Genomic DNA, 57671 nt, shown 5'->3' with positions numbered 1-57671 from the left:
GTCATCTGGTTGCTTTTCTAAATGAAGAAGATTATCATTAACTGCTTGTAAGTGCTCTCGACTTTCATCAAGAAACATATCAATATATTGGCTTGTTTCCATTACGTACATCCTCTCTATGACCAATCAATCTAGTAATAAATATATATCCATTTCTCCACTATGGAGGAATGCCACAGGTAAATGTAGCGCTTTTTCATAGCCTGTTAATGTCGTATTTCCTTGCATAATGGTAGGAGCGGTAATATCTGTCTTAACCCCATCCTGAATTATATTTGTAGCTATTCCTCCGGCTAGCATATTTCCTAACTCTCCACTGAAGGAAGCTAGCATTTCACCTTCCAATGGCATACCAAACATTTTCTCACCAATTGCTCCAAACATGGATTGATCGCCCGCTAAAATTAATTTACCTTTTATATCACCAGTGATACCAATTAGTACACCAAACTGCAGGTGTAATGATTTACCAAGTAATTTGGGCTTGCTCATGGAAAAATCGATCGGCACAATAGATGCTAAGGCTTTGTTCGTTCCATTTAATAAACTTGTAACTGTTTTATTTCTTTCCTCTATTGTTATCGGCATAGTTGTATACCCCTTTTAGTTTTTATTTTTTTCTCCTGTTTGAAGGTTGTAATTAGGTAAAATGAGAACTTCGACACGCCGATTAGCTGCTCTATTTGCTTCGGATGTATTCGGGACTGCTGGCTTATATTCTCCAAATCCTTTTGCACTAAATTTTGTTGGATCAAGCTGCTCATTTTCTAAAACAATACGCATAAAGTGGATAGCTCTCATTACACTTAACTCCCAATTTGACGAAAATTCTTCATTATGAATAGGTAAATCATCTGCATGTCCACTTACAATGATCTGATGAGGAGGGTCTGTAAGCAGAAAGCCCGATATCTCCTTCGCTATTTTTTTGCCTTCCCTATTCACATCTGCACTTCCGGAGTGAAATGAGAAATCATTAGATATCGTAATGAGTAATCCCTCATCAGAAAGCTGTGTCTGTAGTACATCGGTCAGATTCTTTTTCTTAATATAAGCATTTATATTCTCTTTTACTTTTTGAAGCTGCTCTTTTTCCATTGCACTATTTTTTTCTTGTTCATTTTTACTTTTCTCTTTTTCTTGCTCTGGCTGGGGTGCAGGTAAAGGCTGCTCTGTTGGATCCTTTTCTTCAAGAATACCTTGCCCCCCGGAGAATTCATTACTGAAGACCTGGGAGAGTTCTTTATACTTTTGGGTATCTACTTCACTCATTGCAAATAACACAATGAATAGAGCTAATAATAATGTCAGTAAATCAGAGTACGGTAAAAGCCAGGATTCATCCACATGATGTTCATCTTTCTTTTTACGCCTGCTCATTTGCCTGCTCCTCTTTCAATTGAACCAATTCTTTTGTGGATAAATAAGAGCCAAGCTTATCTCGTACTACAATAGCTGAATCTCCAGTTGAAATTGAAAGAATGCCTTCGATCATAATCTCTTTAATTTCAACTTCTTTTTTCGACTTTTCTCGCAGCTTATTTGCAAACGGATGCCAAAGCACATACCCGGAAAAAATTCCAAATAATGTAGCTATAAACGCTGCTGATATCGCATGCCCAAGCACATCCATATCCTGCATATTTCCTAATGCTGCAATTAATCCTATTACTGCTCCCAGCACACCTAATGTAGGTGCATAGGTTCCTGCTTGAGAAAAGACTGAAATCCCTTCCTGATGTCTACTCTCCATCGCTTCAATCTTTTCAATTAAGACTTCCTTAATAAAATCTGGTGTTTGACCATCAATCGCAAACTGTAAACCAGTATTCAAAAATGGATCCTCAAATTCTTTCATTTGTGTCTCCATTGAAAGCAAACCTTCTTTGCGTGTTTGTTCAGCTAATTTGGTAAATAGTTGAATCAATTCTTTTTTCTCAGGATTCTGATCTTTACTAAAAATAATTTTGAAAAGTGTTGGTATATTTTTAACAGTGCTCATTGGAAATGCAATACAAATAGAAGCTGCTGTTCCAACGAATATAATAAGGATTGCTGCCGGATTGCCTAAAGCCGTTATAGGGACACCCTTCATCACCATTCCAACCCCTACCGCGATTACACCTAAAAATAAACCAATTATTGTTGTCTTATCCATATGTGACCCCCTAATTTTAACTGATTCATTTATATAACAACCATCACTCATTATCTAAAGGTTTTTTTATGAAGGGTATAAAGAACCAGTGTTTACTCCTCATATTTATCGGCATAATCTGACAAAGAATGAACAATTTAAGCAAAAAAAAAATATTAAGACTATTAGATGTTCATCTTTAAAATCCACAAATAGATATTTAAAGTTTTTCAAATAATCTTGTTTTTACCAAATACTACATGTTATGAGAGTTTATTCCGATACTATGTTAGTACGTTAAAAAATACGGCGGGAGTGATTTAATTTGAATTCAGTTATTGAAAACGAAACAAATTACCACCCAATGTTATCATCATTCATTGAGGTAGCACCTTTTCTTCAAACACTTGTAAACGATGATATCACGGTGGGAATCTATGACACAGAGAAATTAATCATAAACTTTCCGGCAAAAACTTTCTCTCTAAACGTAAATCCTGGAGATCCATTAATGGAAGGAGATATTGTTACTCAGGCAATTCGATTAAATAAAAAACAAGCTGCCACTGTACCTCCTGAATTATTTGGTGTACATCTTATTGCTAGGGCAATTCCTTTACACAATGAGAAGGGTAATGTAATAGGAGGGGTTGGGATTGGATCAAGTATTGATAAAGCAAATCAATTATCAGATGTAGCATCTAATTTATCCGGAATATTTAATGATGTAACTAATACCATTCAGGATATGGCTCTTTCTATTACCGACCTTGCCGGTAATATGAATGAAATCTCTCAAAAAGCTACAGAAGTTAATAAACGTGTAGACACAATAGAAAAAGTATCCAATGTAGTAAAGGGAATAGCTGATCAAAGTAATCTATTAGGCTTAAATGCCGCAATTGAATCTGCTCGAGCTGGCGAACATGGAAGAGGTTTTTCTGTAGTTGCAGATGAAATTAGAAAGATGGCAACTAGTTCAAAAGAACAAGTGACAGAGATACACAATATAACCGAGTCAATTAAGGAAGTTATTACAAATTTAAGTAAACATATTCAGGATGCAAATCTTGAGTCCGATACGCAATCTGCGGCAATCGAAGAATTAACTGCCACCATGCAGGAGATAAACGGTAATATTCATACATTAGCAGATATGGCGAAAGAAAATATCGAAGTGAAAAATTGAACAGGGGTGTAAAGATATGAATCAATTTAATCTATTAAAAGGAAATTACATTGCTGGTAAATGGCGTGATGGGTCAAGCAACCAGCAGATGGTAAATAAAAATCCATATAACGATGCTATTATAGCAAACTATCAAGCTGCTAGCCTTCAGGATTTGGATGAAGCATACCAATCAGCAAATCATGTACAAAAAGAATGGAAAAACACAAATCCTGTAATACAAAGGGAAGTATTTGAAAAAGCAGTTTCTTATATAGAAGAAAAACATGAATCAATCGTAGAAATTATAATAAATGAAATTGGCGGAACAAGATTGAAAGCCGAATTTGAAATTGGTCTGGTAAAAAATATTATGAAGGAGGCATCTACACTACCTTTTCGAATGGATGGAAAAATTCTTCCGTCTCCAATTGATCATAAAGAAAACCGAGTTTATCGTGTCCCTGTTGGAGTAGTCGGAGTAATAAGTCCGTTTAACTTTCCGTTTTTCCTTTCTATGAAATCAGTTGCGCCAGCTCTAGCAACAGGAAACGGAGTGGTTCTTAAACCACACGAACATACTTCTATTACCGGCGGAACGATGATTGCGAAGATTTTTGAGGAAGCCGGATTACCTGAAGGTCTGCTTAACGTTATCACAACTGAGATATCGGAAATCGGTGATCACTTTGTAGCACACCCGATACCTCGTGCCATATCTTTTACAGGTTCAACGAAGGTTGGAAAACACATCGGAGCAGTTGCAGGTAAACATTTAAAGGAAGCACACTTGGAATTGGGAGGCAATAGTGCACTTGTTGTGCTTGAAGACGCAGATATTGACCTAGCCGTAAGCGCTGCAGTTTTCAGTCGCTTTACTCACCAGGGACAAATTTGTATGTCTGCAAATCGTTTAATTGTTCATGAAGCAATTTATCAAGAATTTGTAGATAAATACACAGCCAAAGTGGCAACATTAACATGCGGCGATCCAAGCGATCCAAGCACCATCATAGGGCCTTTAATAAATGAACAGCAAGTAAAAGGAACCGTGGCGCTCATAGAAAAAGGAATAGAGGAAGGAGCTGTCCCTGTAATTAGAGGAGAAGTTAAGGGGAATGTTGTGGAACCAGTTGTATTTACGAATGTCACACCTGATATGTCGTTAGCGAAGGAAGAATTATTCGCGCCAGTTGTAAGTATTATGAAAGTAAAAAATGACCAAGAGGTACTTTCGTATGCAAATAATAGTCTTTACGGTCTTAGTGGAGCCATTCATACTAGAAATGTAGAACGAGGAGCAGAGTTGGCCAAGCAAATGGACACAGGGATGATTCATATAAACGATGGGACAATAAATGATGAACCAAATGTTGCATTCGGTGGGGTGAAAAATTCCGGCTTAGGTCGTCTGAATGGAGACTGGAGTCTAGATGCCTTCACTACTACAAAATGGATTAGTATTCAGCATAAAGCAAGACAATATCCTTACTCCTAGTCTTAGTAATATATATAAGAAAGCCCCTGCATTTAATCAAATTGCAGGGGCTTTCTTTTTAATCCCATATTTACATGCCTCCACCAAATTGCTGCATAAGATACATGGATTGCTGATTTGCTCTTTGAATTGCTTTTTCCATAGCTGTAAACTGTCGCCAATAGCGATCCTCTACTTGAACAAGTCGCTTTTCAAAAGAAGATATACGATCTTTGAGATCATCCAACTGTCTTCCCATTGTATACTGGTTTTCAGTTTGAAATGTGTTCCCTGCTTTTGTTTTAATCGTATCCATTACTTTATTGGCTGTATCTGTTAATCTATCCAAAATTCCTTGCTGACCATAGCCAGTTCCATCATTTTTAAACAGCTTTTCTACCGCTTCCGGATTTTCTTCAATCGCTTTTTTTAATTTAGCCTCATTGATTTCCAGTTTTCCACCTTCTAAATAATTGGCAGTTGTGCTGATACCAATACTAGCTAATTGTTGCATCGCAGAAGGGATCTCGCCATTATTTACAGGTGTATAGAAGTCACGTCGCATATCATTTAGTGCACTTGATAATGTCGAATCTCTGCGAAGTAATCCACTTTTCGATTTTTCTTCCCATAACTCCTGTTGTTTGTCGCTCATTTCTTCCCGTTGTTTATCTGTTAATGGCCGGTAATCTTTGTACCTGTCTTCTTGCAAGCGATCTTGAATACCACCAATTAATTCATTGTATTTTTCCACGAAACCTTTGATATTTTCAAATACGGTGTTGGAATCATTTGAGATGTTTACTTTCACATCCTCTCCAGAAAAGGTTTGTTTTAGATTAAAGGTAACCCCTGAAATAGTAAAAGAATTGGAACTCCTGGTTGTTTCCAAACCATTAATGGTAAAGTGAGCATCTGTGCCACCCGTTTCTGTACCGGTGGAAAACTGCAACTGATTTTGAATGAACGTGCCTTTTGTAATGATTTCTTGATCATTAGTCGAATAATCAGTGCTACCATGTTCGTTGCCATTAAAGTTACCCGTCTCCGTCCGATTCAGTGTCATTTGACCTTTAACAGAGTCATAGAACATACTTACACCGACATTCGCACTGTTCACCTGACTAATCATAGAATCAAAGGATTGACTTGCTTTTATATTAAAGGCTTCTTCTTTTTCACCGTCTTTTGTATGGGCACCTACACGGAAGCTTGTGTAATCGTATTTATATGTTACTTCTACATCGGTATCTTTAGGAATTGCTTCATTCCTAGTTATTACGCCTGTTTCTGTATTTATAGTTCCCTGGGGATTGGCAAAGCTAGAATCAGTCGACAAATAAATGTTCCCACCTTTTGCTTTATATGTTTCACCGCCTATTTTCATTTCAAACTCGTCTTCAGATATCCCCTGATTCGATAGCTTAATCGTCTTACCTTCTGCTCCCGTTTTCATCGTATCGATTTGTAAATCTGTTGTATAATTTACCTTTATATCGCTTCCCGTTTTTAATGGCTCATTAAAAGTCAGCTCACCAGTTCCTTTATCAATCAAAACCTCGCCTTCTAAAGGCTTAGTATTCCCGGCAGCGTCTACAACTTTAAAATATGTATTTCCTACCTTTACTGACATTTCTTCTATATTTTTAATATTTGTGCCGGTTTGCAGATTAAGTTTAAAAACACTTCCCTCTTTATCTACGTTGACGGTCTCTTTTTTAACGCTTCCCTGCTCCCATTTAAAATCAGTAGTATTCGAAAATCTGGATTGCAATTCTGCCAAGCTTTTGCGTGTATCAATTGATTTTGCATCCTGAAACACGGGCCCTCCATTCACTTTCGTTGCAGCAGTCGCCAGTTTTTTCACATCTGAAATAGTATACGATGATAATCCAGCTGCACTTGTAGCTGTAGCAGATACATAATTTTCATTCGTTGTTGATGTCATTCTTGACCGGAAAGTTGTCGATAATTTCATTTTAGTAAGCTCTGATCGAAAGTTAAGAAATTTTGTATTGACTTCTCGGAAGGCATCCCGTTGCCATGTCATCCATGTCCGATCTTGTTGCATTTTTTGCATTGGTAGACGCTCTGCTTTCATTAGGTCAGCTACAAGGGAATCAATGTCCATCCCTGAAGCAAGTCCGCCTATTCTCATTTTATTCACCTCTATAGTTTTACGTGCTAGTTTCTTATAGTATAGCAGTTTAATTGATTTTACAGTTTTCTAATTTATATATCGGCAGTTATTAAATAAAGTTTAATTAAAAGTGTGATATCTATACAGCAGTATAGTTAACAAAATTAACAGATATAAAAACTGCTCTTATATGCCATTAAGCAATCAAGAAGCAGTTTGTTCAACTATCATTATTTTATTTTTCATGAATTAAGGCTTCATCTACGTTTGGACTTTCTGATTCATCCATGAATAGTACTGCGATTGTACCAATTATCAATAAAGCTGCTGCAAAATAGAAACCTATATTCATGCTTCCAGTTACATCTGTAAGGTAACCTGTGATATACGGAGCCAAGATAGAGCCACACATACCAATGAAATTGTATACACCAAAGGATGTTCCATACGCATGTTTTGGAGCGTTATCTGCAACAACTGCTATAGTTAGATATGTGAGTTTATTTGAAGAAAGAGATGATTTAAAATGGAAGTGACCTATGTTTATAAGACAGTAGAAAATTGCGAAATAAAAGGGGAACTTCATCCAACGAGTGAACAGTATGCTCCATTACTTGTCTATATTCATGGAGGAGGTTTAATCTGGGGTACAAAAAGCGATATGAACAAAAAGCAAATTCAAATGTATAATGAGGCAGGATTTCACGTCTTTTCTGTTGATTACCGACTTGCCCCGGAAACAAAGCTTCCATGTATAAAGGAAGATATAGAGGATCTGTTGATTTGGCTATATAAGAAAGCACCGTTTGACTTTAACAGGGAAAAAATTGCTGTCATTGGAAGCTCTGCTGGGGGTTACCTTGCTCTTTTATCTGGTACGTTTGAAGTTAGACCAAAAGCAATCGTTTCTTTTTATGGTTACGGAGATATAACTGGTGATTGGTATCGAAATCCAAGCCTTCATTATACCAAGATGACTTCTGTACCTGAAATGCTTGCAAAGCAACTCATCCGGAATGAAGTTATTTCATCCTCCCCTATACAGAAACGGTATGCTATTTATCTTTATTGCAGGCAACAAGGGAAATGGCTTGACTATGTAGCAGGGATGGAAACTTCAAAGCTTGACATCTATTGTCCTATTAAAAATATAGACAATGATTTTCCTGAAACATTGTTGCTCCATGGAGATGCAGATGAGGATGTGCCTTATGAAGAATCCATTAAAATGGCACGTATGTTAGATGAGGCTAATGTGCCAAATAAATTGATAACCATCCCTGGTGGAAAGCATTCATTTGATATGGAAATGGAAAACCAAGTGGCAGTTCAAGCAATTGAAAGTGTAATAACCTACTTACGGAACACACTTATTGAAAATTAGATCGTGTATGTGGAAGCGATAGCAACAAAACTGCCAATCCTTTTTAGATTGGCAGTTTTGTTATGTATGTATTTGTTTACTAATATACTAATTAAGTTAACTATATGTTTGGAACTTATTTAGACTTGTTGCTAAAGTCTTTATGGTGTTTTTTTTATTAATGAATCGTAGGCTGCATTTGACTTTGCAGCATATCCACCTCTACTTTCAAATAATTGAGTTGTTCATTTAATTCTTGTCTTTCTGAAGCAGAGAGTTCTTCTTCTACAGCGTATACTGCAATGGACTTCATTTCCTCCAACTTCTCATTTATTTTTTCAAGTAAATAGTCCTTCTGCTCACACCACTTCATTTGTAATTCCAAACGCTTCTTTTCATTTTCCTTATCTAGAGACATAGTATCCCTCCTTCTACAACCTTCTTTCTATTAGCCTTCTTATCCTATAAATTGGTTGATTGATTGGTTGTTCTTATAGGATAGCATGATTTTTTCTTAAGAGAAATAAAGAGGTTTTGCTCTTACTGGGTATTTTAGAGATGCTATACAGATTTTCTTTATATAATATTAAATGCATTTAATGTTAAAAGCACAGTAATACCAAAAATTATCCAACCTACAATATTCATCCATGTGCGGTTCATATTTTCACCCAATAGCCTTTTGTTATTCATTACCAGAAGAAAGAATAACACAATAATTGGTAGTATAAGCCCGTTAGCATATTGTGAAAAAAGGATTAAATCTAATGGACTGTAACCCATACCTGAGAAAATAACACCTACTAGAATGATGAAAGCCCATATACCTCGGAACCGATTTGATTTCATATCCTGTTTCCAACCAAGTATACCTGTGGTAGCATAAGCTGCAGCAAGTGGTGCTGTCATGGAGGAAGTGATGCCTGCTGCAAATATTCCTACCGAGAAGACATATTTTGCCCAGCTTCCTAGTATAGGTTCCAATTGCAACGCCATATCAGCAGGATTTTTAATCCCAGTACCAAGTGGAAATGCCACTGCAGCTGAAACAATAATTGAAATAGACACAACCATTACTCCTAGTAGTGAAGCAATAATATCAAAACGGCTTTCGTGTAATCCTTCTTTACCTTTCCAGCGTTCCTGCACAGTGGCAGACTGTAAAAATAGAGTGTATGGAACAATGGTGGTACCAATTAAAGAAATGACTAGAATTGCAGTTCCATCTGGCACTTTTGGAACAAAACCAGCTGCCATTGCTGCTATGTCTGGTTTTACTACAATTGCAGTGAGTACAAAACTAATACTCATTACCACAATTAGCACAATGAATATTTTTTCAATTACCTTGTAGTTGCCAATTAAAAGTAATGCACCAGCTACAATCCTGTTATAATTCCCCAAACATTAACCGGGATATTAGTCATTGCTCCCAGGCCAACAGCTCCTCCTGTAATATTCCCCGCTTCATATGCTGCATTACCGATTGTGATTGCAGAAACTATTAGAATAACTGTAATTGCTCTTAATAGTGGATGACTAAATTGACGACGAAATGCAGTACCCATGTCCATTCGAGACACTACTCCCAGCCTTGTAGTCATTTCTTGTAAAAACATTGTAGCTATAATGGAGAAAACAATAGCCCAGATTAATGTATAACCAAAAGTAGCTCCGGTCTGAGAGGCAGTCGTCACCGTTCCTGGACCAATAATTGCCGCTCCGACCATTGCTCCTGGTCCAATGTTTTTTAATTTGCTTAGAAAGCGCTTCTTTTTCACAACTTCCACCCCACAAATAATCATCTTTTCTAAAAAGTCAATATACGGTGAATAATACCATGAATCAGTCTTATCTGCACACCATATATGCCTTCTCATTTTAAAAGTTTTTTTGATGATAGCAGAAAATGCATCACTTCATAGATTATTCATTGTGTTTAGCCGACATAAAGCGCGTTACTCTTATGAATATTAAATATAATTCGAAACCTTTACCTCACTTTTACGTATTAGAAATAGAAAACCATACAAAGGAGAATTGTCATATGGGATTATTAATTGATGTATTGATTTTCCTATTTGAAAGCTACGAGTTCAAAAAGGTGACAGAGGAAGATATAGAAAAAAACATACAACAACTAAAGAAAAAGCAATGGTTTCAGGAATTTCTTCAGAAAGGGGAAATACACGACATTGTTATTCATAATACGGAAGTGAGGAAGAAGATTGGTAAGATAAAAACGAACAAGTTGGACAATCCTTTTTATGAGGAGAAATGCCGTAGAAAACTGGAAAGAATATGTGAGAAGAAAGCAAAGAGCCTCCTTGTTAGTTAGATTCGCGGGAAACCAAGGAGGACAATAGAAAATAATAGTGAGTATTTTTCTTCTATAAACTAATAAAATTCTCTTCCGCTCAGATTTGCAACAGCTTTACAAAATTTTTTCCATGTGGCAGGGTAATGATTACTACCCAACTTAATGTCACAATGGGTATCCAGTTCAATCTCAATACGCCAGGAGGTGCCATCCAACACACAGAAATCGTCGTATCTATCAGCCCAATTTAAGAAGCTGCATTCATACAGTTCGGAAAGAAAAGCTTTTATTTCATAGTCTGATGGTATTTTTCTGTGTTCTTTATCTACATTGTCATTAAATAAGAAAGAAGTGTATGATAATTTCTTTTGTTCTATATTTACTCTTATTTGAAAACCAGGACCAGAATACCCTCCTATATATGCATAGATAGACTTTATTTTTTGATATGGCTTTCTCCCTTCATATTTGGTCCATATATTTCCGCAGCCCATGCAATAATATTCTTTATTACCCTCTATAACGGGCTCAAATTGTGTTTTTGGAGGGAGCGCTTGATTACTTCGGTTGTCAGGGTCAATGATATATGTCTGCCTTGTTTTGCATTTAGGACAAATCGGAGCTTGCGCAAAAGTATTCATACCGTTTACCTCCTCATATGTTGGATCGGTATTTATTTTATTCTATCAAACTTTGTCTAAGACAAAAAGGTGGGCTGCTGTAGCTTACTTCAAAAAAAATAAGCCTGCATATCGCACGCTTTTACTTCTTTAAAATGCTCTCCGTGCTATTAACTTTTCTGTCCCGGTTGTCATTCTTCTTTCTATCACCATTGCTAACTTTTTATCCAATTGCTTAATATTTTGCTGAAGCCCTTGAAGGTGACTCTCCAGATTAGATGCTTCTGTTTCTAGATTTGAATAAAGTTCATCAATTTGTTGGCCGTTTTCCTTTATATCTTTTAATTCATCCAGCCATTGCGTGATAGAATGTAACAGATCTTCCATCATTTCCTTGGTCAACCTGTTCCCTCCTTATCAAGTTATCTTGAATTTAATACAACTTGATCATAACATTTATAATTTAGTGCAACAAGTGTATATAGGATTATTTTCCAGTTATACATAGGTATTTATAACTGTGTTGGTATAACAGCTCTTTCTAAAAAGTTGGCTTTTAGGATTATTACTTCAAAACTCGAGTAGACATGGATTGGATTTGAAGAAGATGATGTATTAAAGTAGAAAAAACTAAAGTTAACTGGTAAGTAAAAAGCACCCTTCAAAAAGAAGTGTGCTTCCTAAGTTATCTATTCTTCTCTTCCATTAGTTCACTTAAACGTTTTGCAGATCCTTTAATTGTTACTGCTGACTGCTCAATCCCTCCGATAGCCTCCTCAAACATCTCAAGGTCATCCTGAATACGCTGATTACTCTCTTGTGTTTTTTCCATACGACTATCAATTTTACCAAAAGCTGCTTCCGTGTTAACCATCTGTGTTTTAATATCTGTGAGGAAGCCATCTACTTCCTGTAATGATGCTGAACTATTAAAAACCTGCTCATTTGTTTTGTTCACCAATTCTGTCACATTAGTTACTGAGCTTCCGGTTTGTTCCGCCAGCTTTCTTACTTCTTCAGCAACTACAGCAAAACCACGTCCGTGTTCTCCAGCTCTGGCTGCCTCAATAGAAGCATTAAGTGCAAGTAAATTCGTTTGTTCTGCAATTGTTTTAACAATCTCAATAATTTCCTTAATTTGTGTAGAAGTGGTTTCCAATCCTGCCATATCCTGATTTACTTTTTTTGTACCTGACTCCATGTTTTCAATGGAATCATTCATTTCTGCTAACTTTGCTTGTCCCTCATCAGCTGCTTTTTTCGCTTCTATTGCTAATTCAGTGCCTGATTTTGAATTGTTCGTAATTACATCTACCTGTCCAGTCATTTCTGTAATTGAAGCAATCGTTTCTTCTCCAAGTAAAGCTAATTCCTCTGCTGTACCCTCCAAAGAGTCAAGTATTCTCATTTTTGATTTTGCTTCTTCATCTTTTACACGGATCACTTCATCATCATAAGCCTCTAACACCACCTGCTGTTCTAAGTTCAATAATTTAGTCACAACTTTGATAGCAAGGACTCTGTCATCCTGATTTGGTAAATTTTTTATGATAATATTGAGCAATCCATCAAATATTTTCTGGAAGGATGCGATGTACCATTTTTGAGTCAGACCAATTTTTACATGGATTAAGGCAATACGCTTCCTTCGTTGAATAAATTCTTGACTTATCTCCCCTGAAAACATTTCAACAATATGACGATTTAGAGTTTTTTTCAAACGTTCAATGGAGCTGCTCGCTTCGATGATTTCCATTAAGTTAGGATTATGCTCCAAATTTTGATAGAAATTATCAATGATTGCAATATTTTCTTTCTCCACATAAGGCTTTAATGCCTGTGCAACTGCAAAATCGTCTTCTGTCAAATCAAGCATATTTAACTGTTTTTCCAAATCTGATCCTTTAGCAACTTGAAAAATAGGCTTCATTTTTTTGCTTTGTTCTAAAAGAGTTTGCTCTTGCACTTTTTCCAGCTTTTTTCTTTTTAATGTTATTGCCATGCTGTTAATACGCCCCTTAATTTACAGATATAATATTTATATCGGCTGGGTTACTGAAAATATTTAGTACAAAGGTCATGTTTTCAAACTAAATATCCAGTGAAAACATCCACTCTCTATTTAAGCTATAATGGGGCTTTACACTCGTATGATAGACATTCAGCTTCTGTTTCCATGCTTCAATGTCCGTCATGAGCTTGATGATAGACATTCCCTGCCTGTTTCCGTGCTTCAATGTCTGTCATGCGCTTGATGATAGACATTCCCTACCTGTTTCCGTGCTTCAATGTCCGTCATTCCTGCACTTCACCTGATATGGCTCCTTTTCTTAGAGATTTCCCGAACAATTAAAAAGACCACCCTAAAATAGAGTGGCCTTTCATTTTTTAATCTATCATCCCTTCATTTGTTCATGCAGAATATTCCCTGCAAGCGCGTATAATACCGCATATGTTACAAAATGGGATGAATTGTCATTTGTGTCCTGCTGTGGATAAACTTCTACATAATCCATTCCACGAATACCTAACTTTGCAAACTCGTGGACAAGCTCTAATAGTTCAAATGATGTTAGTCCGTTACCATCTACAGGTCCACCTGGATTAAAAGCGAAATCAAGTACATCACTGCAAATACTTAAATAAACTGCTTCCGTTCCTTTACTGGCAATGTCATAAGCTTTCTTTGCAAGTTCTGCTAAATCTTTCGCTTTTCGTATTTCTCTTACGGAAATTGTGGTGGCACCGACTTCTTCAGCATATTTCCCTGTTTCCGGTGCATTTCTTGGACCGTGAATGCCCATATGAACAATACTTTCATTCCTAACGCTTTCACTCTCATAAATACGATGGAATGGTGTGCTTCTAGCATATAAATCACCTTGATAATCTTTATAGTTATCGTAGTGGGCATCCAAATGAATAATACCTACCTGCCCATCCACTTCTTCACTTAATGCTTTTACAATTGGATAGGTAATACCATGATCGCCACCAAATGCTACAGGAAATTTATTTGTTTTCCAAACTTCGCTAGCAAAATTTTCAATGCGATTCATTGTTTCGATTGTATCTGCCGGTAAGACATCAACATCACCGAGATCACCAATTTTATAATGACTCAACACATCAATTCCATCTAATTCAGGTAAATATCCAGAGTAACGTGCTGAATTTAATCTGATTACTTTAGGACCAAGTTCACATCCAGTATAATCTCCCCATGTAACCGCACCTTCCCAAGGAACACCATAAATAAGTACATCCTGATCGTTAGTGGAATTATCTTTTAGGTTTACCTTTTTTCCTTCCAAAAAACATGGTGTATTACCGTAAAGTTTATTTTGACTCATCTGCGAACACTCCTAGATTATTATTTTACACCAGCAACTTTATCATATTCTTCAACAACTTCTTTAGATGGCCCACCGCCAAGCAGACTAAAGATTATTATTGCAATACAAGAAAACGCAAAGCCTGGGACCATTTCATATAATGCTGACCCGGTCATTGGCCATATAAATACAGTTAATCCACCAACTAACATTCCCGCTACAATCCCATTGCGAGACGTTTTACGCCAAAATAAAGAAAAGAGAATTGGCGGTCCAAAGGTGGCACCGAATCCAGCCCATGCATATCCTACCAAGTTGAGTACAGAACTTGTTTCGTTCCATGCAATTAGTACGGCAACAATGGCAATAACGAGAACTGAAATCCTTCCTACCCAAACAAGTTCCTTATCACTGGCTTGCTTTCGGAAATATCTCCGGTAGAAGTCTTCAGATAGCGCACTGGACGATACAAGAAGTTGAGAATCTACTGTACTCATTATTGCAGCTAGAACAGCTGCTAATAATATTCCGGCGATCCAAGGATTATAGACCACCTGTACGAGTTGAATAAACACTTGCTCTGAATCTGCAAGTGGTTGATCAAAGGTTACAATCCCTAACATTCCAACAATTAAAGAGCCGTATAAAGGGATAACAAGACCTAAACTGACGCTAATCAATCTTGCTTTTCTAATTTCTTTGTGGGAACGAATTGCCATAAAACGAGCTAATATATGTGGCTGACCGAAATAGCCGAGCCCCCATGCAAGAGCAGAAATAATTCCTACAGCTCCAATCGCGCCTGCTGAATCCCAAAACACCCCATTAGGCTGATCGTATGCAGTATCTGCAAAAGCATTTATTAGACTTGGATCAATCGAGCCTAGCTGATTAAACAGTTCTCCAAATCCACCTATAGATATAAGCCCATAAATTGCCGTAAACGCTAGTGCTGCAGACATTAATGCACCCTGAATAAAATCAGTAATACTTACTGCCAAAAAACCCCCTAAAAAAGTATAGGCTACAATTATAATTGCGCCCAAGGTCAATGAAAAATGATAACTGACATCAAAGGTTCCTTGGAAAAGCTTTGCCCCTGCGACAAGCCCCGATGCAGTGTAAAACAAGAAAAATGCTAGAATGAAAAGTGCGGATATAACCCGCAATAAATGCGATTTATCTCTATACCGATTTTCAAAAAACTGTGGAAGTGTAATCGAATCATTTGAGTATTCTGTATAAATTCGTAATCGCTTGGCAACATACTGCCAGTTGATCATTGCACCGATTGCCAAACCCACCGCAATCCACAAGCTCCAAGTTCCAAGGCCTGCAGCATAAGCAGCACCAGGTAGCCCGATTAATAGCCACCCACTAAAATCACTGGCTGCGGCTGAAAAAGCGGTTACCCAACTATTTAATTTCCTTCCTCCAAGTACATAGTCTGATAGAGTGTGAGTCATTCGATATGTAATGAGACCAATTGCGATCATCACAATAAGATAAGCAATAAACGTTACTAAAGTTGGATTCATTCTTTTTCACTTCCCTTCTCCGTGAAAAAGGTTATTGTTGCCCAAACAATTAGCAATGGCATGGGAACAGCAAACCAGAATAATGTCCAGCCACTAATAGCAAATTCCATCTAAACCCCTCCTATTGAATTAAAGAAAGTTCTTTTTACCTATTACCTTGATTCTTTTAGTTTAAACTAAATATTTTATAAAATCAAAAATTATTAAATTTACTGTTTAATTAGTTTTATGGTAAGCAGATTACAAGTATGCAATATTTTTAACTTGAGATGCTGGCCTTTTCAATAATAACTCTTTTTACCCGGTTTTTAAGTACTATATATTTAAATTTTTCGTTAAATTCAGAACCTTGAGCCCATATACTTATAAGCAATGTTTGGGTTAATCTTGTTTTAATGAAAGCATTTACATATTAAATCAAAACTATCAAGTTGCTTTCAATTACTAAAGGAGGAATCATATGAGAAAAACAGCTTATTTGTCTTTTTCCCTCTTGTTGTCCACCAGTATAATCTTTAGCTCGCAACCAAACATTAATGCCGAAGCTGATACCCCCCCTGCACCAACGATTGAGACAAGAGATAAAAAACAAGCCGTAGCTCAAAAGGCTCATCCTGTCTTTTCCTGGGGTACTCCAGGCCCTACTTCACCGGTGCTTCACCCCGGTTCTGCCCGTGGAGCCGGCATGATTAAGGGACCGTTATCGGATATTGACCAAGTTATGTTGAAGATGATCAATAAGAATGCAATGCCCGGTGCCGTTACACTAGTCGCCCGAAGAGGTCATATTGTTCAACATGAAGCATATGGAGATGCATTTCGTTATACCGATGATGAAGGGACATTAGCTGAGAACTCTATATCTATGAGAAAGGACACCATTTTCGATCTTGCTTCCATTAGCAAAATATTTACAACTACTGCGGCTATGAAACTGTATGAAGAAGATTATTTTGAGTTAGATGATCCAGTAGCTAAATATATCCCCGAATTTGCTGAAAATGGAAAACAAAATGTAACGATTGAGCAACTCATGACACATACTTCCGGCTTTAAGCCATGGATTCCTCTCTATACAATAGGTGAAAATCGTGAAGATCGACTACAATATGTTTTTCAATACCCGCTAAGTAATGAACCTGGTTCGACTTATACCTACAGTGATCTAAATATGATCACATTAGGCGCACTAATAGAACGACTTTCCGGACAAAGATTAGATGAATTTGTAGCTGATAAGATCACTAAACCATTAAAAATGAATGACACGATGTACAACCCACCGAAGCATTTAAAACAAAGAATTGCCGCAACAGAATTTCAGCCATGGACGAATAGAGGACTCGTTTGGGGCGAGGTGCACGATGAAAGCGCCTGGTCGCTTGATGGAATAGCTGGACATGCTGGTGTGTTTTCTACTGCAAAAGATTTAGCAAAACTCGCCCATATGTTCATAAACGATGGTCGCTACGGCGGTAAACAAATACTTCAGCCTAAAACAGTATCCCTGTTAGTAAATAATCAAATTCCACAATTTCCAGGAGATGAACACGGTCTTGGTTGGGAGCTTTCGCAAAGCTGGTACATGGATGGTTTATCAGAAGCCAGCTCCATAGGACATACTGGTTATACAGGAACCTCACTTGTTATTAATGGTAATAATGACACCATTGCCATTCTGTTGACAAACCGAGTACATCCGACAAGGGAAACAGTCTCCACTAATCCAGCAAGACGCCAGTTTGCCCGGCAAGTTGCAGATGCCATACCTGTTAGTATTCCAAGTAATGAAAAAGCATGGTTTTCAGGATATGGTGATCAATTAAATCGAACGCTTACGGCCGAATTAACAAACAATCAAGCTGCGGTCCTCACATTTGATACATGGTATCGAACGGAAAAAAATTACGACAAAGGTTTGGTTGAGATATCAAGTGATGGAAAGAATTGGTCTCCTGTTCATTCTCCTTTCACTGGAAGCAGTGTAGGGTGGAAGACCACAGAGATTCAAATTCCTGCACATGCAACCCATCTTCGCTTCAACTATGAAACAGATGCTTATAATAATGGCAGAGGTTGGTATGTTACTAATCTGGGATTAGAAACTAAAGAAGGACGAAAACTACCTCTTTCCTTGAAAAGTGACGATTGGACAAAAAGAGCTTACTAAAAAACATTAAAGGAGGTTAATAATAATGTTTTCTAAAAAGACGAGCTTTCTTCTTATATTATTTACTATCATAGTTTTTAGTTCTCTTAGTACTACACTAATTTCTGCAGAGGCAGAAAACCACATAAATGATGTCATAATTTTACAAAATGTACCTGAAGCAGATATAAACGTAGAAAATAAACACATTGATTTACAAGCATTACACCTTTATAAGGATGGACATTTCACAGAGATAAATAAAGATATAACTTGGAGTTCACGTAATAAAAATGTTGCTACTGTAGATCAGAATGGAAAGGTTACTTTTACTGGTCAAAATGGCCGCTCTTGGATTACTGTATCAGATGGTAAATTTACAGATCAAATTGCTGTCCATCATAAAAAAGGAAAACAACTTGTTCTAAAGAGTAAGGGAGAACGCTATAATCTCATTGAACAAGCAGTCGAGCGTATGACTATTAAAGAAAAAATCGGGCAGATGTTAATGCCTGACTTCCGTAAATGGGATGGTGAGGACGTAACGGAGATGCTTCCTGAAATTGAACAGTTAGTAAAGGATTATCATTTAGGTGGGATTATTCTTTTTAGAGAAAACGTAGTGACAACAGAACAAACAACAAAACTTGTAGCAGACTATCAAAACGCCGCTGAAAATTATGGCCTCATGATAACAATAGATCAGGAAGGAGGCATTGTGACACGCTTGCAATCCGGAACTGACATGCCAGGAAACATGGCATTGGGTGCAACTCGTTCCCCGGAATTAGCAGCACAGGTTGGAGAAGTAATTGGCGAAGAGCTGAACGCACTTGGTATCAATATGAATCTGGCACCTGTATTAGATGTTAATAATAATCCTGATAACCCTGTAATTGGTGTACGTTCATTTGGTGAAGATCCTAAACTTGTTGCTGATCTAGGAGTGGCCTATTCCAAAGGATTACAAAACACTGGAGTAGCAGCAACTGCAAAGCATTTTCCAGGCCATGGAGATACAGCGGTTGATTCCCATTTAGGAGTGCCTGAAGTGCCTTACGATTTAGAACGTTTAAAAAAAGTGGAACTATATCCATTTCAACAAGTAATGAATAATGAAATAGATGCTGTTATGACAGCACACGTAACTTTTCCAAAAATAGATAACACAAAGGTTATTTCAAAAAAAGATGGCTCGGAAATTTCATTACCTGCTACCCTTTCCTATAAAGTACTGACAGAGCTAATGCGAGAAGAAATGAATTATGATGGATTGATTATTACTGATGCTTTGAATATGAAGGCAATCTCCGATCATTTCGGCTCTGTTGACGCAGTGATTCGAGCAGTGAATGCTGGTACTGATATAATCCTAATGCCTGTAGGACTGGAAGAAGTAGCAGAGGGATTATACGAGGCTGTAGAAACTGGTGAAATAACAGAAGCACGTGTAAGTGCTTCTGTAGAGCGAATACTCAAGTTAAAGATTAATCGTGGGATTATCAAGAAAGAGAATCCATTACCAATCTCTGCAAAGATAAAGAATGCGGAGCAGATTGTTGGCTCAGATCAACATAAAGAGGTTGAGAAAAAAGCAGCTGACCACTCAATAACACTTGTAAAGAATGATGCTATTCTACCCCTTTCTCTCTCATCAGAGGATAAAGTTGTTGTAGTTGGCAACACATTTATTACAGATCTTTTCGACGCAGTGAAAAGTCACCATGCGAACACAGAATTGATACAGGCTACCGGACCAATTTCCAATAGTCAGCTTGCTCAATTACAAGAAGCTGCAACTGTAATTGTAGGAACATATACGTATAACGTCAACGGCCGATCACCAGAAAGTTCACAAATGCAGTTGGTAAATCAGTTGATAGAACATGTAGAAGCACCTGTTACAGGAGTAGCAATTCGAAACCCATATGATATTATGGCATATCCAGAAATTGATGCCTTCATTGCTCAATATGGTTTCAGAGATGCAAGCTTCCGGGCTACCGCAGCAACATTGTTTGGTAAAAATAACCCTACTGGCCTTCTGCCTGTCACGATTCCTAACCAATATGGTGACATTTTGTATAACTTTGGAACAGGCCTTTCTTATTAAGAAAAATTCATTTTTATAATTAAAGGAGTGTGTTGGAAAATGAAAAAATCGTTTATTATGTTTTTTACGGCACTTCTGATCTTAAGTTCTCTCACTGCTGCATTTGCTGATAGGGGAAATGGAAAAAAGAAAGGAAATTCAAACGAGCTAAAATTAGGAGTGGAAATTTTACTTGAAGAACAAAAAAGCCTTATTGAAGGAAAGCGGGTTGGTTTAATTACCAACCTACAGGAGTTGATCAGGATTTAAACAGTATTGTTGATCTATTGCATAATGACCCTGACGTCGATCTTACAGCACTTTACGGTCCGGAACATGGGGTGCGTGGTGACGCACAGGCAGGTGAATATGTGGAGTACTATTTGGATGAAGAGACCGGCTTACCTGTATACAGTTTATATGGAAAAACACGTAAACCAACACCTGAAATGCTCGAGGGCATTGATGTATTGCTTTTCGATATTCAGGATGTAGGAACACGTTTCTATACGTATATTTATACAATGGCTTACGCAATGGAAGCAGCACAGGAAAACGATATTCCATTTATTGTACTTGACCGTCCAAATCCGCTTGGTGGTCATAAAGTAGAAGGCCCGGTGCTTGACCCCGATTATGCATCTTTTGTTGGAAAATATCCAATACCATTACGCCACGGTATGACCGTCGGTGAATTGGCAGAGTTATTTAATGAAGAGTTTCAGATTGATGCTGACTTGAAAGTAGTAAAAATGAATGGTTGGAAAAGAAATATGTATTACGATGATACCGGCCTGGAATTCGTTTTACCATCTCCAAATATGCCAACACTGACGACAGCAATTGTGTACCCGGGTGCAGCTTTAATTGAGGGGACCAATGTATCAGAAGGCCGTGGGACAACGAAACCTTTTGAGCTTATCGGTGCACCTTTTATAAATGGAACCGACCTTGCTGCAGAATTATCTAAGAAGAATTTGCCGGGAATGAAATTCCGTGCAGCATCTTTTACACCATCCTTTTCAAAGCATAGCGGCAAATTAAGTCATGGCATTCAAATTCATGTAACAAATAAGAAAGCATATAGGCCTGTAGAAACTGGACTGCACATTGTAAAAACAATTCATGACATGTATCCGGAGGATTTTGCATTTCGAGCAGAAAACAGTTCAGGTATTTCGTTTTTTGATAATCTAATTGGCAATGGTTGGGTTCGCGAAGCAATTGAGAGCGGATCATCTGTAAAGGAAATTCAAAAGCAATGGAAACATGAGTTGAAAGACTTTGAGAAACTACGTAAAGGCTACCTATTATACTAATATCATTGAATAGTCTCAGCATATATGAGAACCGAAAAAACAGCATCCGCTTATAGGGATGCTGTTTTTATCAATCTTATCCTTTAATTGCACCTTCTGTCATTCCCTTTGCAATCCTTTGCTGGAAAATGGCATATAATATAATAACAGGAGTAATTGCTATGACCAGACTTGCAAATAATGTGCCCCATGCGTTCGTATATTGCGCCTCACTGCTTATAAAATCAATTGCTAGAGCTAATGTGTAATTTTCCTGTGTTTGCAAAAAGATCAGTGCCATAAAGTATTCATTCCAAAACTGTATCGCATTCATAATAGTCACCGTGATAATTCCTGACATACTTAGCGGAGTAATAATCTTCCATAACACTCCATACGGAGACAGACCATCCATTGCTGCCGACTCTTCTAAGGATTTAGGTATTGTACTCATAAAACTTGTTAAAACAAAAATCGTAAATGGCAACTGACTAACCGCATAAACAATAGACAGACCAATAATATTATCAAGCAAGTTTAGTTTCATTAATAAAAAGAATAATGGGATCCAGCCTAATACCATAGGAATCATCATAGCAGATACATACAATGTAAATAAAAACCGACTTCCTCTAAAATTCAATCGTTCAATTGCGTATGCAGTTGGAATAGCTAGCACCAATGTAATTACTGCCCCCAACACGGTAACGAATAAACTATTAAAGACGCTTGTATCTATATTATAGTTGTTCCATGCGTCGATAAAGTTTTGCCAGCTAAAGCTTTCCGGAAACCCCCAGGGATTTCTGTAAATTTCAGCGTTTGACTTAAACGCCCCAAGAAACATCCAAAAAATTGGGTACAACACAGCAATTGTCCATAAAATCAGAGGAATTCGTATCCCTGTTCTTCCAAGGATTTGACCAACACTTCTTTTCACCTTCGTTTCCTCCTTTGCTATTTCTTCTACCTTAGTACTCCACTTTGTCTCTTCGCATAAAGAATTGCAGAATTAGCACTGTTAGTAAGGAGAATATAAGAATCATTACTCCAATTGTTGCTCCATATCCGAAGTTGAATTGAACAAAAGCTTGTTGATATAAATACGATCCCATAACATGTGTAGAGTTATTTGGCCCCCCACCAGTCATAACCTGTACAATAATAAAGGAACCGTTTAATGTAGTTATTACGATATAAAGCACGGAAATTTTAATCTGTGGCCATATTAATGGGAGGGTAACTTTCCAAAATTGCTGCCATTCATTAGCACCATCAATTTCTGCAGCTTCATAATAACTTTTCGAAACATTAGCTATTCCTCCCATCAGCATTAGCATAAATAAGCCGATACCAGCCCAGATGGATGGCAACACCAAACTTGGTAATGCCCATGTTTCACTTCCAAGCCAAGGTCTTGCCCAACTCTCAAGTCCAATAAATTCTAACCCCGAATTAATTAAACCGAGACTTGGGTTATAGATAAAGGTCCATAATATACCTATTACAACAACTGACATAATATTTGGGAAGAAAAAAACAATTCGATAAAAAGGAGCTTCCTTAATTTTCAATTGTGTTAAAGCCACAGCGATAAATAATGCCATAACCATAATACCAATTACTTTTGTTGCCACGAGAAAATAATCATGAATGATTGTTCCGGGAATAATTGCATCATTAAAAAGCTTTATGTAATTGTCGATCCCTATAAAATCTTTATTCTGTGAAGAGCCTGACCAATCAAAAAATGAATAATATAAGCCACTAAACAGTGGATAAAGAGTAAAAATTGCAAACATGATAAATGTAGGAATCAAACAAAAAGCCAAAAAAGTATATTTTTGTTTTTTTGACTGTACCATTCCATCACTCTTTCCTTTTAAAAATGAACGGTATGGGACATGGAGCAAAGGAAATGCCCTATATCCCATACCAGCCTCATTTTCTTATTTACGGTAATCCGCTGCAGCTTTTTCAGCTTCCTGAACAAATTCTTCCGCAGACATATTACCTAACATTAAGGACATTAATGCATTGCCAATTGGTGTCTCTAAATCTGCACTCATCGGGTGTGGCTTCTCATAGATTTGTACTTGCTCTGGATCATTAATCATAGCATTAGCTTCCGTTAAGTAGCTAGGTACATTTTCGTTTTTAGTCAAATCTACCCCAGTAATATTCATAATTGCTCCTGTATGCTCAGAGAAGGACATTGCATAATCTCTTGTAAAAGCGAATTCAACAAAAGCCTTAGCCGCTTCAGGGTTCTCTGCGTTCTCAGCAATTGCTAATGGACGCAAATCAGGTACAATGGCGAAAGGTTCTCCCTTATCTTGCATAGGTGAAGGGATAAAACCAAATTCTAAGCCATCAGGTATGTCATTTGCCATCTCATTAGGCAACCAGAATCCTACTGGAATAAAAGCATTTTCATGTAGAAGGAAGTTCATTTGTGATTGGGTATGGTTCAACGCTCCCAACCCTTCATCAAACATACCTTCCTTTTGCATTTTTTCTACCTTTTTCATTGTTTCCAAAACTACATCACTGGTCCAGGCTCCCTCTTTACCAGTAATCAAATCTGCTAACAATTCATCTCCACCTGCTGCGCCAAATGCTGGATAGAGCATGCCGCGGAGGAAATAATAAGGATGCTGACCAGATGTTACAAAAGGTTCAATATCTGCTTCTTTTTTAATTTCCTGCATAGAGCTCATAAAGCTATCAAAGTCACTTGGAACTTTAAACCCTTCTTCTTCAAACCATGCTTTGTCATACCAAGTTCCCCATGTATCAAAAACTAATGGAAGGGAGTAGATTTCTCCATCAAATTTACCTGGCTCCACGATAAAGCTATCAACAAGCTTATCGCCATTATCCAGTTCAATATCCTGTACCCAGTCAGTTAAATTCATCAACTGACCGTCTTCTACCATTTGAGTTTCACTAGATCCAGCACCATCAATGTAAACAACATCTGGCGGATCATTAGACACCCATCTGGAACGCATCTCATCATTAATATTAGGACCTGCATGCTCAATCACGTTTACATCAGGATATTTTTCTTTAAAATCCCCAATAACTTCTTTCCACCACGAATCTCCATACCCTCCAACAAAATACTGAATTTCCAGATCTCCGGAGATCTCTCCATTACCGCCTTCTGCTGTATTTACGGATTTGTCGGAACCGCTATCCTCATTGCCACCGTCATCTGATGAACAAGCAACTACTAACGCAAGCATTAACATGACTGCAAACAAAAACAGCGTGCGAACATTGATTATTTTTTTCAATGTATTTACCCCCTTTATATTTTTAATATATGAAACTCATTAATAGATTATTAATCTATTAATGTTGCTTCCTACGATGATAGTGATTTAATTGCGTTTCTTACATATCCATTGTTTTCAACAATTGCCTTTCTTGCTACAGAAAGCGACACATCACCTTTAATCATGACAATCGCGGGCTTCACTTCATAATTAGTTTGTTGTAGTACTTCCCCTGCCTCTTCATATGTAACATTGGTAATCTCCATAATATTTCGCTTTGCTCGTTCTCTTAATTTATAGTTACTCGCATGTACATCAACCATTAAATTTTCATATACCTTACCAAGCTTAACCATTGTAGCAGTACTAATCATATTAAGGATCATTTTGTGCGCTGAGGCAGCTTTTAATCTTGTAGAACCAGTCAGTACTTCTGGTCCCACAATTACTTCTATATTACAATCTGCATATTTACTTATTACTGATTCTTTATTACTTGATAAAGAAATAGTATATGCTCCTAATTCTTTAGCATATTTAACAGCTCCTATGGGATATGGAGTTCTTCCGCTTGCTGTTATTCCAATAACCACATCTTTCTTAGTGAACGATTTAGCTTTGAGATCAAGAATGGCTTGATCCTCCTCGTCCTCTGACCCTTCGATTGCTTTAAAAAAGGCTTGCTCTCCTCCAGCCATAACAGCTTGAATCAAATCAGGTGAGGTCATAAAAGTCGGTGGACATTCAGATGCGTCCATCACACCAAGCCTGCCACTTGTGCCTGCTCCGACATAGAACAACCTCCCTCCAAGGGAGAGGGAATGAAATACTTTATTAACAGCAAGATCCACTTGTGGCAAAATTGCCTCAATTGCTAAAGCCACTTTTTTATCTTCTTCATTCATCAGTTTTAATATTTCTAAAGAAGACATTTGATCCAATTGCAAGCTTTTGGTATTTCTCTTTTCAGTTGTTAAGCCCGCTAATTCCATGAATATGCCATCCCCCTTATCTTTATATTCACGTTAAATAAACCGCTTACATTTTTATTTAATTTAAATTTTCTTAATTTTTATTAATTATAGTTATGTTGAACTATTTTGTCAACTATTTTTAAAGTTAATAGTAATTTTATTTCAAAAGCTATTTTTAAGTAGTTTCTCCTTTTAAAAAAGAAACTGCTTTTCTTGTCTCATCCAGATAGGTAATCGTTTGCTTATACTCTTGTGATGCCAGGCACATTAACAAAATATCAATAACATGCAACTGGGCAATTCGAGAAGAAGTTGCTCCACTTCGAAAGGTTGCTTCTTTTGCTGCTGAAGTATGTAATGGTATATCAGTAAATGGAGTGATTAACGCATTTCCGTATTTGGTTATACTGATCGTTTTAATCTTATTTTGCTTAGCAAGTTCAAGTAATTTAGCGATTTCCTTCGTATTCCCTGAGAAGGAGATTCCGACAACCACATCTTTCGGCCCCTTATTAGCAATTGCCGTAGCAGCCATATGCACATCTGAAACTGCATGAGCATTTTTATTAATACGTATAAATTTTTGTTCTGCATCTTTTGCAGCTAAATATGAGGCTCCTACACCGATAAATACCACGGATTGTGCATTACTTAATAGAGCAACAGCTTCCTGTATGTTTTTTTCGTTTAGAATATCAACTGTTTCTCTCAAAGTTTGAATAGTATTACTTGTAACCTTATCTATGATGGTTTTTACATCTTCCTCTGGGTCTATGTCTCGATAGCCGCGTACATCTTCTTCCTGTAAATCACCAGCAACACGAATCTTAAGTTCTTGAAAGCCACTGAAACCGAGTGATTTACATAGACGGACCACTGCTGCACTGCTTGTATTACTCTTTTCACCAAGCATTAAAGCTGTAAGAAGAATAGATTCCTCAGGATTATTCAATATATACTCCGCTATCTTTTTTTCTGATGGAGCCAAATGATTAACCATTTCTTTAATTATGGTTAATCCACCCTTAATATGAGACATCTTAGTCACCTCATTTATGTAATTATTATAGCTAATAAATTCTGACTGTAGACAATTCCTGTTCGTAACTGCAGATCCAACTAGTGAGTCGACAAATAGAAGGAGATGCCATCTTACTTATTAGTTCTTATAAATAACATTAGCTGAGAAGCATTAAAATAACAAGTATTTTCTGAAATTTTATTACAATAAAATACATAGACTGTAAAATCTTATTTATATTTTACAGTCTATGTATTTTAAACTACTCTATGCTATCTATTAACTTTTGTGTAAACAACTCACACCTTTTTATGTCTTCTAATTTTGGTGTGAGATCTACTTTAAGTCTTTCCTCAAGCAAATCAGCCCCGCATTTTTGCAAGCGATCAGCAAGTAAATCAATTGCTCCTCCAAATGTATCGTAGAAGGAATCACCAGATCCAAATACACCAACAGATTTACCTGTAAGATCTACATCTTCCAGTTCTTCATAGAAATCTTCTACTTCATATGGTAGCTCTCCATCATCCCATGTATATGTGCCAATGAGAAGACCATCATATTTAAGAAGATCATGTACGTCAATTGGATCATAATCAAATGTTTTAATTATCACCTGGTAATCTATTTTTCGCAAGTACTTTTCTATCGCATCTGCCATTAATTCCGTATTCCCAGTCGAACTGGCATATAATATCAATATGTTCCCCATTATCCACCTCACCTTTTATCAATGTCATGTTAAATCAAGTTTAATTGATAATGAGAATTAATTTCAATAATATTTCAAATGCAATTATGCCAATTTTACAACTTTCTTGGCAAAATTGATTTTCATTGGCTACAAATCCTTAACTTTAAAAAGGTGGTATACTATTGTGTAAACCATTGACCAACTCATTAATAATGGTAAGCTCCTGTGTGATTTCTACTGAAAGGTTTAACTCATCTACCAGTGGCTCAATCTGATGGAAAGTTTGTTTATTCATATAAAGAAGATCAGGTATCCCTTCAATCGTTTGGAATAAATTCACAAGTTGTTGCTGAGCAGTTTTATTCTCTATTGTGGTATCGAGAAGATCTTGATAAATAACCATTCCTTGTGTATGATCTGCAGCGATGGATAAGACAGGGAATCTTGGTCTTTCGTTTGGATCTTCTTGAACAGGCAAATCTACGTACTGTAGATTAAATTCTATTTCAGCCTTTATTCTTTCTGTATTTTTTTTCAGTCTTTTAATGCTAAGTTCAGAAATCTCTAACTCGACTTGAGAATCGGTCTGCTTATGAATTAAACGCTCGATATCCCATATCTCATTCTGGAATATAATATTTCCGGCCTGCTCGCAGGGGACTTTGACAATCGAACTTCCCTCAAAAAATCCAGGGAGCTCAAGACCACTTTTGATCTCCTTTAAAAATTCTAAGGTTTGGGACATCGCTACTATTAATAGTCTTGCTTCCTCAGCATCTATTTCCCAAGGATTGTAGCCAGGAACATAGCTTATGAATAAAGGCCATGCTTTTTTGCCACGGAAATTAGTATTAAATGATTTAATGAATTTATACTCATTCCTTGCTAAGTCTTCCCTATCTTCAAAGCTAAGCAGAAGACTGCGTTGTTTCAGCATAATAGAGAATGAATCCCTTCCCCCCGTTGCCGTTTCAATTAAAGATTGAAGTCCAGCTTGTCCAATGTAAACCGCAAGACCAAATGTTTCTTCTCCTGCCCCAAGTACGGAACAAAATAAATTTTCTTTAGTGACAGGATCCACAATGGTGAAAACCTCATCATCCCGAAAATTCTTCCAAGGCTTTTGTCTGTGGAACTCTTTCGCCGTTTTTAATACTTCTTCCCATATGTCTGGATAAATCGCTTCATCTGCAAAAACGACTTCTAAATCGTTGTTCACCTTTTCTACTAACTTTTTACTGTCAGCAAACTCCAGATTAATATCGCCTGCCAACAATTCTCCTCTGCTATCTTCTGGTGGGGCAATATTTTTTGCATTAATACACCTGGGATAGGAGTCCCCTTCTTTAGGTTGAATAATTTTTGTCAAGGTAATTTCATGTTGCCAATCATCCCCATAATCATAAACATAATTAATTTGATCCCCAACAACTTGAAACCATCCCGCAATATTTTCTTCTTCAATATAATACGTTGATGATTGCTTTATACTGGGGCTCCAAAAACTTTCATTGGGATCATCCTTTGATGTCATTCTAATTCGCTTCACTTCTTTTCCATTTGTTCTAGCGACAAAGAACCCAAATAAATGAGATGCTGACCATTCAAATGCAACCTGTATTATTTCGTGCAACTCTTCAAATGTAGTTTGTCCATCAAGCTGAATATCCCTATATACTGGAAGTCCTACATCTTTAAGTACTATTTTTAATTCATAGATCATAATCCCCCACCTCACTTTTCTTCTATCTTAACATGTGTTATGAAAAATTGACTTCTTATTTCTATCAATTTGTTACCTAAAATTACGCTTCATGAATATATTGTATAGATTACAATTATAGCAGGGAGGAAATCATATGTACCATGGCATATCTCCTATGTTGTTCAGTTTTCCTTATAGCAAAAACCTCATGCAACATCCATATAATTTAAATCATCCTGAAGGCATACCTCAAAATGTTGAAAGAGCACAGCAGGATCAAAAGAAAGAAAACGATAGACACACGCATGCATATTTTGGAACTACCACTTGTGAGAATGGGCATGCACATTTACATCCTGGAGTAAGTGGGCCTGCCATCGAATCAGAGGATGGGCATTTTCACAGAGTATATGGAAATACTACTTTTAATGACGCACATTTTCACTATTATGAAGCACATACAGGACCACCGATTCAGTTACCCGACGGATCTCATATCCATTATACAGAATTTCAGACAAAAGAAAGTAATGGACATGTCCATACTATTAAAGGATTTACTGCAGCTTTAAAATGCTAATTATTTTTATTGTAGCAATTTGGTTCCACTTCTTGTTGACTGCTGTTTATCACTTATTATTAATTGGCTGCCCTCTTACAATTTTGGAAGTTTTTTCACGAAATATGGTAAGGTAATTTTAGACACATTCAAAAACGGCAGGTGATAAATTATGACAACTAACAGAAGACCAAATCGATTAATCTCTGAAAAATCCCCTTATTTGCTTCAGCATGCCACAAACCCAGTAGATTGGTATCCTTGGGGTGAGGCTGCCTTTAATAAAGCCAAAAGAGAAGGAAAGCCTATTTTTTTAAGCATCGGATATAGTACTTGTCATTGGTGTCATGTAATGGCACACGAGTCTTTTGAAGACGATGAGGTTGCTACGTTATTAAATAAACATTATGTGGCTATTAAAGTTGACAGAGAAGAACGCCCAGATGTTGATGCTGTATATATGAAGGTCTGTCAGATGATGGAAGGTCACGGAGGCTGGCCGCTAACTATCTTTATGACACCAGATCAAGTCCCTTTTTACGCAGGGACTTACTTCCCAAAACAATCTAAATACGGCAGGCCAGGTCTGGTTGAAGCTCTTCAGCAATTAAATTTGAAATACACAAATGATCCGAAACATATTACCGAAGTTACGAATAGCGTAAAACAAGCATTAGCTAAAACCGTCTCTTCTAAAAGCAAGCAAAGATTGAATAATGACTTTATTCATCAAGCTTTTCACCAGCTGGGGAGAATCTTTGATTTTAATTATGGTGGATTTGGCAGTGCACCTAAATTCCCTATGCCACAAAACAGTTTATTTTTACTGAGGCATTATTATTTTACGGATAAAACAGCTGCTTTAAAAATGGTTGAATTGACATTACAATCCACGGCTTCGGGCGGGATCTATGACCAAATTGGTTTTGGTTTTTCTCGCTACTCAACTGATGAAAAATGGCTTGTACCTCATTTCGAGAAAATGCTTTACGACAATGCACTTTTACTCAACGTTTTCACAGAGGCCTACCAACTTACAGACCATCCTTTATATAAGAAAATCGGTGAAGAAATTATTACATTCATCAGGCGAGAGATGACCAGCAGGGAAGACGCCTTCTATTCAGCCATTGATGCAGACTCTGAAGGTGAAGAAGGAAAGTATTATGTGTGGGAAGAAGAAGAAATATTTGATATCCTCGGCAATACTGTCGGAGAAATTTTTGCTGAAGTGTATGATATTACACCCTACGGCAATTTTGAAGGGAAAAATATCCCAAATTCAATCAATGTTAGCCTACGAAAAATACTGGGCGATAAGAACCTACTCCAGCAATTGGAAACAGCAAAGGAGCAGTTACTGAAAGAGCGCGAAAAACGTGTTTATCCACATGTTGATGATAAAATACTAACTGCCTGGAACAGCATGATGATCGCAGCATTAGCCAAGTCCGGGAAAGTTTTTCAAAACGAAAACTATACGATGATGGCAGAGAAGGCAATGAACTTCATTGAAAAAAATCTTATTAAACAAAATCGTCTTAAAGCACGGTATCGTGATGGAGAGGCAAAATATAATGCCTACTTGGATGATTATGCGTACATGATCATTGCCTATTTGGAATTATATGAGACAACCTTTTCTCTTTATTACTTGAGTCAAGCAAGGAAGTTTAGTGAGCAAATGATTGACTTATTTTGGGACGAACAGGATGGTGGCTTTTTCTTCAGTGGGAAGGACAGTGAAGAATTAATTTCCAGAGATAAAGAAATTTATGATGGAGCGATCCCTTCTGGAAACAGTGTTGCAGCTGTGGCTCTCGTGCGGATGGGTTCATTAACTGGCGAAATGTATTTCCTCGATAAGGTCGAAACGATGTATTATACCTTTTATGATGATATTAATAGACAGGCTTCAGCAGCTCCTTACTTTATGCAAAGTTTACAACTTACAGAGAATGCAACAAAGGAAGTGGTCGTGATTGGTAATAAAAATGATCCAGCCCGTATCAAGCTATTAAAAATACTCCAAACAACATTCTTGCCGAATGTAAGCGTACTGGTAACTGAGAGATCAGAAGACCTTATATCTATTGCCCCATTTGCAGCAGAATACAGACAACTGGAAGATAAAACCACTGTGTATGTATGTGAAAATTTCAGCTGTCAACAACCGACAACGGATATAGATAAAGCAATAGAAAAAATAATTGAAAAGTAAAGTTATTATAGTGGTTGCTACTAACTAGCTGCCACTTATTTTTGTGGTCATTTTCATGTATACTGAAATTATTCATAAATAAAGGAGCCTATCAACATGGTTAAAGTAAAAATGAACGTCCAAACCGCTTATCATGGTGAATTACTGCGTGCTGGTAAAGTATACGAAATTGACGAGGAAACAGCTAAGCGCTGGATTGTGAGCAAGCTTGCCGTACGCGTAGAAAATTAAAAAATCCCATACTATAGGATAAAGATTTGTTATAAAGCAGCTGCGGGCTATAAGTAATCAAATGCTCTTTTACCAAGGTATTTCACGCAGTGGGAGAAAACTGCGTCGTAGTGAAAACCTATTTCCCAATTAATATAAAATAGCTAAATAACACCGCTACGGAAAAATACTGCGCTAAGGTGTATATCTCAAAGCTATTAAAGACAAGAGCTACTTATTCAATACCTCAAATTAATCAATAGCACATACCAATTGATTGAAGCGGAAGGGGGCGACTCCTGCCGGAATAGCATGAGCTGAAGACCCTGCACGAAGCGTAGCGGAGGAAGCGGCTGAAGCCATGCCGGCGGAAAGCGTCCCCCTGTAGTGGAAATCAATGGGTCCATTCATCTCCTTAAAATGAGATAAACTACTGCCAAGTTACGTCGCAGTTTATCTATATTGCGAATTGCAATTCATTGAATAACCCTATTAGAAACACTAAGAAAAGGCCGTGGCACATCTGATTGCCACGGCCTTTCCTCTGTATCTATTTATTCGCAAAGAATTCTTCCGCTTTTTCAAGAAAAACTTCTTGATCTGGTGAAAGATCATATTCTTCTTCTATCGCCTCTACCGGGCAAACAGCTTTACATGCTCCGCAGTCAATACAAATATCCGGATCTATGTAAAACTGATCTTTCCCCTCTTCTATGCAATCAACTGGACACACGCTCACACACTCACCGGATTTCTCAGCACGGCATGGATCCAAAATAACGAAAGCCATATTACTTATACCTCCCTTGATCCTTAAACAAAGATAGTTTTACCTATCTATTATTTAATGATACATGATATTGACATTGCAAGTAAACAGCTTAAACGATTTTTCATGTTTAGGAGGAAAAATAAAGATGTTTGTGTAATTTGCACCCTGGGTTAAACGATGCTCTACATAAAGGACAGGCGGACTCAGCTTCAAAATAATTATCTATAGTCAACTCAGCTCCGCAATTACCGCATAATATTACCTTCTCATCAAATTTTTCTTTTGGCCACAAAGCAGTTTGTCCACAACCATACTCTCTATGACATTGATAACATGGATAATAACTATTACAACAAAAGAATTTTATAGCAACGCGATCAGCCTCAGAATAATAATGCTTGCAACGAGTTTCAGTATCAATAGCTCCTTTTACTTGAAAACCATGTGTTTCCATTTCTCTCCCTCCCTCCTTAGATTCTATTATAACGGTTACGTTTTATATTTTACATGTAGGGTAAATAGTAACTAAACACATAGACAAAAGGAGTTTTGACATATGAAAAAATATAGTGTAGCACCGAATGTAGACGTAACTGGTTGGTTTGTAAAATTGGAAGACGTGGCACCGGAAGAAGTATACGATGCAAAAGATGATGCGATTGCAGCTGCAGAACAAATGGCGAAGGAAAACAGTCCAAGTTTATTAGAAATTCTAGATAAACACCACAATGTAGTTGAAGAGAAAAGATATTAATAGCTGTTTAAATTATACAACCAAATAGGAGAGGTGATTTTTTATGAAACAAACAATTAAAGACAATAAAGTAGGTATAGCTGTTGGAGTCGGTGCAGTTGCTGGAATATCTTATTTATTAATTAATTCTAATTCAAGAAATAAAATGAAAGACACAACGAAAAACGCAAAAAATACTGCTGGCGAATATGTAAATGAAATTAAACAAGATCCAAAAGGAAAAAAGAACGAATATGTAAGTAAAGTTAAGTCAGTTGTCGAAAACGCCCAAAATGCACTGAATAAAGTGCAATATGTATTAGACAATCAAGGCAAGGATATTAAATCTACGACTGAAGATATTGTTGATCACACGAAAGACATTGCCGCAACAGCTGCTGATGCGAAGGATGAATTAAAAGATGCTGGTGATGATATGAAAAAGGCAAAAGAAGAACTTAAGCATTCCTCTACTGACACGAATGGAGAAGCATCTAAGAAAACAAAAGAAACAGACCATCATGTTATTAATGACGCTATCGAATAAGAGAAAAGAGCTGCAAACACTCAAAGGAGGATGTTTGCAGCTCTTTATTTTGTAAATCTATTTTTTCAATTTAGCCAATTGCTCAGCGAGCGCGTTATTTTTAAATCCATCATCTTGTTTCTTTAAATATTTATTAACATCTTTCTTTGATACTTTATGTTTTTTCTCGCGCTGTTTTCGCTCATTAAATGTAGACAATTTCTCTCGATGGCCACACTTGCATATAAACATTTGGCCCTCACCTTCACCACGGAGCTCTAAACGTTTATGACAATTAGGACAGCGAGCATTGGTGACCTTTGCTATGTTTTTCTTATGGCCACAAGCACGATCTTGACAGACAAGCATTCTTCCATTTCTATTTTTGATTTCCAACATTAACTTGCCACAATCCGGGCATTTCGTTCCTGTAATATTATCATGCTTAAATTTCTCATCACTGCCCTTTATTTCTTCTACTACCTCTTTAGCATATATTTTCATTTCGCTTATAAACTTTTTCTTCTCTAGCTTCCCTTCCGCAATCATACCTAACTTCTGCTCCCACTCAGCTGTCAATGCTGGTGAACGTAAATCTTCCGGAACCAGGTCAAGCAACTGACGACCTTTTGAAGTAAGAAAGATATACTTACCTTTTTGTTCCATATACATACCATTAAACAGCTTCTCAATAATATCAGCACGAGTGGCTACCGTACCTAAGCCACCAGTTTGGTTCATTGTTTTTACAAGCTTTTTATCTTCCATGTAACGCACTGGGTTTTCCATTGCTTGCAAAAGTCCACCTTCAGTGAAACGCTCCGGTGGCTTTGTTTCTCCTTCTGTAAGGTTTAAGGCCAATCCAGTAAACGTGGTTCCCTTTTCTATAGTAGGAAGGGTTTGATTGTCATTTGACTCATCATCTTCATATTTATTGTCATAAATCTCTTTCCAGCCCTGCTTTTTAACAACTTTTCCCTTAGCAACAAAACTTTCCTTACCAATTTCTGCATGTATAGTAGTCTGCTCATATTCGTACGGATCAGATAAGACAGCCAGGAATCTCTTAACAACCAAATCATAGATTTTTCTTTCCTTATCATCTAAATCAGTCAAGATGACCTGTTGTTCTGTAGGAATAATAGCATGGTGATCTGAGACTTTGGCATTGTCTACCACTGCCTTTGTCAGCTTAAAATCCTTGCGGAGCAATTTTGCTGCTGATTTGGCATATTGATCCACTCCACATGCCCTCAACCGATCTTTTAAAGTTGGAACAATATCACTGGAAATAACACGTGAATCTGTTCGTGGATAAGTAAGTACTTTATGTTGCTCATATAATTTTTGCATGATGGAAAGCGTTTGTTTTCCAGAGAAATTAAAAATTTTATTCGCATCTCTTTGTAACTCTGTTAAATCATAAAGTTGAGGTGCAAATTTTTTCTTATAAGTCTTTTCTACATGTGTCACTTTGGCTGGTTGTTTTTTCAAATCGTGTAAAAGCTTCTCTGCTTGCTCTTTGGAAAAAATTCTTCGATTATTTTTCGCATCCTGCCAAGTTAGTTTAAAGCCTTTATTTGTATTAGCTTCCACTCCATAAAATTTCCTCGGCTTAAATTGATTTATCTCTCTTTCTCTCGTAGCTATTATAGCTAGTGTTGGTGTCTGAACGCGTCCACTGGAGAGTTGTGCATTGAATTTGGTTGTAAGGGCTCGTGTTGCGTTTAAACCAACATACCAATCGGCTTCAGAGCGCGCTACTGCCGCGTCAAAAAGATTTTCATATTTTTTTCCAGACTTCAGATGTTTGAAGCCATCTTTTATTGCTTTATCAGTAACGGAGGAAATCCATAAACGTTTCACAGGCTTTGTTACTCTTGCTTTTTCTAAGATCCAGCGAGCAACGAGCTCTCCTTCCCTTCCCGCATCCGTTGCTATAACAATTTCTTTGACATCCTTTCGATTCAATTGAGTTTTCACTGTGCTAAATTGCTTTCCAGTTTTCTTAATGACAACTGTTTTTAGATTGGAGGGAAGCATTGGTAAATCCTCCAGCTTCCATGTTTTATATTTATCATCATAGACTTCAGGATCAGCCAGAGTAACTAAATGCCCAAGTGCCCAAGTTACAATATAATTAGAACCCTCCATAAAGCCATTACCTTTTTTACCACAATTTAGAACACGTGCGATATCCCGACCTACAGAAGGTTTTTCTGCCAATACGACTGTTTTACTCATTAATAAAATCCTCTCTATTAAAATGGCGTAAATAATTCCAACATAAGACGTTTATACATACTTTACCATATTACTCTATATTCTTGCATTGGCCTGCATCCAACTTAAGATTATTCCAAGCACAAAGCACTTCAATTTTCCATAAACTATATTCAGAGTTGAAGTAAAGGATTTGATGCTATGCTGTTTTATACAGGACTATTACTACTTGTCATAGCTGTAAGCTTGGATGGCTTTGGAGTCGGCATCACTTATGGCATGAGAAATATTCGTGTCCCCTTCCCTGCTTTGTTCATCATTATGATATGTTCTGGTGTAATTGTCGTAATTTCAATGACCATAGGAAATGTTATAAGTTCCTGGTTCACACCTACTGCTGGGAAATTTTTAGGAGGTAGTATTTTAGTTGCGTTAGGGCTATTCTCCTTGTGGAACAGCATAGGTAAAAATAACGATGAGAAAGGTAAGAATAAAAATATCCTGACGACTGTTTTATCCACTCCCGATTCGGCAGACCTTGACCAATCAGGAACTATATCTACCGGTGAAGCTTTTTTACTTGGAGCAGCACTTGCACTGGATGCACTTGGAGCTGGTATAGGTGCTTCTATGCTTGGCTACTCACCAGTTATAACCGCCTTTCTGATCGCTTGCATGAGTGGTATATTTCTTTTTTCAGGAATCCGCGTAGGAATTATTTTAGCAAAAAATGAAAAATTGCGCCGCATGGCAGTAATCCCCCCGGTACTTCTTATTACAATTGGTATTTTGAATATCATTGTTTAGACATGAGTAGCTCCCCTATTATAAAGTGTAAGGGGAGCTTTCCCGTGGAAGTTATTATTAAAATCTTGATTGAGGTTTGAAACTGGACGACTCAGGTTCTATATTTTGTAGTATGCTAAATAAGAAAAAAACCACGGTACAGATAAACTGTCCGTGGCTTTTTTTATAGCATGGAAATAATCCAGCCTATTACAACAATTGCTCCTATTATCATTAAAATAGTTCGTAACATATTTTTTCATCCTTTCAGGTCACTATGGGTTAGCTTTTTCGTATATCTATTACTTACCCAACATTCCTCCCTGAAAAACATTACAGTTTTATGTCACGATGTTTAATAAGATTGTTAAGCTCAGAATACTGAATATCGTTGCAATAAACGTAATACTGGAAACAAGTTCAGGCTCTGTATCAAACTCTATTGCATACATTGTCGTAGTAGCTGCGGTTGGCATAGCTGAAATAATTATTAGAACAGTGGCTACGACTGGATCCATGTCTACTACTGTTACAAAAGCAAATGCAATTAGAGGTGCGATAACCATTTTTAAACTGACTGCTGAAATAATCACCTGCCAATTCAAACTGATACCTGTAATGGATGCTAATTGCATGCCAAGCATAATCATCATTACAGGAATAGCAGCATCCCCTACCATCGTTAAGGTAGAATGAACAGATTCAGGTACCAAGATATGTAACTGCTGAAAGATAAAAGCAAGAATAGCGGCATATGTAGTCGGCATCTTCAAAACGTTTTTCACTGCTCGTTTAACACCACTCGTACTCCTCGAAGCATAATACACTCCAAAAAAATTATTTTGCAATGCCTGTACAACCATGATAAATATCGCGAAAGGCAGAGCCGCATCCCCAACGCTAAAAAGAACAACAGGCAAACCGTAATTCCCCGAATTCATAAAACCTGTAGCAAGTATCGAGGCACTCTCCACTGATGGCTTCCATTTTAAGATTTTGGCTAGCACTTTATTTAAAAAGACCATTGTAAAAAACAGGACAAACATGTAGACAGCGATGATTGTGTAACTATTGTCGAATTCTGCTTCATATAGAGAGGTAAAGACTAGAGCTGGGGATAATATGTATAAAGATACTGCAGATACAGATTTTACATCAAGTAAACGAATCCGCTGGAGAATATACCCTGCGGTAAACACAGCCATTATCGGTATAATTACATTAAAAAACAAACCCATGAAATACAACTCCAATTAGTATAACTTCTTAGTAATTGTAGCATATTTATTTTTCCTCTTGTCTAAAAAAGCTTGTCCGGTGCTGTAAACGACCCTTACTTCGTACATTATCCCCTAAATATTGTTACCAAAAGAAATAGGCATGTTTATTGGAACAAACCACAGGGAATTGACCTTATATATCAGACATTTCACAGGAGGTTTATAAAAATGAAAAAAGATGGAACTGACTATAAGACAGAAGGTACAGCCGATAAAATAAAAGGTGAAGCAAAAGACCAATACGGACAATCAGCCAACGATAAAGGAAAGCAAGCTGAAGGGTTAAAAGACAAGGCAAAAGGAGAAATGAAGGATAAAGCTGGAGAAATGAAAAATAAGTTTGATGAGGAAAAAGCAAAAAGAACAAAGAATGAATAATGGATTTCCCTCACATTTAACACGTGCCCAATACACATGCACGTGTTTTATTTTTACCTCAAGCTATATTTTGATATCTTACACTCATTCATAATGTAGATAAACTGAAAAAAACTTAAAGGATTTGACAAATTAATGTTTCTGTGAGAATATAGTTAAGTTAACAAAGTGAAGTAGCAAATAAGTGATCTGGCATTCTGCAAAATGTTTTTGATGATGCTTATTCACACTGGCGCGACTAAGGGGTCGCAAGGACGTAAGAGCAGGTAGGGCTTACGTTGCTTAAGTTAGAGAACACCCAGTGGAACACGTACCGCGGTTAAGCGAAATTTTATCCGGAGTATTAACTCCTTAGATAAACATGCTGAATATATAAAAGTTGAGATAGAATTTCCCACCCGAAACTTTCGGGCTAAAAATAAAATTAAAACTTATGTGTTACTTTAGAAATCAAAGGGGTACTCTTAATAAGGAGTGCCCCTTTTCCAATAGAAAGAAGGTTATTAAAATGAATTCATTACAAGTAGGTACCATTCAAACAATGATAGTGGACAGAAAAATTGAAACCGGCTATGTATTAAAAAAAGAAACGGAGGAAGTTTTACTCCATCACAATGAAAGTGATATGGAACTGGAAGCAGACCAAAAAGTTAACGTCTTTTTATATGTCGATAAAAAAGGGAATAAGATTGCAACAACAAAATTACCTAACATTCAAATGGACATATATGACTGGGCTGAAGTTGTAGAAGTAGTTCCAAACCTTGGTGTTTTTGTTGATATTGGCACAACAAAAGAAATACTGGTATCCAAGGATGATCTTCCACTGTTTGAAAATGTATGGCCACAAACTGGAGACCGACTCTATGTTACACTTGGAAAAGACCAAAAGGATCGGTTACTTGCCATACCAGCATCAGAAGGAATAATCTTTCGTAAATTTGAATTTACACAGGATGCAGAATTATTAAATCAGCCAGTCAACGGTACTGTTTATCACACAAGCAGAGAGGGTGCCGCAATAATCACAGAGCACAGTTATCGTGGATTTATTCATCATACAGAGCGTAAAACAGAACCGCGTCTTGGCGAATATGTACGTGGGCGCATAATTGAGGTTAAACCTGACGGAACCCTAAACATCTCACTTCGACCTTTAAAACAACATAGTATGGGCGATGATGCTGACGCAATTCTAACACATTTAGAAACCAGTGGAGGCGTAATTCCTTTTAGTGATAAAAGTGATCCCGAGGATATCCTTGGCACCTTTAATATTAGTAAATCTGCGTTTAAACGTGCACTTGGAAAGCTGATGAAGGAAGGCAAGGTAGAACAAAGAGAGGGACAGACGTACCTGAAATAGTCTTTTATATTACTTATTCTTCATCTAGCATGAGCTAATGAACTTGTTCGACTACTGCTAAATAAGTTTCCTATTCCAAGTGTTACTAAACAAAAAAAGAGCGATAATCTCGCTCTTTTTTCTGTTTATCTTACGCTTTTACATTGGCATAAGATTCCACAAGGGATGTAATTATAAAACCAAGGGCAGCTGCAAACAGGCAGGCAATTCCCCAGCCTCCATAGCCGGCACCCATCATGTCAACTTTTTCAACAATTGGTGCCATGAATAGGAATGCGAAACCAGCCAAAGCTACAATTACACTAGGAAAGTAACCTGTGAACTTTTCTTTTGATGTGGCCTTGGAGACAACCAAATTCACAATGATAACTATTGCTGCCAAGATTGCGCCAATAATGATTACTGAACTAGCCATACTTTCACCTCATAAATTAATATAGTGCTATATATAGTCTACAATTGAAGCACATTAAAGTCAATTGCACAAAGGTATTTTCACACAATAGACGTATTCGTATACACTCTTCCTACTTGTCCATCTGTGAGGCGTACTTTAATGCCGTGAGGATGATAAGACGAATTTGTTAGTAAATCCTTTACAACTCCGCTTGTCAATTTCCCCGTACGTTGGTCTTTTTTTAATACGATTTCCACTTCCATGTCTGGATGGATGTTTTCACGGTACCTTCCATCTACTACCATAAATTAATTCTCCTTTACTTAACAATGCACCTATACCTTTTTAAACTTTTTGAATTGCAAACAAATCATCTAATTTCTCTGTCATATACGTATGAGAATCCTCTACCCCAAGATTATAAAAAACTGGTGCTAATTTATCCATAAAGAAATCAAGAAACATTAACGCTGCTAAATTTCCTATATCCTCTCCGCGCTCTTGTTCAAAATAAGCTTGAATATGACCAGCCATTTCTTCTTTCTGTTCTTTAGTAATTTCAAATTTTGAGTTCATATAATCGACCTTTCTTTTAATATACTAATAATCACAGTTTATCATACATTACCGTTAATCGTTTGGCGAATACGCCTTTTTTTCATACAATTAAAAGGAGTTATCACTATTATGTCGAAATATTTTATTTAAGTACAAAAGGAGGAACACGATGAAGACATTTGAAAACTTTGTATATGTAAGGCCAGACATAAAAAAGGAACAGGAGCTTTTTTATAAATTTCTTGCTAATTTCAGGAAGGCCTCATCCGTTTCTGAAGCGAATAAGGCAATTGAAAAGATAAATGAACAGCGAAATAGACTATCAAGCCTTTTCAATATCGTCTATATACGTTCTTCTATTGATACGAATGATGAGTTTTACCAAAAGGAAAGGGATTTTTTTGATGACATTGATCCGGAAATAACCGCTTTACATACTGCTTTTTATAAAGAGCTTATTAAATCTCCTTTTCGACTTGAATTAGAAAAAAAATGGGGAAAGCAATTATTCGATATTGCTGATTACACCATCAAAGCTTTTTCCGAAGAAGTTATCCAACTGCTAAAGGAGGAAAATAAATTAACATCTGCATATGCAAAACTGGTTGCATCTGCTCAGGTAGAATTTCAAGGTGAAGTTTATACTTTAGCACAGCTTTCACCTTTTGCCCAAGACCAGGATCGGGAAACCCGGAAAAAGGCTATTCAAGCTAGTACAGGTTTTTTTGAAAAACACCAAGGAGAATTTGATGATTTATATGACAAGCTTGTTAAGATCAGGCATAAAATTGCTACAACGCTAGGCTATAAGAATTTCATAGAACTTGGATATATTCGGATGTTACGTGTTGACTATGATACAACCATGGTTGAGAAGTTCAGAAAACAAGTTCGAGAAGTAATTGTTCCGCTGGTAAGTAAGCTTTATGAAAAACAGAAAAAACGGATTGGTGTAAACACACTAAAATTCCATGATGAAAACTTTAAATTTAAGGGTGGAAATGCAAAGCCTAAAGGCGACCCTCAATGGATTATTGAAAACGGAAAAAAAATGTACGAAGAACTTTCTCTTGAAACTAAAGACTTCTTCCAGTATATGCTAGATCGCAATCTCATGGATTTGGAAGCCAAAAAGGGAAAAGAGGCAGGTGGATATTGTACATTTGTTGAGGATTATCAAGCACCATTTATTTTTGCCAACTTTAATGGTACCTCAGGTGATGTTGATGTACTAACACATGAGGCTGGCCACGCATTTCAAGTTTATTCCAGCAGAAATATTGGTATACCGGAATACATTTGGCCAACCTACGAATCTGCAGAGATTCACTCTATGAGTATGGAGTTCTTCACATGGCCATGGATGGAACTTTTTTTCAAAGAGGAAACAGACAAATATAAATATACTCATCTGGCAGATGGATTGCAGTTTATCCCTTATGGTGTAGCAGTAGATGAATTTCAACATCAAGTTTATGAAAATCCGGAATGGACACCATCTGATCGAAAAAAAGCTTGGAAAAAGCTTGAGGAAATTTACCTTCCTCATAGAGAATATGACAACAATGCTTACTTAGCAGCAGGTGGCTTCTGGCAACGCAAGGACATATTTACGAGGTACCTTTTTATTATATTGATTATACTCTTGCTCAGATCTGCGCCTTCCAATTTTGGAAACGATCGCAAGAAAATTATCAGGAAGCTTGGGAGGATTATTTAAAACTATGTAAATTAGGTGGATCTAAATCCTTCCTGGGTTTATTGGAATCAGCAAACCTTCAGTCACCTTTTAAAGAAGGAACCATAGAAGCAGTTGTTCAAACTATTGAGGAATGGCTCGATCAAGTGGATGATACATCTCTATAATCGATAAACAAAGCAGTCCTGAGTGGCTGCTTTTTGTTTTACCTGCATTTATATGTTTATTGTGCTAGACTTTTTCTATATCCAACAGGTAAAGGAGCTACAAGAATGACGTATAAAATACTTTTTTTAGATATAGATGGAACCATACTAAAACCAGATCACACCTATGAAACAACTACCAAAAATGCGATTAAACAAGTGAAAGATCAAGGTATTGAGGTATTCCTGGCAACTGGCAGACCACTTCACGAAGTAGAAAAGCTGGCACGTGATTTGGAGATAAGTTCCTATATTGGCTATAATGGAGCATTTGCTGTTTATCAAAATGAAACAATTATAAATGAACCAATGCGAAGAAAGTCTGTAGAGGAATTCCTCCAAATATCCGAAGAGCTTCAACATGATATGGTACTCTACTCCAGGGATAAGAATTATTTTACTTCCTTGGAAAAAGAAGTCGTACAGAAATTCATTGAAACATTTCAACTAGTGAAAAATGATACTTATCATGATGGAGTCTCGAGTGATATATTAGGAGCAACGGTGATTAATGTTAGTGAAGGTCAAGCTCAAAATTATGAGATAGAACCTGATATAAGGCTTTCTCCTGTCAATGTTGATGGGGCACAGAACAGCTATGACATTATTCGTAATCAAGTTAACAAAGGCGAAGCAGTAAAAAAATTACTCGACAGATTAGAAATCCCCCGGGAGAAAGCCATCGCGTTTGGAGATGGAATGAATGACAAAGAAATGTTAATGGCAGTTGGGGAAGGTTTTGCAATGAGCGACGGACACCCGGATTTAGTCGAATACGCCAAACATCAAACTACTGCAGTGACGGATTCAGGAATATACAACGGTTTAAGAAAATTGGGCTTAGTAAAATAGTAAATGTGAAAAAAATGAAAAGGTATTGATCCTGTTTGGGTCAATACCTTTTTTATTTACATTATTTAACTAAACCACTATGCTTGACGCTTTCTTAGTAGCTTTATTAATGGAAAAATAAAAGATAAGAAAGCGATGATAAGTAAAGTAAGTGCAATTGGTTCTTGTACGAAAATAAATAGACTTCCATTAGAAATTGTTAATGATTGTCTAAAGGCTTGCTCCATCATTCCTCCAAGAATGAACGCTAAAATAAATGGCGGAGCCGGAAAAGCATAAAGCCTCATTATAAACCCAACTACACCAAATAATAATAGCATATACAGATCAAATGTATTAAAACTGATAGCATAAACACCTATAATACTAAACATAATGACAAGAGATATCAGTAGCGGGCGCGGAATCTTAAGTACCTTAGCAATATAAGGTATTAACGGCAAATTTAGAATCAGTAAAAACACGTTACCAATGTACATACTTGCAATGATGCCCCAGAATATCTCCGGCCGATCTGTCATTAGCAAAGGACCAGGCTGTACTCCTAAAACTAGAAATGCGCCAAGCATTACAGCAGTAGTTCCTGAACCTGGTATACCTAAACTTAATAGTGGAACAAATGCACCGCTTGTAGCAGCATTATTTGCTGTTTCTGGTGCTGCCACTCCTTTTATAGATCCTTTTCCAAACTCCTCTGGGTGCTTTGCTATTTTCTTTTCAGTTATGTATGCAATAAAAGAAGCTATCGTGGCTCCAGCACCTGGTAGCACCCCGAGTATGAAACCAAGAAAGGACTGACGCGTCATTGGTCCGCTCATTTCTTTAAACTCTTTTTTAGTTATTCGTAAGCTGCCCAGTTTATGAGCATTTTCCATCGATAAATCTTTTCGGTTAATAACTAGTGAGCAAACTTCTGCTAATGCAAACAAGCCTAATGCAATGACTAGAAAATCCAATCCTTCTAGTAAATTCACATTTCCAAAGGTAAAACGTTGCGTTCCTGTTTGTGCATCAATACCAATTGTCACAACCATAAAACCAACCACTGCAGATATTAATGCTTTAATTGTTGAGCCTTCAGATAGACTAGTTATTGCAGTTAGTCCCATAAACATTAACGCAAAATATGCTGGTGGACCAAAGGAAATAGCAACACTTGATAGTACGGGAGCAAGTAACATTAATAACACGACACTCACAGTCCCACCAACAAAGGATGATATAGCTGCAATCGCTAAAGCTTTTCCAGCCTTCCCCTGCTGTGCCATCGGGTAACCATCAAATGATGTAGCTACTGTTCCAGATACCCCAGGAGCATTTAATAAGATGGAAGAGGTAGAGCCCCCAAAAATGGCCCCATAGTAGACACCCGCCATCATTACCAATGCTGAGGTAGGGTCCATCCCAAAAGTAATTGGAATCATTACTGCAATAGCACTAATTGGCCCGAGTCCTGGCATCATACCAATAAACGTCCCTACAAAGACGCCAATTAATACATATAAAATTCCCTGCATGCTGAAAGCAACTTGAAAACCTGTCATAATTCCTTCAATTGAACCCATTTTCTGCCTCCTCTAAAATGGTAATATGCCTGGTGGTAAACTGATTTTCAGAAATTGTGTAAATGTAATGTACATGAATAAGGGAAATAGAATGGCAACAATTAGATTGGTAATATGCTTTCTATAACCTAAAAATAAAGAACAAAAGAAAATAAAAATAGCTGTAGTTACAACAAAACCCAGTATTTCTAAAAGCGTAATATAAAGAAAAACGAAGGCAAACACGGCTAACAAAGCACCAATATCTTTTCTGGGAATATTCCTTCTAGCTTTTTGTTCCTGTGTCTCTGAGTCCTTTGCAAAATAGAGACATATTGCTAAACCCACTAATAAGAAACCAAGTCCTTTTGGAATAACATCAGCATCAACCGGAGTATAGGGGTAAGTTGGCAACTGGTATGCGAGCACAAGGTATCCGATAGCTAAGAGAAGAAGCACACAGCTGACTCGTTTGTTTAATGTATTTAGCATAATCACACCACCTCTAAATTTTTCTTCTTGTTAAAAACAAAGGGAAGTTAATGAGGTATCCATTAACTTCTCCTCTTCTGCTTATTTAGAAAGATTTAATTCATCCAACAATGTTTTGATTTCTTCTTTTTGCTTATCTAAAAATGTTTTATATTCTTCACTATTCATATACATTTCATCCCAACCATATTGTTTACGAATTTCAGCAAACTCCTCTGATTCACTTAATTTCTTAAACTTTTCCTCATAATATTTTATTGCGTTCTCATCCATGTTAGGCGGACCAAAGAAGCCTCTCCAGTTAACAAACGTTGCATCTATTCCTTGCTCCTTTGCGGTAGGGAAATCTTCCAATACTTCTCCTTCCAGTCTTTCTTCAGACGTTACGCCTAACACTTTGATTGTCCCTGCCTTTACTTGCTCTACAGTTTCAGATACTCCTGTTGAAAATACATCTACGCTACCATTGAGTAGTTGGGTAAGACCTACACCATCCTGATCAGACACATATTTTATTTTTGAAATATCTACCCCAGCTGCTTTAGCTATTTGAACAAACTGTATATGATCCATACTTCCAGGTGAAGAAGTTCCGACAACGGTAATGCTTTCAGGGTCTTTCTTCATATCTTCAAATAACTCATTTAAATTGTCCCATTTTGCATCTTTAGCCACAGCAAATGCTGCATAATCAGCAATCATATTAGCAAGTGGTGTAAAATCTTCATGTCCATATTCTGACTGTCCATTCAAAGGAATAAGTACAATTGGAGGTGAAGCTACGAATAGATTATAAGGACTGGCATCATGGCCTGCTACATAGGCCCAACCTACCGCGCCTCCACCTCCGGGCTTATTTACAACTCCAATATCCTGTTCTATGATACCCGTTTCATTAAAGACTTTTGCTGCCATTCTTGCAGTAGTATCCCAACCACCACCAGCACCAGCCGGTGCAACTAACTCGATTGGTTTTTCAGGCTCCCAATTTTTTTCATCTGTTCCGCTTGTTTCTTTTGATTCAGACGCACACGCTGTTGTAACGAGTACAAAACAAAATAGTATGAACACAAACAGTAATTTTCTCAAAAATAACTCCCCCTCTTTTCTTTAGTAACATAAATGTAGTTTAATTTTTCTGATTTGTAACCGTTACCAAAATAAAGTTTACAATGTTTTTTATGTCTATTTTGTTCATTTTGTTCACGAGATCGAATTAATTTTCATTATTATAGATAGAAAAACGTCTAGAGATTGATTTATCTCTAGACGTTCTTACTTTTTTTTATTTTGTTATAATGATATTTTCGTTCTGGCCTACCAACAATACCGTATTCCAACTCAGCAGTAACACAGCCTACTGATATTAAATATTCAAGATACCTTCTAGCAGTTGTTCTAGACACACCTATTTTTTTCCCGGTTTCTTCTGCGGTTAGTCCTTCACCAAATGCTTCCATAATCTCCTCTACCTTTTTTAAGGTTAATGGATCAATACCTTTTGGCGTACCTTCTTCTTCTAACATTAGCTTTTGTTTGCCGAGTAATTCATCAAGGAAGGATTGATCAATCTCCTCCTGATTTGCTATTCTTCCTTTCATCGTTTTATAGCGTTCTATCGTCTCTAAAAATTGATTTATTTTTACTGGCTTTAAAATGTAATCAAACACTCCATTTCGAATAGATTCTTCAACGATCTCTTTTTCTGCAGCAGCGGAGATAATAATAATATCCAGTTCAGGATTTATTTTTCTTAAATCACGAATCATTTCATTGCCCTGCAGATCTGGCATGTAAATATCCAGTAGTAGTAAATCTACTTCCTGTTTACTGACAAAATCTAACGTTTCTTTTCCATTTAGTGCCTTTCCGATAACCTGGAGGCCAGTAATTTTTTCTAAAAACTTTTCATGAATATTCGCGATACGAAAATCATCTTCAGCTATCAATACTTGAATCATCGTTTAGCCCTCCTCTCTGTTTAGGTATAAATACTGTAAAAATTGCTCCCCCATTTTCCTGATTCAATACTTCTATTTGGCCGTCAAGTTCAATTATCGTTTTTTTAACGATATAAAGACCATATCCTCTATCTTCTTTTGTTTTTGTTGTAAAACCCTGGTCAAATATCGTATGTAACATATCCTCTCGTATACCAGTTCCACTATCAGCTATTTCAAAGATAATATCTTCTCCGGCATCTGTAGTAAAAAAGGTCACTTTCTTTTCTAACGTTGCTTCCACAGCTTCAAATGCATTATCAATAAGATTCCCCAATATAGTAATTAATTTTGATACACTTAACTGTACTGGCAATGTCTCAAGATAACTTTCATCATCGATAATAAGATCAATTTTTTTCTCAGATGCCTTACCTAATTTCCCTAATAAAATTGCTTGGACGGTTCGGTCTCTTATCTGTTGAAGCAATATTCGATTTTTAGTTACATTCATTTGTGATTCAGTTTGAATAAGTTCAATCGCCTCATCATAATAGCCAAGCTGCAGTAATCCTGATAATACATATAGCTTGTTTGTATACTCATGTGTTTGTGCTCTTAAATCCTCAGAGTATTTCTTTACCTCAGACAATGTGTTAATCATTTCATTTAATTCCGTTTTATCACGAAAACTCGATACAACACCTACTACCCGTTTATTTTCATAAATGGGGGTCCTATTTACAATGACCGGTCGATGGTTTAATACCATTTCTTCATCAATCATTACCTGACCAGTTGATAATACTTCGTACATTTTTGTATTAGGAAATACTTCTTCAATCTTCTTCGTGAGTAAATCTCCTTGCAGATCTAAAAGTTTACGAGCAGAATCATTTAATAAATTAATCCTTCCTTGTTCATCTATTGCTACTATACCTTCCTTCACTGAAGAAAGAATTGCTTCACGGTCTCTATACAAAGAAGATATTTGGTGTGGCTCTAAACCTAACGTATCATTTCGGATATCCTTTGCAAGTAAGATCCCACCAACCACACCAATTAGAAGAACGATAGAAGATATTCCACTTAATGTAAGTAGCTTGCTAGCAATCGTCGACTTTATATCTTTAACCAAAAACCCTACGGAGACTATTCCAATAATATCGCCTGCATCATTAAATACAGGAGCTTTTCCTCTTAGTGACGGGCCAAGACTTCCAACAGCCTTAGAAATGTAATATTTACCTTCAATTAAAGCTTTATCATTATCTCCTCCCACCATTTTCCTTCCTATTTTTTGCGGGTCAGGATGAGCAACCCTAATACTCTCACTATTTCCAACCACCACAAATTCAGCTCCAGTAAACTTTTTCACTTCATCTGCAATCGATTGAACAATTATTTCCGGCTGTTGACCTTGGAGTGCATTTCTAACTGAAGGCATGAAAGAGATCGTTCTAGCAGCCTGTAGAGCTCTTTCACCCATTTGTTCCTCTACTTCTTTAGACTCAAGAAAGCCATTAATTGCTGTAACAGCGATAATAACAAATAAAATCAGACTAATTATGAGGACTAGTATCTTTGTTTGTAAAGAGATTTTTCTCATTCAACAAAACCTTTCTATAACCTGGATATTTTATGGCTCTACATACAGTATAGTGCAAGCTTTTATAGATTTATAGACTGATTTTTTAGTATAACCAATAAATTCATGTATTCTGAAATCTACTCTATTACTTTTTATACTTTTTTCATGTATGCGTTGACAATTTTCAAATAATCATATATTCTTAATTTTACAAGTTAAGAGGTAGCGGAGATGAGGAGACCATACTAATTTATATACCTTCCTTTTGGGATGTATATGTTTTAGTATGGACTTTTTGTGTGAAATCGCGTCTGCTTACCTAGTAACTTTAGCTTTAATAACGAAGGAGGGGCAGCTAACCATTATATTAATGGGATTTTGTTTTCTATTTTTCATATACAACAAGGAGGAGCTTTTATGTTAAATTTCTTTAAACCTGCTCCAGCTAAAGAAAGATTACCAGAAGAAAAGATAGATGCTGAGTATAAAAAACTTAGATTCCAAGTCTTTATGGGGATTTTCATTGGCTACGCAGCTTATTATTTAATTCGGAAGAACTTTTCACTCGCTATGCCTTACCTTACAGAAGAAGGTTTTTCAAAGGGAGAATTAGGTGTAGCTTTATCCGCCATTTCCATTGCCTATGGAATAAGTAAATTTGTTATGGCAACGATCTCGGATCGAAGTAATGCTAGAGTTTTTCTAGTCACTGGTTTAATTTTGTCGGCAATTATAAATTTATTAATGGGATTTGTCCCCTTCTTTACTTCAACCATTACGATCATGTTTATTATGCTCTTTCTTAATGGCTGGGTTCAAGGGATGGGTTGGCCACCTTCTGGACGTGTTCTTGTGCATTGGTTTAGTGTGAGTGAACGTGGTGGTAAAACCGCTATTTGGAACGTAGCTCACAATGTCGGTGGTGGACTTATGGCTCCATTGGCTATTGGTGGTGTTTCACTTGCAACAACCTATTTTGGAGCAACATTCATTGGATATGAAGGGGTCTTCATTTTACCAGCGTTAGTCGCTGTCGTAATTGCAATTATCGCTTTTGCATTGATTCGCGATACTCCGCAATCAGTAGGCTTGCCTCCAATTGAAGAACATCGGGATGACTATCCAAGTAAATCCAAAAAAACATTTGAAACAGAATTAACTACAAAAGAAATTCTCTTTAAATATGTACTTAATAATAAATGGGTTTGGGCTATTGCTATCGCTAATATTTTTGTTTATTTTGTACGTTACGGTGTCTTGGATTGGGCACCTACCTATTTAAGTGAAGAAAAAGGCTTTAATATGAGCGAATCCGGAATTGCCTACTTCCTGTATGAGTGGGCAGGTATTCCTGGTACACTATTATGTGGTTATATTTCCGATAAAGTTTTTAAAGGTCGTCGCGGGCCTGCTGGTGTTGTATTTATGCTTGGTGTGTTAGTCGCAGTTCTTGTGTACTGGTTCAACCCTGCCGGTAACCCACTTGTTGACAATATTGCATTAATTGCCATTGGTTTCTTAATTTATGGTCCTGTTATGCTAATTGGGTTACAAGCTCTCGATTTTGTACCTAAAAAAGCTGCTGGTACTGCTGCTGGATTAACTGGCTTCTTTGGTTATATTGGTGGTGCTGTATCAGCAAATGCGATTATGGGATTTGTGGTTCAGCACTATAGCTGGGATGCTGGGTTTATGCTATTAACAGTTTCTTGTGCGCTCGCAGTAGTGTTGTTTGCAATCACTTGGAACGTCCGAGGCCAAGAAGTTGTAAAAAATCACTAATTCAGGCTAATTTTGAGGACTGAACATCCTCGAAAATTATGTAAAGACAAACTACCTGCCATTCCACAATGGCAGGTAGTTTTATTTTATGGTTCTTATATTTGTTGGGGGTCTTCAATGATTCGGAAAATATTGTATAGTAAAACCTATATATTAATTCATAAATAGGTACTGCGGAATCTTTCGCTCTCCGGCGGATTATCTCGCTCTACTGCTGATTGTCTCCACTCTACTTCGCATTTTCCTCTAAATATGAATCCTCAAGCAAATTCTCCCAAATTTTGTAGAGGAACCTATTTTATATTATCTATTAAAAATTGAGGACAAGGTGCGCACATCCACATTTCCTCCTGATAAAACACAAACAATATTTTTATCTCGTACATTTAATTTGTCATTCAGAACAGCAGCAACTGACGTAGCACTAGATGGTTCTATTATCTGCTTCGTTCGCTCCAGCATAAGAAAGAGCGCCTCTTGGATTTCTTGTTCACTAACTGTAACGATGTCATCAATATATTTTTGTACAATTGGAAATGTTAAGCTTCCTGGTTGGCTTGTCCTTAAGCCATCAGCAATCGTTTTGGTTTGCTGAATGGCAACAATTTCTCCCTTTTTCAAGGACAACAACGTATCATTAGCAGTTTCCGGTTCTACCCCGATTATCTGAATGGATGGCTTCACCTCTTTGATCGCGGATAGTATACCAGAAATTAACCCCCCGCCACCAATCGGTACCACAATTACATCTACAGAATCAAGTTGTTCTAGAATTTCCAATCCGATGGTGCCTTGACCAGCAATAATATACGGATCATCATATGGGGGGATAAAAACACCCTCATTCTCATTTGCAAGCTGTTTGGCCCTTGGCAATCTTTCAGCAGAAGTAGTACCACATGTCTCTATGCTCCCATGATAAGCTTGAATTGCCTTTATCTTACTTGATATAGCATCTTCTGGCACAACAATGGTTGCTTTGATTCCAACCTTATTGGAAATATAAGCCACTGCCTGCCCATGGTTTCCTGAAGAGGCTGCCGTGACAAATGTGGCCCCATTTTTCGCCACCTGCATTACTTTGTTCGTTGCGCCTCTAATTTTAAAAGATCCTGTACGTTGAAGATGCTCTGCTTTAAAGAAAAGCTTGTTGCCAGCTAAATCAGAAAGCAACGTAGATTGAAAAATCGGTGTTTCTTTAACTATATCTTTTATTTGATCTCTCGCTTCGAATATTTTTTGTACTGTAATCATGTAGGTCCCCCTTTCATAAATCTCATCTACTTTAAAAGAGCTACAGATAACATTATAAATTTCTACGTATTGTACTAAGATAATACAAACTAAAAACTATCATCTTATGACTTCGTTACGACCATATCCCATTCACGGATTTCATAGTTTCTTGCACCTTTTGCTACATAAGGATCCAATTTAGCCATTTCTTCCACTTCGGAAAGGTCATCCGCTTTATAGATGACTAAACCTCCTGTCCCATCAGTAAAACGTCCCTTAGCAAATATCTTTCCTTCGTTGCTTTTTTCCTCCAAATAACTCAAGTGATCTGGTCGATAGTGCTTACTCTTTTCTTCATCCAGCATTGGTAAAAATACAGCAAAATATTTCATTTACACGCTTCCTTTCTCTTAACCAATTTACTATTTTAGTATAACGTAATTTTCGTGGACTGCTCATTTTAAGGTACTAATTTTAATTCCAAGCCTTCTGTTTCATTTAATGCCGTCTCATGATAATTCCCATCTACCCAATCATCCATTTGATCGTCATACCACTTGCTTTTAAAATGACCAAATTGACCTGGACCTACAATATGATGACCTGTCTGCATATCATTTGTGTCGATAACGAATCTCCAAGAAGCTCCATGATCTACTTCACCATCCTCCGCATCATAAGCTGCAGCCATTGGTGTTACAGAACTTCCATCTACGGGCATAGAATCTGTATTATTAAAGAAATAGGATAATACAGGATGAATACCAGATAGAGGATGATTAAATTGTACTTTATGAAAATCTCCCCACGTCCATTTTGTAATATCATTTCCAAACTTATCCTTTAAATCCGTTAGGGCATTTTTCAATGAAACATGCAACACTTCCTTCAATCCACCGGCTTGTTCAATCCAAATGGATCCATCTCCATTGTATGCTTTTCGAAGAAGTTCATCTGTTGTTTGTCCTTTAGCACCAAACATTCCCATCATCGTGTCAGGAATATCTTTTTCATAAATTTGTTTCTCTATCTCCTCTATCCATCTATGGAAAATCAGTGGTTGACTCAGTTCTTTAGCATCAATATAATTCCAGTCTTTCAGTATAGCCATCGCCTGTTCTTCTTCTTTAGTTAAGTTTGAATCTTTTAACACCTCGGAAAAAACAGGCAAAAATTCTCGCGCCTGCAGGTTTGTTGCATCCATTTGTAAATCCTTCATATCTTTAGCAGTTAATGGCTTATTTGTTTCTAATACTTCAGCTATCCGCTCATAACGGTACGGCTGTGCCCACACATTGCTAATATGATATGGATAATCATCTCCCACTATTTTATTATTCGCCGTTGCAATATAACCTTTATCAGGGTTTATTACTGTTGGTAATTCATCAAACGGTATAAATCCCTTCCATTCCTTGCCCTTCTCCCAACCTGGAAGAGGCAGTAGTGCATCATCACCGGATTCATAAATAGGAATATTACCATTTGCTTTATATGCTATTGTTCCGTCATTAGAAGCAAAAACAAAATTCTGAGCAGGTGCGAGAAATTTTTCCAACCCTTTTTCAAATTGATTCCAGTTTTCTGCCTTATTTATTTCCAATATTGCCTCCAACTCAGTAGTCGGGTCTAACGCAGTCCAACGTAAAGACAAAACGGCATCCTTTCCACTATCTTCAGCAAACTCAGATACTACAGGCCCATGACGTGTCTCTGTTACTTGAAAGTTTACCGCTGCTTTGTCTGCTACTTCAATAGGTTCATCAATAATTTCCGCCTTCTCCCATTTCCCTTCAAATAAAAATTCATCTGGATGTTCCGGATTACGCTTTTCCAGATAAAGCTGCTGGACATCTGGGCCGACATTAGTTACTCCCCAAGCGATATGATCATTATGACCAAGTATAATCCCTGGGACGCCTGCAAAAATAACCCCACTAACATTCAAATCCTCTGTTTCCAAATGCATTTGTAACCAAATGGACGGAGTCGCCAATCCTAAATGGGGATCATCAGCCAATAACGGCAAACCGCTTGCTGTCTTTTTCCCACTTACCACCCAATTGTTGCTGCCGTTAAACGTGTTTGGAATAATTGCATTTTCAAAGCTGCTGGCAATGTCGATTTCTCCTTGTTGAATAATTGTCGGCTTCTCTTCCGGATAATGTGGGAAAAGCTCCATTGCTTTCTCATCGTCAAACTCTTCAAGCAAGTAATAATTAAAGGCTTGACGTTCCCAATGACCACCTAAATCAAAAGCCATATATTTACCAATTGTTAAGGAATCTAGCGGAGTCCAATCTGCTGGTTTCGCCCCCATTAGGTAAATTCGATGGGTAGACTGTTGCCTTCAATTGCGTCATGTATATAAGCATTAACACCATCTGCAAAATATTGAAGAACTTCCTTGGACTCTTCGGAGTAAATAGCATAAGATTTCTCAGCGGCTCGTCGCAAACCAAGCGTACGAAAATATTTATCTGTATTAATTGCTTTTTCTCCAACAATTTCACTTAGCGTACCAGATGCCTGCCTTCTGGACATCTCCATCTGAAACATGCGATTCTGTGCTTGCATATATCCCTGAGCAATAAAAAGATCATGATTGTTTGCTGCCTTAATATGAGGCACACCATTGGAATCTGTAATTACTGTAACTTCTTCCTTTAAGATTGGAAGTTTAATTTGTCCCTCCAGTTGAGGCATAGATCTATTAATGAATGCGTTTACAAAAACGAATAAACCTACAAGGATAATCACTAGAGCTCCAATTGTTAGTAATATAACTTTCTTCTTAGTTACTTTTCTCTTTTTCTCATGCTTTAACTCATATGCTTGCTCTCCCAATTAAATTCCCCCTATTTTCTATTACTTCGTTTATTATTTCTTCAAAATAAGTTGGAATCCTGCTGGGAGTTATTGAATTTCACCATAATTCTATAGTAGTGGTTACTACTCTCTATTCAAATGAGGCTCCACTTAAATGAATCAGGAGCAAGGAGAATTTTTCAACCTTCCCCCTCACGCTTCTTTTCAATAACTTCAAGCCCATCCGTTTTTCCTACAATTACTTTATCCGCCATATTAACAAATAATCCTGTTTCCACTACTCCAACGATGTTCTTTAGTTGGAATTCCAGTATTGCTGGATCTGCGATATATGAAAAACTACAGTCTAGGATATAGTTGCCATTATCGCTTCTGTATATATCACCATCTTTTTTTCGAAGTTCAGGTTTTCCTCCAAGCTTAGAAATACGATTTGCAGTAACCTCCCAACCAAATGGCAATACTTCTACGGGCAATGGAAACCGACCTAATTGTTTCACCTTTTTAGTTTCATCAACAATTATGATTAATGTTTTAGCTGCAGCAGCAATTATTTTTTCTCTGAATAGCGCACCGCCACCACCCTTTATGAGTTGTAAATTCTTATCCACTTCGTCTGCCCCATCAATAGTTACATCCAGTTGTTCCACCTTAGAAAAGGTTGTAAGAGGAACGCCTGCCTCCGCCGCCCATCGTTGCGTTTGTTCCGAAGAGGGTATACCCTCTATTTTTCCACCATCTTTAATGTATTGACCAAGTGCTTGTATCAGCCAGTAGACGGTAGACCCTGAGCCAAGTCCAATCTTAATTCCATCTTCGACATACTTTATTGATGCCTCACCAGCAGCTTTTTTTAATTCTTCCTGATTTATTTTCATCTAATTCAATCCTTTCATTTACAAATACGTTTCCTATTAATTAACAGCCTCCCAGGTTTTAATTAGCCCCTTTACGATTGGTTGAATAACCTCTTTTTCCACATCGTATTGATTATGGGATAAAGGATTCCAGCTTGTTAATATCCCACCTGCATTCACTGCGACATCTTTTGTTACTGCTTTATTATATCCTTCACTCACCATTTTCAACGGGAATGCAAGTACATCATCTTTATCATAGAAATTAAGCCACTCTCCCTGGAGATGAGGATATTGTTCTAGCATCCTTGTTGCAGGAACCTTTACTGGAGAACCGTAATCCATATAGCGAAGTGACCATAATGCCAGGGGGCTTCCCAGTGTATAAAACAATGTCAAAGTTTCACATTGCTCTAATGGATTTAAACTTGTACAATCAATTGTCTTTTTCCCCATATTCATTCTTCTATATTGCAAATCATAAAAATAATTGCTTGCCACTACTGTCCCCAAGCTATGACTTATTACACACAGCGGGGCATTTGGGCCAGCTTTTTCTCTTAGTCTATTCATTGATTTTGCTACTAGGGCATGCACCCGGTCATAATTTTGGTTTTTTAACGTAGTTGGTTGGTATGCAACAGCGTCTCCAAGAAATTCAATGACAAATCTTCTTAATAAAGGGAAGTCTAATTCTGAGGATTTATGCATCTTTTCCCAAAGCTTTTCCTGCTCATCAGCAAATATGGATGACCAATATACTGGTTCAAAAACGAGTTGATCTACGGCGTCTTGAATAAATAGTTGCTTAGAAAATTGCTCTGAGATTTGATTAATTAATTTACCAGCAAAGCTCTTTTTCGGAGTACCGGCGCCATGTATAATTGCAACCGCTATTTTCTGAGTCATCTTCTCCCTCCATCCTGTTATAACTTATCTTTATCTTAATTGAAACCAGTTTGTATTATAAGAGGAAAAATTCCCATTCGAGTTGTATGTGATATTTTCATAGAAAATACACTGTTAAAATCGGTTCTACTGCAAATGTTGGGATAAAATCGTATTTTGTGCATTCATAGTTGGAGGAAACTGCGACGTAGTGGATATGATTTTCTAATCTCGCTACGGGAAAATATTACGCTTTCCGCGGGCGGCCTGCGAGCCTCGGCCGAAGCCATGCCGGGCGGCAAAGAAGACACTGTGAGGTAACGAACAGATGCCGCACTTGTACCCGGAGGTGTGAAAGTATCCCTCTCCAGTGGAAATCAATTTGTATCTGCTTTAAACCATAAATAACGGGTTAATATCTAACCACTTTA

At 37.1% G+C, this 57671-nt stretch carries 52 protein-coding genes and 4 pseudogenes (1 of these 56 running past the window's edge); 18 read left to right on the top strand and 38 right to left on the bottom strand.

Annotated elements, in window-relative coordinates:
• The 4 genes in view from JCM12304_RS02790 to motA are tightly spaced (at most 24 nt apart) and all read right to left on the bottom strand, a layout consistent with a single transcriptional unit that may run on beyond the window.
• A protein-coding gene (locus JCM12304_RS02790) for a chemotaxis protein CheW (protein WP_060678477.1) crosses the window boundary here: on the bottom strand, window positions 1-102 show its start. Its footprint begins 1905 nt before the window's first position; 102 of the gene's 2007 nt are visible here — the first part of the coding sequence; its start codon is at window positions 100-102; the stop codon falls past the left edge of the window.
• Between the two features lie 24 nt (window positions 103-126).
• Window positions 127-588 carry a chemotaxis protein CheX gene (locus JCM12304_RS02785; RefSeq protein WP_060678476.1) on the bottom strand — a complete coding sequence of 154 codons (462 nt, stop codon included), beginning with the start codon at window positions 586-588 and terminating at the stop codon, window positions 127-129.
• A 15-nt stretch (window positions 589-603) separates the two neighbouring features.
• Window positions 604-1380: a flagellar motor protein MotB gene (gene motB / locus JCM12304_RS02780; RefSeq protein WP_060678475.1), complete on the bottom strand. Its 777-nt coding sequence runs from the start codon at window positions 1378-1380 to the stop codon at window positions 604-606.
• On the bottom strand, window positions 1367-2158 hold the full coding sequence (motA, locus tag JCM12304_RS02775; protein ID WP_019376055.1) for a flagellar motor stator protein MotA: 792 nt from the start codon (window positions 2156-2158) through the stop codon (window positions 1367-1369). The genes motB and motA overlap by 14 nt, the downstream gene beginning before the upstream one ends.
• 343 nt (window positions 2159-2501) lie before the next feature.
• Here motA and JCM12304_RS20265 point away from each other — a divergent pair, with 343 nt between their 5' ends.
• Window positions 2502-3326, top strand: coding sequence for a methyl-accepting chemotaxis protein (locus JCM12304_RS20265; protein ID WP_051002282.1), 825 nt, complete (start codon window positions 2502-2504; stop codon window positions 3324-3326).
• A gap of 16 nt (window positions 3327-3342) precedes the next feature.
• Entirely contained in the window at window positions 3343-4803 is a 1461-nt protein-coding gene (locus tag JCM12304_RS02765) for an aldehyde dehydrogenase family protein (protein ID WP_019376053.1), read from the top strand.
• Between the two features lie 70 nt (window positions 4804-4873).
• Here JCM12304_RS02765 and fliD read toward each other — a convergent pair whose 3' ends face one another.
• Entirely contained in the window at window positions 4874-6940 is a 2067-nt protein-coding gene (gene fliD / locus JCM12304_RS02760; protein WP_071649334.1) for a flagellar filament capping protein FliD, read from the bottom strand.
• Window positions 6941-7157: 217 nt separating this feature from the next.
• Window positions 7158-7406, bottom strand: a pseudogene (locus tag JCM12304_RS18915) (MFS transporter); the annotation flags it as partial.
• A 42-nt stretch (window positions 7407-7448) separates the two neighbouring features.
• Here JCM12304_RS18915 and JCM12304_RS02755 point away from each other — a divergent pair.
• A complete protein-coding gene (locus JCM12304_RS02755; RefSeq protein WP_060678474.1) occupies window positions 7449-8306 on the top strand; it encodes an alpha/beta hydrolase in 858 nt (285 codons plus the stop codon).
• A 157-nt stretch (window positions 8307-8463) separates the two neighbouring features.
• On the opposite strand, the gene JCM12304_RS02750 is transcribed toward JCM12304_RS02755, so the two are convergent.
• The 3 genes from JCM12304_RS02750 to JCM12304_RS19860 form a co-directional block, all read right to left on the bottom strand.
• Window positions 8464-8703, bottom strand: a complete 240-nt coding sequence (locus JCM12304_RS02750; RefSeq protein WP_060678473.1) for a hypothetical protein — start codon at window positions 8701-8703, stop codon at window positions 8464-8466.
• 158 nt (window positions 8704-8861) lie between these two features.
• Entirely contained in the window at window positions 8862-9689 is an 828-nt protein-coding gene (locus JCM12304_RS02745; RefSeq protein ID WP_256200748.1) for an NRAMP family divalent metal transporter, read from the bottom strand.
• Window positions 9665-10165, bottom strand: a complete 501-nt coding sequence (locus JCM12304_RS19860) for an NRAMP family divalent metal transporter (protein ID WP_256200747.1) — start codon at window positions 10163-10165, stop codon at window positions 9665-9667. The genes JCM12304_RS02745 and JCM12304_RS19860 overlap by 25 nt, the downstream gene beginning before the upstream one ends.
• 167 nt (window positions 10166-10332) lie before the next feature.
• Here JCM12304_RS19860 and JCM12304_RS02740 point away from each other — a divergent pair, with 167 nt between their 5' ends.
• Window positions 10333-10623, top strand: a complete 291-nt coding sequence (locus tag JCM12304_RS02740; RefSeq protein WP_019376042.1) for a hypothetical protein — start codon at window positions 10333-10335, stop codon at window positions 10621-10623.
• Window positions 10624-10682: 59 nt separating this feature from the next.
• Here the strand turns inward: JCM12304_RS02740 and JCM12304_RS02735 are convergent, their stop codons facing one another.
• The 5 genes from JCM12304_RS02735 to putP all read right to left on the bottom strand — a co-directional run bounded on the left by JCM12304_RS02735 (window position 10683) and on the right by putP (window position 16098).
• Window positions 10683-11246, bottom strand: coding sequence for a hypothetical protein (locus JCM12304_RS02735; RefSeq protein WP_060678472.1), 564 nt, complete (start codon window positions 11244-11246; stop codon window positions 10683-10685).
• Between the two features lie 129 nt (window positions 11247-11375).
• Entirely contained in the window at window positions 11376-11627 is a 252-nt protein-coding gene (locus JCM12304_RS02730; RefSeq protein ID WP_019376040.1) for a hypothetical protein, read from the bottom strand.
• Between the two features lie 283 nt (window positions 11628-11910).
• The gene (locus JCM12304_RS02725) at window positions 11911-13227 is read right to left on the bottom strand and encodes a globin-coupled sensor protein (RefSeq protein WP_019376039.1); all 1317 of its coding nucleotides are present in this window, start codon (window positions 13225-13227) and stop codon (window positions 11911-11913) included.
• 394 nt (window positions 13228-13621) lie between these two features.
• The gene (locus JCM12304_RS02720; protein ID WP_060678471.1) at window positions 13622-14578 is read right to left on the bottom strand and encodes an agmatinase family protein; all 957 of its coding nucleotides are present in this window, start codon (window positions 14576-14578) and stop codon (window positions 13622-13624) included.
• Between the two features lie 20 nt (window positions 14579-14598).
• Window positions 14599-16098 (bottom strand): sodium/proline symporter PutP, encoded by a 1500-nt coding sequence (gene putP, locus JCM12304_RS02715; protein ID WP_060678470.1) that lies wholly within the window; start codon window positions 16096-16098, stop codon window positions 14599-14601.
• Between the two features lie 460 nt (window positions 16099-16558).
• Between putP and JCM12304_RS02710 the strand changes: the two genes are divergently transcribed.
• From JCM12304_RS02710 to JCM12304_RS02700, 3 genes and pseudogenes are all read left to right on the top strand, one after another.
• Window positions 16559-18268: a serine hydrolase domain-containing protein gene (locus tag JCM12304_RS02710; protein WP_060678469.1), complete on the top strand. Its 1710-nt coding sequence runs from the start codon at window positions 16559-16561 to the stop codon at window positions 18266-18268.
• 25 nt (window positions 18269-18293) lie between these two features.
• Window positions 18294-20360, top strand: coding sequence for a glycoside hydrolase family 3 protein (locus JCM12304_RS02705; RefSeq protein ID WP_082387958.1), 2067 nt, complete (start codon window positions 18294-18296; stop codon window positions 20358-20360).
• 39 nt (window positions 20361-20399) lie between these two features.
• Window positions 20400-21658 (top strand): annotated as a pseudogene (locus JCM12304_RS02700) (exo-beta-N-acetylmuramidase NamZ family protein).
• A gap of 76 nt (window positions 21659-21734) precedes the next feature.
• On the opposite strand, the gene JCM12304_RS02695 reads toward JCM12304_RS02700, so the two are convergent.
• The 7 genes from JCM12304_RS02695 to JCM12304_RS02665 form a co-directional block, all read right to left on the bottom strand.
• Window positions 21735-22577, bottom strand: a complete 843-nt coding sequence (locus tag JCM12304_RS02695) for a carbohydrate ABC transporter permease (RefSeq protein WP_019376032.1) — start codon at window positions 22575-22577, stop codon at window positions 21735-21737.
• A gap of 31 nt (window positions 22578-22608) precedes the next feature.
• Entirely contained in the window at window positions 22609-23502 is an 894-nt protein-coding gene (locus JCM12304_RS02690) for a carbohydrate ABC transporter permease (RefSeq protein WP_026041315.1), read from the bottom strand.
• An 84-nt stretch (window positions 23503-23586) separates the two neighbouring features.
• Window positions 23587-24894: an ABC transporter substrate-binding protein gene (locus tag JCM12304_RS02685; RefSeq protein ID WP_060678542.1), complete on the bottom strand. Its 1308-nt coding sequence runs from the start codon at window positions 24892-24894 to the stop codon at window positions 23587-23589.
• A gap of 116 nt (window positions 24895-25010) precedes the next feature.
• Window positions 25011-25913 carry an N-acetylmuramic acid 6-phosphate etherase gene (murQ, locus tag JCM12304_RS02680; RefSeq protein ID WP_019376029.1) on the bottom strand — a complete coding sequence of 301 codons (903 nt, stop codon included), beginning with the start codon at window positions 25911-25913 and terminating at the stop codon, window positions 25011-25013.
• Between the two features lie 157 nt (window positions 25914-26070).
• On the bottom strand, window positions 26071-26934 hold the full coding sequence (locus tag JCM12304_RS02675; protein WP_060678467.1) for a MurR/RpiR family transcriptional regulator: 864 nt from the start codon (window positions 26932-26934) through the stop codon (window positions 26071-26073).
• A 244-nt stretch (window positions 26935-27178) separates the two neighbouring features.
• Window positions 27179-27628, bottom strand: coding sequence for a flavodoxin (locus JCM12304_RS02670; protein WP_060678466.1), 450 nt, complete (start codon window positions 27626-27628; stop codon window positions 27179-27181).
• 145 nt (window positions 27629-27773) lie between these two features.
• Window positions 27774-29333, bottom strand: coding sequence for a plasmid pRiA4b ORF-3 family protein (locus JCM12304_RS02665; RefSeq protein WP_060678465.1), 1560 nt, complete (start codon window positions 29331-29333; stop codon window positions 27774-27776).
• Between the two features lie 136 nt (window positions 29334-29469).
• Here JCM12304_RS02665 and JCM12304_RS02660 point away from each other — a divergent pair, with 136 nt between their 5' ends.
• The 3 genes from JCM12304_RS02660 (at window position 29470) to JCM12304_RS19855 (ending at window position 32326) form a co-directional block, all read left to right on the top strand.
• Window positions 29470-29895: a YmaF family protein gene (locus JCM12304_RS02660; RefSeq protein ID WP_060678464.1), complete on the top strand. Its 426-nt coding sequence runs from the start codon at window positions 29470-29472 to the stop codon at window positions 29893-29895.
• A gap of 151 nt (window positions 29896-30046) precedes the next feature.
• Complete coding sequence (locus tag JCM12304_RS02655; protein ID WP_060678463.1) at window positions 30047-32095, top strand: thioredoxin domain-containing protein; 2049 nt, start codon at window positions 30047-30049, stop codon at window positions 32093-32095.
• 96 nt (window positions 32096-32191) lie between these two features.
• A complete protein-coding gene (locus JCM12304_RS19855; RefSeq protein ID WP_019376023.1) occupies window positions 32192-32326 on the top strand; it encodes a hypothetical protein in 135 nt (44 codons plus the stop codon).
• Between the two features lie 529 nt (window positions 32327-32855).
• Here JCM12304_RS19855 and JCM12304_RS02650 read toward each other — a convergent pair.
• Together JCM12304_RS02650 and JCM12304_RS02645 are read right to left on the bottom strand one after the other, a co-directional pair.
• Window positions 32856-33095, bottom strand: coding sequence for a DUF362 domain-containing protein (locus JCM12304_RS02650; RefSeq protein ID WP_019376022.1), 240 nt, complete (start codon window positions 33093-33095; stop codon window positions 32856-32858).
• A 109-nt stretch (window positions 33096-33204) separates the two neighbouring features.
• Window positions 33205-33531, bottom strand: coding sequence for a CHY zinc finger protein (locus JCM12304_RS02645; RefSeq protein ID WP_060678462.1), 327 nt, complete (start codon window positions 33529-33531; stop codon window positions 33205-33207).
• Window positions 33532-33633: 102 nt separating this feature from the next.
• Between JCM12304_RS02645 and JCM12304_RS02640 the strand changes: the two genes are divergently transcribed.
• The gene (locus JCM12304_RS02640; protein ID WP_019376020.1) at window positions 33634-33831 is read left to right on the top strand and encodes a DUF2188 domain-containing protein; all 198 of its coding nucleotides are present in this window, start codon (window positions 33634-33636) and stop codon (window positions 33829-33831) included.
• Between the two features lie 43 nt (window positions 33832-33874).
• Complete coding sequence (locus tag JCM12304_RS02635; protein WP_060678461.1) at window positions 33875-34357, top strand: hypothetical protein; 483 nt, start codon at window positions 33875-33877, stop codon at window positions 34355-34357.
• Between the two features lie 57 nt (window positions 34358-34414).
• Here JCM12304_RS02635 and JCM12304_RS02630 read toward each other — a convergent pair whose 3' ends face one another.
• On the bottom strand, window positions 34415-36580 hold the full coding sequence (locus JCM12304_RS02630) for a DNA topoisomerase III (protein ID WP_060678460.1): 2166 nt from the start codon (window positions 36578-36580) through the stop codon (window positions 34415-34417).
• 180 nt (window positions 36581-36760) lie between these two features.
• On the opposite strand from JCM12304_RS02630, the gene ytaF reads away from it, so the two are divergent.
• Complete coding sequence (ytaF, locus tag JCM12304_RS02625) at window positions 36761-37366, top strand: sporulation membrane protein YtaF (protein ID WP_060678459.1); 606 nt, start codon at window positions 36761-36763, stop codon at window positions 37364-37366.
• A 320-nt stretch (window positions 37367-37686) separates the two neighbouring features.
• On the opposite strand, the gene JCM12304_RS02620 is transcribed toward ytaF, so the two are convergent.
• Window positions 37687-38583 carry an AEC family transporter gene (locus JCM12304_RS02620; RefSeq protein ID WP_060678458.1) on the bottom strand — a complete coding sequence of 299 codons (897 nt, stop codon included), beginning with the start codon at window positions 38581-38583 and terminating at the stop codon, window positions 37687-37689.
• 210 nt (window positions 38584-38793) lie between these two features.
• Here JCM12304_RS02620 and JCM12304_RS02615 point away from each other — a divergent pair, with 210 nt between their 5' ends.
• Both JCM12304_RS02615 and JCM12304_RS02610 read left to right on the top strand, forming a co-directional pair.
• Window positions 38794-39003: a CsbD family protein gene (locus JCM12304_RS02615; RefSeq protein ID WP_060678457.1), complete on the top strand. Its 210-nt coding sequence runs from the start codon at window positions 38794-38796 to the stop codon at window positions 39001-39003.
• Window positions 39004-39511: 508 nt separating this feature from the next.
• Window positions 39512-40369 carry a CvfB family protein gene (locus JCM12304_RS02610; RefSeq protein ID WP_060678456.1) on the top strand — a complete coding sequence of 286 codons (858 nt, stop codon included), beginning with the start codon at window positions 39512-39514 and terminating at the stop codon, window positions 40367-40369.
• Window positions 40370-40499: 130 nt separating this feature from the next.
• Here the strand turns inward: JCM12304_RS02610 and JCM12304_RS02605 are convergent, their stop codons facing one another.
• The 3 genes from JCM12304_RS02605 to JCM12304_RS02595 all read right to left on the bottom strand — a co-directional run bounded on the left by JCM12304_RS02605 (window position 40500) and on the right by JCM12304_RS02595 (window position 41342).
• Entirely contained in the window at window positions 40500-40784 is a 285-nt protein-coding gene (locus tag JCM12304_RS02605) for a hypothetical protein (protein WP_019376013.1), read from the bottom strand.
• A gap of 80 nt (window positions 40785-40864) precedes the next feature.
• The gene (locus tag JCM12304_RS02600) at window positions 40865-41071 is read right to left on the bottom strand and encodes a YwbE family protein (RefSeq protein WP_019376012.1); all 207 of its coding nucleotides are present in this window, start codon (window positions 41069-41071) and stop codon (window positions 40865-40867) included.
• A gap of 40 nt (window positions 41072-41111) precedes the next feature.
• Complete coding sequence (locus JCM12304_RS02595) at window positions 41112-41342, bottom strand: DUF2164 domain-containing protein (RefSeq protein WP_019376011.1); 231 nt, start codon at window positions 41340-41342, stop codon at window positions 41112-41114.
• A gap of 151 nt (window positions 41343-41493) precedes the next feature.
• Here JCM12304_RS02595 and JCM12304_RS02590 point away from each other — a divergent pair.
• Window positions 41494-43190 (top strand): annotated as a pseudogene (locus JCM12304_RS02590) (M3 family oligoendopeptidase).
• 105 nt (window positions 43191-43295) lie between these two features.
• Complete coding sequence (locus tag JCM12304_RS02585; RefSeq protein ID WP_060678455.1) at window positions 43296-44081, top strand: HAD family hydrolase; 786 nt, start codon at window positions 43296-43298, stop codon at window positions 44079-44081.
• A gap of 77 nt (window positions 44082-44158) precedes the next feature.
• On the opposite strand, the gene JCM12304_RS02580 is transcribed toward JCM12304_RS02585, so the two are convergent.
• The 5 genes from JCM12304_RS02580 to JCM12304_RS02560 form a co-directional block, all read right to left on the bottom strand.
• Window positions 44159-45646, bottom strand: coding sequence for a tripartite tricarboxylate transporter permease (locus JCM12304_RS02580; protein ID WP_060678454.1), 1488 nt, complete (start codon window positions 45644-45646; stop codon window positions 44159-44161).
• A 12-nt stretch (window positions 45647-45658) separates the two neighbouring features.
• A complete protein-coding gene (locus JCM12304_RS02575; protein ID WP_019376007.1) occupies window positions 45659-46117 on the bottom strand; it encodes a tripartite tricarboxylate transporter TctB family protein in 459 nt (152 codons plus the stop codon).
• 81 nt (window positions 46118-46198) lie between these two features.
• Window positions 46199-47206: a tripartite tricarboxylate transporter substrate binding protein gene (locus tag JCM12304_RS02570; RefSeq protein WP_019376006.1), complete on the bottom strand. Its 1008-nt coding sequence runs from the start codon at window positions 47204-47206 to the stop codon at window positions 46199-46201.
• Window positions 47207-47382: 176 nt separating this feature from the next.
• Window positions 47383-48078: a response regulator gene (locus tag JCM12304_RS02565; protein WP_060678453.1), complete on the bottom strand. Its 696-nt coding sequence runs from the start codon at window positions 48076-48078 to the stop codon at window positions 47383-47385.
• Entirely contained in the window at window positions 48056-49666 is a 1611-nt protein-coding gene (locus tag JCM12304_RS02560) for an ATP-binding protein (RefSeq protein WP_060678452.1), read from the bottom strand. Before JCM12304_RS02560 ends, JCM12304_RS02565 begins: the two co-directional genes overlap by 23 nt.
• 399 nt (window positions 49667-50065) lie before the next feature.
• Between JCM12304_RS02560 and glpT the strand changes: the two genes are divergently transcribed.
• Window positions 50066-51430 carry a glycerol-3-phosphate transporter gene (glpT, locus tag JCM12304_RS02555; protein WP_060678451.1) on the top strand — a complete coding sequence of 455 codons (1365 nt, stop codon included), beginning with the start codon at window positions 50066-50068 and terminating at the stop codon, window positions 51428-51430.
• 303 nt (window positions 51431-51733) lie between these two features.
• Here glpT and JCM12304_RS02550 read toward each other — a convergent pair whose 3' ends face one another.
• The 5 genes and pseudogenes from JCM12304_RS02550 to JCM12304_RS02530 form a co-directional block, all read right to left on the bottom strand.
• Window positions 51734-52684 (bottom strand): threonine ammonia-lyase, encoded by a 951-nt coding sequence (locus JCM12304_RS02550; protein ID WP_060678450.1) that lies wholly within the window; start codon window positions 52682-52684, stop codon window positions 51734-51736.
• A gap of 104 nt (window positions 52685-52788) precedes the next feature.
• A complete protein-coding gene (locus JCM12304_RS02545; protein WP_019376000.1) occupies window positions 52789-53058 on the bottom strand; it encodes a YciI family protein in 270 nt (89 codons plus the stop codon).
• A 68-nt stretch (window positions 53059-53126) separates the two neighbouring features.
• Window positions 53127-55513 (bottom strand): annotated as a pseudogene (locus JCM12304_RS02540) (penicillin acylase family protein).
• Between the two features lie 161 nt (window positions 55514-55674).
• The gene (gene rpiA, locus JCM12304_RS02535) at window positions 55675-56373 is read right to left on the bottom strand and encodes a ribose-5-phosphate isomerase RpiA (RefSeq protein WP_060678449.1); all 699 of its coding nucleotides are present in this window, start codon (window positions 56371-56373) and stop codon (window positions 55675-55677) included.
• Between the two features lie 36 nt (window positions 56374-56409).
• Window positions 56410-57261, bottom strand: coding sequence for a chemotaxis protein (locus JCM12304_RS02530; protein WP_060678448.1), 852 nt, complete (start codon window positions 57259-57261; stop codon window positions 56410-56412).
• Between the last annotated feature and the right edge of the window lie 410 nt (window positions 57262-57671).

It is taken from the genome of Virgibacillus halodenitrificans JCM 12304 (assembly GCF_001310895.1).
GTDB classification, from domain to species: domain Bacteria; phylum Bacillota; class Bacilli; order Bacillales; family Amphibacillaceae; genus Virgibacillus_Q; species Virgibacillus_Q halodenitrificans.
Note: the sequence above shows the minus strand (reverse complement) of the source record. Positions and strands in the feature narration are given on the sequence as shown.

Excerpts from the sequence above, each read along its gene's own strand:
- JCM12304_RS02735 (WP_060678472.1), bottom strand. The coding sequence starts at position 11,246 with ATGAATACTTTTGCGCAAGCTCCGATTTGTCCTAAATGCAAAACAAGG.
- JCM12304_RS02565 (WP_060678453.1), bottom strand. The coding sequence starts at position 48,078 with ATGATTCAAGTATTGATAGCTGAAGATGATTTTCGTATCGCGAATATT.
- JCM12304_RS02530 (WP_060678448.1), bottom strand. The coding sequence starts at position 57,261 with ATGACTCAGAAAATAGCGGTTGCAATTATACATGGCGCCGGTACTCCG.
- JCM12304_RS02710 (WP_060678469.1), top strand. The coding sequence starts at position 16,559 with ATGAGAAAAACAGCTTATTTGTCTTTTTCCCTCTTGTTGTCCACCAGT.
- putP (WP_060678470.1), bottom strand. The coding sequence starts at position 16,098 with ATGAATCCAACTTTAGTAACGTTTATTGCTTATCTTATTGTGATGATC.
- JCM12304_RS02670 (WP_060678466.1), bottom strand. The coding sequence starts at position 27,628 with ATGGGGAACATATTGATATTATATGCCAGTTCGACTGGGAATACGGAA.
- JCM12304_RS02765 (WP_019376053.1), top strand. The coding sequence starts at position 3,343 with ATGAATCAATTTAATCTATTAAAAGGAAATTACATTGCTGGTAAATGG.
- JCM12304_RS02585 (WP_060678455.1), top strand. The coding sequence starts at position 43,296 with ATGACGTATAAAATACTTTTTTTAGATATAGATGGAACCATACTAAAA.
- JCM12304_RS02635 (WP_060678461.1), top strand. The coding sequence starts at position 33,875 with ATGAAACAAACAATTAAAGACAATAAAGTAGGTATAGCTGTTGGAGTC.
- murQ (WP_019376029.1), bottom strand. The coding sequence starts at position 25,913 with ATGGAATTAGCGGGCTTAACAACTGAAAAGAGAAATACCAAAAGCTTG.
- rpiA (WP_060678449.1), bottom strand. The coding sequence starts at position 56,373 with ATGAAAATAAATCAGGAAGAATTAAAAAAAGCTGCTGGTGAGGCATCA.
- JCM12304_RS02580 (WP_060678454.1), bottom strand. The coding sequence starts at position 45,646 with ATGGGTTCAATTGAAGGAATTATGACAGGTTTTCAAGTTGCTTTCAGC.
- JCM12304_RS02705 (WP_082387958.1), top strand. The coding sequence starts at position 18,294 with ATGTTTTCTAAAAAGACGAGCTTTCTTCTTATATTATTTACTATCATA.
- ytaF (WP_060678459.1), top strand. The coding sequence starts at position 36,761 with ATGCTGTTTTATACAGGACTATTACTACTTGTCATAGCTGTAAGCTTG.
- JCM12304_RS02600 (WP_019376012.1), bottom strand. The coding sequence starts at position 41,071 with ATGGTAGTAGATGGAAGGTACCGTGAAAACATCCATCCAGACATGGAA.
- JCM12304_RS02685 (WP_060678542.1), bottom strand. The coding sequence starts at position 24,894 with ATGTTAATGCTTGCGTTAGTAGTTGCTTGTTCATCAGATGACGGTGGC.
- JCM12304_RS19860 (WP_256200747.1), bottom strand. The coding sequence starts at position 10,165 with ATGAGAAGGCATATATGGTGTGCAGATAAGACTGATTCATGGTATTAT.
- JCM12304_RS02720 (WP_060678471.1), bottom strand. The coding sequence starts at position 14,578 with ATGAGTCAAAATAAACTTTACGGTAATACACCATGTTTTTTGGAAGGA.
- JCM12304_RS20265 (WP_051002282.1), top strand. The coding sequence starts at position 2,502 with ATGTTATCATCATTCATTGAGGTAGCACCTTTTCTTCAAACACTTGTA.
- motB (WP_060678475.1), bottom strand. The coding sequence starts at position 1,380 with ATGAGCAGGCGTAAAAAGAAAGATGAACATCATGTGGATGAATCCTGG.
- JCM12304_RS02785 (WP_060678476.1), bottom strand. The coding sequence starts at position 588 with ATGCCGATAACAATAGAGGAAAGAAATAAAACAGTTACAAGTTTATTA.
- JCM12304_RS02640 (WP_019376020.1), top strand. The coding sequence starts at position 33,634 with ATGAAAAAATATAGTGTAGCACCGAATGTAGACGTAACTGGTTGGTTT.
- JCM12304_RS19855 (WP_019376023.1), top strand. The coding sequence starts at position 32,192 with ATGGTTAAAGTAAAAATGAACGTCCAAACCGCTTATCATGGTGAATTA.
- JCM12304_RS02545 (WP_019376000.1), bottom strand. The coding sequence starts at position 53,058 with ATGAAATATTTTGCTGTATTTTTACCAATGCTGGATGAAGAAAAGAGT.
- JCM12304_RS02575 (WP_019376007.1), bottom strand. The coding sequence starts at position 46,117 with ATGCTAAATACATTAAACAAACGAGTCAGCTGTGTGCTTCTTCTCTTA.
- JCM12304_RS02550 (WP_060678450.1), bottom strand. The coding sequence starts at position 52,684 with ATGATTACAGTACAAAAAATATTCGAAGCGAGAGATCAAATAAAAGAT.
- JCM12304_RS02725 (WP_019376039.1), bottom strand. The coding sequence starts at position 13,227 with ATGGCAATAACATTAAAAAGAAAAAAGCTGGAAAAAGTGCAAGAGCAA.
- JCM12304_RS02645 (WP_060678462.1), bottom strand. The coding sequence starts at position 33,531 with ATGGAAACACATGGTTTTCAAGTAAAAGGAGCTATTGATACTGAAACT.
- JCM12304_RS02655 (WP_060678463.1), top strand. The coding sequence starts at position 30,047 with ATGACAACTAACAGAAGACCAAATCGATTAATCTCTGAAAAATCCCCT.
- JCM12304_RS02740 (WP_019376042.1), top strand. The coding sequence starts at position 10,333 with ATGGGATTATTAATTGATGTATTGATTTTCCTATTTGAAAGCTACGAG.
- JCM12304_RS02560 (WP_060678452.1), bottom strand. The coding sequence starts at position 49,666 with ATGAGAAAAATCTCTTTACAAACAAAGATACTAGTCCTCATAATTAGT.
- motA (WP_019376055.1), bottom strand. The coding sequence starts at position 2,158 with ATGGATAAGACAACAATAATTGGTTTATTTTTAGGTGTAATCGCGGTA.
- JCM12304_RS02750 (WP_060678473.1), bottom strand. The coding sequence starts at position 8,703 with ATGTCTCTAGATAAGGAAAATGAAAAGAAGCGTTTGGAATTACAAATG.
- JCM12304_RS02660 (WP_060678464.1), top strand. The coding sequence starts at position 29,470 with ATGTACCATGGCATATCTCCTATGTTGTTCAGTTTTCCTTATAGCAAA.
- fliD (WP_071649334.1), bottom strand. The coding sequence starts at position 6,940 with ATGAGAATAGGCGGACTTGCTTCAGGGATGGACATTGATTCCCTTGTA.
- JCM12304_RS02665 (WP_060678465.1), bottom strand. The coding sequence starts at position 29,333 with ATGATCTATGAATTAAAAATAGTACTTAAAGATGTAGGACTTCCAGTA.
- JCM12304_RS02755 (WP_060678474.1), top strand. The coding sequence starts at position 7,449 with ATGGAAGTGACCTATGTTTATAAGACAGTAGAAAATTGCGAAATAAAA.
- JCM12304_RS02620 (WP_060678458.1), bottom strand. The coding sequence starts at position 38,583 with ATGGGTTTGTTTTTTAATGTAATTATACCGATAATGGCTGTGTTTACC.
- glpT (WP_060678451.1), top strand. The coding sequence starts at position 50,066 with ATGTTAAATTTCTTTAAACCTGCTCCAGCTAAAGAAAGATTACCAGAA.
- JCM12304_RS02605 (WP_019376013.1), bottom strand. The coding sequence starts at position 40,784 with ATGGCTAGTTCAGTAATCATTATTGGCGCAATCTTGGCAGCAATAGTT.
- JCM12304_RS02610 (WP_060678456.1), top strand. The coding sequence starts at position 39,512 with ATGAATTCATTACAAGTAGGTACCATTCAAACAATGATAGTGGACAGA.
- JCM12304_RS02690 (WP_026041315.1), bottom strand. The coding sequence starts at position 23,502 with ATGGTACAGTCAAAAAAACAAAAATATACTTTTTTGGCTTTTTGTTTG.
- JCM12304_RS02650 (WP_019376022.1), bottom strand. The coding sequence starts at position 33,095 with ATGGCTTTCGTTATTTTGGATCCATGCCGTGCTGAGAAATCCGGTGAG.
- JCM12304_RS02675 (WP_060678467.1), bottom strand. The coding sequence starts at position 26,934 with ATGTCTCATATTAAGGGTGGATTAACCATAATTAAAGAAATGGTTAAT.
- JCM12304_RS02595 (WP_019376011.1), bottom strand. The coding sequence starts at position 41,342 with ATGAACTCAAAATTTGAAATTACTAAAGAACAGAAAGAAGAAATGGCT.
- JCM12304_RS02630 (WP_060678460.1), bottom strand. The coding sequence starts at position 36,580 with ATGAGTAAAACAGTCGTATTGGCAGAAAAACCTTCTGTAGGTCGGGAT.
- JCM12304_RS02615 (WP_060678457.1), top strand. The coding sequence starts at position 38,794 with ATGAAAAAAGATGGAACTGACTATAAGACAGAAGGTACAGCCGATAAA.